This is a genomic window from Streptomyces sp. NPDC091972, from assembly GCF_044756385.1.
GTDB lineage: Bacteria > Actinomycetota > Actinomycetes > Streptomycetales > Streptomycetaceae > Streptomyces.
In genome coordinates, this window is the sequence record NZ_JBIVSV010000011.1 from 280,598 (window position 1) to 336,148 (window position 55,551).

Below are 55,551 nucleotides of genomic sequence, written 5' to 3' on the forward strand. Positions count from 1 at the left end.
TGCTTCTGGACCTTCTCGTCCTGCGCCTCGTAGCCCTTGACGATCTCCTTCTTCGCCTCGGGAACGACGACGTCGGAGATGGCCACGGTGACACCGGAACGGGTCGCCCAGTAGAAGCCCGCCGCCTTCAGGTTGTCGAGCGTCGCCGCCACGATGACCTTGGGGTAGCGCTCGGCCAGGTCGTTGACGATCTCGGAGAGCTGCTTCTTGCCCACCGAGTAGTCGACGAACGGGTAGTCCTCGGGCAGCAGCTCGTTGAAGAGCGCGCGGCCCAGGGTGGTGCGCAGGCGGAACGAGTCACCCTGCTGCCACTCCGGCTCGCCCTCCTCGCGCGCCGGCGGCGTCCAGCCACGCGGCGGGATGGTGCCCACCGGGAAGCGGATGTCGATCTGCGACTGCAGCGCCAGCTCGCCCGCGTCGAACGCCATGATCGCCTCGGCCGTGGAGCCGAACGCGCGGCCCTCGCCCTTGGTGTCACGCAGCTCACCGTCGGTGGTGAGGAAGAACAGACCGAGGACCATGTCCTGGGTCGGCATCGTCACCGGACGGCCGTCGGCGGGCTTGAGGATGTTGTTCGAGGACAGCATCAGGATGCGGGCCTCGGCCTGCGCCTCCGCGGACAGCGGCAGGTGCACGGCCATCTGGTCACCGTCGAAGTCCGCGTTGAACGCGGTGCAGACGAGCGGGTGGATCTGGATGGCCTTGCCCTCGACCAGCTGCGGCTCGAAGGCCTGGATGCCGAGTCGGTGCAGGGTGGGAGCACGGTTCAGGAGAACCGGGTGCTCGGCGATGACCTCTTCGAGGACGTCGTACACGACCGTGCGGCCGCGCTCCACCATGCGCTTGGCGCTCTTGATGTTCTGCGCGTGGTTCAGGTCGACCAGGCGCTTCATCACGAACGGCTTGAAGAGCTCCAGCGCCATCGCCTTCGGCAGACCGCACTGGTGCAGCTTCAGCTGCGGACCGACGACGATCACGGAACGCGCGGAGTAGTCCACACGCTTGCCGAGCAGGTTCTGACGGAAACGACCCTGCTTGCCCTTCAGCATGTCGCTGAGGGACTTCAGCGGGCGGTTGCCGGGGCCCGTCACCGGGCGGCCGCGACGACCGTTGTCGAAGAGGGCGTCAACGGCCTCCTGAAGCATGCGCTTCTCGTTGTTGACGATGATCTCGGGCGCGCCGAGGTCGAGGAGCCTCTTCAGACGGTTGTTGCGGTTGATCACACGGCGGTACAGGTCGTTCAGGTCGGAGGTCGCGAAGCGGCCACCGTCCAGCTGCACCATCGGACGCAGGTCCGGCGGGATGACCGGGACGCAGTCCAGCACCATGCCCTTGGGGCTGTTGCTGGTCTGGAGGAACGCGGAGACGACCTTCAGGCGCTTGAGCGCACGGGTCTTCTTCTGGCCCTTGCCGGTACGGATGATCTCGCGGAGCTTCTCGGCCTCCTCGTCGAGGTCGAAGGACTCCAGGCGCTTCTGCAGCGCCGCGGCACCCATCGAACCGTCGAAGTACGTGCCGAAGCGGTCCCGCAGCTCGCGGTAGAGCAGCTCGTCGCCCTCGAGGTCCTGGACCTTGAGGTTCTTGAAGCGGGTCCACACCTCGTCGAGGCGGTCGATCTCGCGCTGCGCACGGTCGCGCAGCTGCTTCATCTCACGCTCGGCACCCTCGCGCACCTTGCGGCGCACGTCGGCCTTGGCGCCCTCGGCCTCCAGCTCGGCCAGGTCGGACTCGAGCTTCTTGGCACGGGCCTCGAGGTCGGCGTCGCGACGGTTCTCGATCTGCTGGCGCTCCACGGAGACGTGCGCCTCCAGGGAGGGCAGGTCACGCGTACGGCGCTCCTCGTCGACGTACGTGATCATGTACGCCGCGAAGTAGATGACCTTCTCGAGGTCCTTGGGGGCCAGGTCGAGCAGGTAGCCCAGACGCGACGGGACGCCCTTGAAGTACCAGATGTGCGTGACGGGGGCGGCCAGCTCGATGTGGCCCATCCGCTCACGACGCACCTTGGCGCGAGTGACCTCGACGCCGCAGCGCTCGCAGATGATGCCCTTGAACCGGACACGCTTGTACTTGCCGCAGTAGCACTCCCAGTCCCGGGTCGGACCGAAGATCTTCTCGCAGAAGAGTCCGTCCTTCTCGGGCTTGAGGGTGCGGTAGTTGATGGTCTCGGGCTTCTTGACCTCGCCGTGGCTCCACTGACGGATGTCGTCAGCGGTGGCCAGACCGATCCGGAGCTCATCGAAGAAGTTGACGTCGAGCACTATGCGTCAATCCCTCTCAGGGTTGTAAGTCTTGGGGTCTGATACGGGGGTCCTGGGGCCGGCCGGAGGTTCCTCACCAGGTCCTCCGGCCGGACTCCCGTCAGACCTCTTCGACGCTGCTCGGCTCGCGCCGGGACAGGTCGATGCCGAGCTCCTCCGCCGCGCGGAAGACGTCCTCGTCGGTGTCACGCATTTCGATGGACATACCGTCGCTGGACAGCACCTCCACGTTCAGGCAGAGAGACTGCATCTCCTTGATGAGCACCTTGAAGGACTCGGGGATGCCGGGCTCGGGGATGTTCTCGCCCTTGACGATGGCCTCGTAGACCTTCACGCGGCCGGTGACGTCGTCGGACTTGATGGTCAGCAGCTCCTGGAGGGCGTAGGCGGCGCCGTATGCCTCCAGCGCCCACACCTCCATCTCACCGAAGCGCTGGCCACCGAACTGGGCCTTACCACCCAGCGGCTGCTGGGTGATCATCGAGTACGGACCGGTCGAGCGGGCGTGCAGCTTGTCGTCGACCAGGTGGTGCAGCTTGAGGATGTACATGTACCCGATCGAGATCGGGTCCGGGAACGGCTCACCGGAGCGGCCGTCGAACAGCCTCGCCTTACCGGTCGGCTGCACCATGCGCTCGCCGTCCCGGTTCGGGATGGTGTGCTGGAGCAGACCGGCCAGCTCGTCCTCGCGGGCACCGTCGAAGACCGGGGTCGCGACGTTGGTGCCGGGGGCGACGGAGTCGGCGCCGATCGCCTGGAGGCGCTGCGCCCAGTCCTCGGCGAGGCCGGAGACGTCCCAGCCGCGGCTGGCGAGCCAGCCGAGGTGGATCTCCAGGACCTGTCCCGGGTTCATTCGGGACGGCACACCCAGCGGGTTGAGGATGATGTCGACCGGGGTCCCGTCCTCGAGGAACGGCATGTCCTCGATGGGCAGGATCTTGGAGATGACACCCTTGTTGCCGTGTCGGCCGGCGAGCTTGTCACCGTCGGTGATCTTGCGCTTCTGCGCCACGTAGACGCGCACCAGCTGGTTCACACCGGGGGGAAGCTCGTCGCCCTCCTCGCGGTCGAAGACGCGGACGCCGATGACCTTGCCGGTCTCGCCGTGCGGCACCTTCAGCGAGGTGTCACGGACCTCACGGGCCTTCTCACCGAAGATCGCGCGCAGCAGACGCTCCTCGGGCGTCAGCTCGGTCTCACCCTTGGGCGTGACCTTGCCGACGAGGATGTCACCGGCGATGACCTCGGCACCGATACGGATGATGCCGCGCTCGTCGAGGTCGGCGAGGACCTCCTCGGAGACGTTCGGGATGTCCCGGGTGATCTCCTCGGGGCCGAGCTTGGTGTCACGGGCGTCGACCTCGTGCTCCTCGATGTGGATCGAGGAGAGGACGTCGTCCTGCACGAGGCGCTGCGACAGGATGATCGCGTCCTCGTAGTTGTGACCCTCCCACGGCATGAACGCGACGAGCAGGTTCTTGCCGAGCGCCATCTCGCCGTTCTGGGTGGCCGGACCGTCGGCCAGGACCTGGCCCTCGATGATCCGGTCGCCCTCGTTGACGATGACCTTCTGGTTGACCGAGGTGCCCTGGTTGGAGCGGGCGAACTTGGCCAGCCGGTAGGTGATGTAGGTGCCGTCGTCGTTGGCGGTGGTGATGTAGTCCGCGGAGACCTCCTGGACCACACCCGCCTTCTCGGCCTTGACCACGTCACCGGCGTCGACGGCGGAGCGGTACTCCATGCCGGTGCCGACGAGCGGGGCCTCGGACTTAATCAGCGGCACGGCCTGACGCATCATGTTCGCGCCCATGAGGGCACGGTTGGCGTCGTCGTGCTCGAGGAACGGGATCATGGCGGTCGCGACCGACACCATCTGGCGCGGCGAGACGTCCATGTAGTCGACGTCGTCACCGGGGACGTAGTCGACCTCGCCGCCACGACGGCGGACCAGGACCCGGGCCTCCTCGAACCGCATGTCGTCGTTGAGCGTGGCGTTGGCCTGCGCGATGACGAAGCGGTCCTCCTCGTCGGCCGTCAGGTAGTCCACCTCGTCGGTGACCTGACCGTCGACGACCTTGCGGTACGGCGTCTCCACGAAACCGAACGCGTTGACGCGGCCGTAGGAGGCGAGCGAACCGATCAGACCGATGTTCGGGCCTTCGGGCGTCTCGATCGGGCACATGCGGCCGTAGTGGGACGGGTGCACGTCACGGACCTCGAAGCCGGCCCGCTCACGGGAGAGACCACCCGGGCCAAGAGCCGACAGACGGCGCTTGTGGGTGAGACCCGACAGCGGGTTGTTCTGGTCCATGAACTGCGACAGCTGGCTGGTGCCGAAGAACTCCTTGATGGAGGCGACGACCGGCCGGATGTTGATCAGGGTCTGCGGCGTGATCGCCTCGACGTCCTGAGTCGTCATGCGCTCGCGGACGACGCGCTCCATACGAGCCAGACCCGTGCGGACCTGGTTCTGGATGAGCTCGCCGACGCTGCGCAGGCGACGGTTGCCGAAGTGGTCGATGTCGTCGGTCTCGACGACGATCGTGGTGCCGCTGTCACCGGTGGTCTCGGTCTCGCCCGCGTGCAGCTTCACCAGGTACTTGATCGTCGAGATGATGTCCTCGACGGTCAGGATGCCCGCGTCCAGCGGAGCGTCCGCACCCAGCTTCTTGTTGACCTTGTAGCGGCCGACCTTGGCGAGGTCGTAGCGCTTGGGGTTGAAGTAGAGGTTCTCCAGAAGGGTCTGGGCGGCCTCACGCGTGGGCGGCTCGCCCGGACGCAGCTTGCGGTAGATGTCGAGCAGCGCGTCGTCCTGGCCCTGGGTGTGGTCCTTCTCCAGGGTGGCGCGCATCGACTCGTACTCGCCGAACTCCTCGAGGATCTGCTCGGTCGTCCAACCGAGAGCCTTGAGCAGAACGGTCACGGACTGCTTGCGCTTGCGGTCGATGCGGACACCGACCATGTCGCGCTTGTCGATCTCCATCTCCAGCCAGGCACCCCGGGACGGGATGATCTTGGCGGAGAAGATGTCCTTGTCGGACGTCTTGTCGATGGAGGAGTCGAAGTAGACGCCCGGCGAGCGGACGAGCTGGGACACCACGACACGCTCGGTGCCGTTGATGACGAAGGTGCCCTTGTTGGTCATGAGCGGGAAGTCGCCCATGAAGACCGTCTGGGACTTGATCTCGCCGGTCTCGTTGTTGGTGAACTCCGCCGTCACGAAGAGCGGGGCGGCGTACGTGAAGTCGCGCTCCTTGCACTCGTCGATGCTGTTCTTCGGCGGTTCGAAGCGGTGGTCGCGGAACGTCAGCGACATCGACCCGGAGAAGTCCTCGATCGGGGAGATCTCCTCGAAGATCTCCTCCAGACCGGACTTGGTGGGGACGTCCTGACCGGACTCCAGAGCCTCCTCGACCCGACTCTGCCAGGCGGTGTTCCCGAGCAGCCAGTCAAAGCTCTCGGTCTGCAGCGCGAGCAGGTTGGGAACCTCGAGAGGCTCCTTGATCTTTGCAAAGGAGATGCGCAGCGGGGCGGTGCTGGCGCCGTTGTTCGTATTCGCGGTCGAGGCAGTGCGCGAGGCGGCCAAGAGGGGGTCCTTCCGAGGGCTCGGACTCACTACGCGCTCCCCGGGCCCTCCTCCGCGGCACAGAGGACAGGTCTCTCCGATTTGGCCAAAGGGCCAGCTCAGAGTAGGTCCGGTCATCGATGCTGAGGCGAGGGCAGACCCCTGGTGACGGGCAGGGGACAGCTAACAGGCAGCGCAAAGGGTCAGTGTAGCCACTTGGCGCACTGATGTCCAGTCCCGCTTTTCTGCCCGGTCTTCAAAAACTCTCGCTGCCCTCAACGCCCTCGGCATGGTGCCCTCAACGCACGTTGATACTGCCCTCTTCGTCGCCGATCCATGCCTCGGATTCGGACCGTTCTGACGACGCGTCCTGAGAATTGCGCGCTGCGTGCGGTTCGTCAAGGCCCCCCTTGCCGAACCAGAGGTTCCGGGAGACACGACGAAGATCACCATACCCCTCGCCCTCGAGGCCGCAAGGCAACCGTGACCGCGCCTCCAGGAACGCCGAAGAGCGACCACCCGGATGGATGATCGCTCTTCGGTGCTTGCGCGTTACAGGCCCAGCGGGACCTGTGGGGTGTTACTTGACCTCGACCGAGGCGCCGGCGCCCTTGAGGGACTCGGCGGCCTTCTCGGCGGCGTCCTTGGCGACCTTCTCGAGGACCGGCTTCGGGGCGCCGTCCACGAGGTCCTTGGCCTCCTTCAGACCCAGGGAGGTCAGCTCACGCACGACCTTGATGACCTGGATCTTCTTGTCGCCGGCACCGGTGAGGATGACGTCGAACTCGTCCTTCTCCTCCTCGGCCGGGGCGGCGGCGGCCGGACCGGCCGGGCCCGCGACGGCGACGGCCGCGGCGGCGGTGACGTCGAACTTCTCCTCGAAGGCCTTCACGAACTCGGAGAGCTCGATGAGGGTCATCTCCTCGAACTGCGCGAGCAGGTCTTCCTGGCTGAGCTTCGCCATGAGGGGCGATCCTTCCACTAATTTCGGCAGGTGCCGGATGTATCGATACGGCGGGCGTACTTACGGCCCGCTACGACCCGCGCCTCAGGCGGCGTGGATCAATGCGCGAGCCGAGTTACTCGGCACCGCCCTGCTCGTCCTGCTTGGCGCGCAGCGCGTCCACGGTGCGGACGAGCTTCGACGGGAGCGCCTGGAAGACCTGAGCAGCCTGAGTCTGCTTGCCCTTGAAGGCGCCCGCCAGCTTGGCGAGCAGAACCTCGCGGGACTCGAGGTCCGCGAGCTTCTTGATCTCATCGGCGGACAGCGCCTTGCCGTCAAGGACACCGCCCTTGATGACGAGGTTCGGGTTGTCCTTGGCGAAGTCACGAAGACCCTTCGCCGACGTCACCGGGTCACCGGTGATGAAGGCAACCGCCGTCGGACCGTTGAACAGGTCGTCGAGCGTCGAGATCCCGGCCTCGTTGGCCGCGATCTTGGTCAGCGTGTTCTTCACCACGGCGTACTGGGCGTCTTCACCGAGCGAACGGCGCAGCGTCTTGAGCTGCGCCACGGTGAGACCCCGGTACTCGGTCAGCACGGCGGCGTTCGAGCTGCGGAACTGCTCCGTCAGCTCGGCTACCGCGGCAGCCTTGTCGGGCCTTGCCATAGAGCGTCGGCCTCCTTCCGGGTGATGAGGACCGCTCAGAAGGGGCTGCACAAAACGAAACGCCCCGGCGCAGGCGCACGGGGCGTAGCTCGACCGCAATCACCTGCACGGGGCAAGCGTCTCCGGGAGCACATCCACAGTCACCTGCGCGGGTCGTCCGCAGTCTTCAGCGGATCCTTCGGCCACCGCTCCCTCTTTCGAGGACACGGCAACGACCAGCGGTCTTTGGCTTCTGTAGGAGCGTACGTGACCGGATCCCTGTCAAGCAAATCCGGTCCTGTGACGCTCAGCTGTTCTGGAGCTCCTTCATCATCTCGGCCAGGTCGGCGGTCTCGCCCGCGGGCGGCGCCGTGACGGTCACCGGCTTGTTGTAGTCGAGGAAGGTGAAGGTCATGTCGAACTTGCCCTTGTCCGCGTCGCCCTGCATGCGGAACTGCTTGGCGTGGTCCTCGTCGTCGACCCACATGTCCATCGTGAACTTGTCCAGGCCGAGCTTCTCGATCTGTTCCATGCTCTTCTCGCGCTGCTCACGGACCGACTTGTCGGCGTCCTTGAAGGAGGCCTTGAGCTCGGCCAGCGTGACGTCGCCCGAGTAGTGGGTGGTCTCGACCCCGTCCACGGTCTCGGTGCCGACCTTCTTCACGTCCTTGGCCCCGTTGAGGAAGGAGGACATGGAGGCCGGGTTCTGGTCGGCCTGGCCGGCGCCGGACGCGGCCGCGCCGAGGTCGCCGTCCTTGCCGAGCGAGGACAGGTCGAACTTCATCCACTTCTTGCCGTCCATCTCCTTGGCCATGTCGGCGTTGCCGCCGATGTACATGGCCTTGTCGACGAGGCGGATCTCCGCGGAGCCCTGGCCGGCCGCGGTCATCTTCATGCTCATCGCGATGTCGGGCTTGGTCCGCATGGCGGCCTCGGCGTTGACCTGCCCCTGGCCGGGCATCTCGCCCTTCATGCGGTAGTGGAAGGAGGTGATCTCCTCCGTGTTCTTCGCCGCCTTGGCGACCGCGGCGGCGGGCGTCATCTCGGGCGACTCGTCGCCGCCCTTGGAACAGCTCACCGCACCCGCGGCGAGGGCGACGGCGGCGAGACCGGCGCCGACGGTCCTGCGGCGTACAGCGGAACGTCGTACAGAAGTAGCCATAGATTCCCCCCAAGGAACACATGGTCGATTCACAGCAAGACCGCGAGCTTATCCGAGCGGGAGGTGTGCGGTCCGCGAATTCCCTGTGGCTCAGGTGGGGTTGGTGCTCGACTGTGACAGGAGGTTCTTGAAGTCCTCGGTGTCGGCGGCCGGCGGCTTCCGAACGGCGACCTTGACGCCGTAGTCGCTGTAGTGGGCGGTCTGGGTCACCTCGCCGTTGGCCGTGCTGGTCTTCTCGACCTTCTTGACCAGCAGGTTCTTCTCGTTGATCCAGATGTCGACGGTCTCGGCGGTGACGTCGGCGGCCTGGAGGCGCTGCCGGAGCTCGGCGTCGGTGACGTCCCGGACGTCCACGGTGCCGGTGTAGTGCGTGGTGCCCTGGCCGTCCACGGTCTCGGGGCCGAGCTCGCGCACGTCGTCGGAGTCCAGCAGCAGCCGCACCGACTGGTCGGGGGTGGTGGAGCGCATCTGGTCGGCGAGGTCGGCGCCCCCGCCGAGGGTCCTCAGGTCGTCGTAGGCGTATCTGAGCCAGTGCTTGCCGCCGGTCCTGGCGGCGAAGGAGTCGCCCATGCGCGCGTAGTAGGCGTCGGCGAGGTAGCGGGCCTGCATGGAGGTGACGCCGAGACCGCGCATCGTCTCGGCCGCGGTGCCGCCGGTGTAGTGGATGGTCAGGGACCCGGAGAGGCCGTCGCGCCAGGCGAGGACGCCGTCGGCGGTCAGGGAGAGCTGGCTGCCCATCACGGTCGTGGAGCGCACCCGGACGCTGCGGGCCCGCTCGGTGGCCTGTTCGGCGGCGCGCAGGGCGGTGAGGGAGGCGGGGGCCGAGGCCGGGGGCCGCTCCTTCCCCGGCCGGTCGGAGGGACCGGAGGAGGTACAGGCGGCGAGGCCCGTCAGTGCGGCGGCCGTCGTGAGCCAGGCCGTCGTCCTCTTCATGCGTCCCCCTGGTGCAAGTGCCCTGCTCGCACGCTAACTCAGAGCACAGTCCCCGCACATGGGAACGGGCCCCGCACCTCGAAAGGTGCGGGGCCCGTGAACCTGCCGGTGTCTCAGACCGCGGCCGGGTCCTCCTCGACGAGGAGGTTGCGGGTGCGGTTGGAGTCGACCGGGATGCCGGGGCCCATCGTGGTGCTGATGGCGGCCTTCTTGATGTAGCGGCCCTTGGCGGCGGACGGCTTCAGACGGAGGATCTCCTCCAGGGCCGCGCCGTAGTTCTCCACCAGCTTGGTGTCGTCGAACGACGTCTTGCCGATGATGAAGTGCAGGTTCGAGTGCTTGTCGACGCGGAACTCGATCTTGCCGCCCTTGATGTCGGTGACAGCCTTGGTGACATCGGGGGTGACGGTGCCGGTCTTGGGGTTCGGCATGAGACCACGGGGACCGAGCACGCGGCCGAGGCGGCCGACCTTGCCCATGAGGTCCGGGGTGGCGACGACGGCGTCGAAGTCCAGACGGCCCTTCGACACCTCGTCGATGAGCTCGTCGGCGCCGACGATGTCGGCGCCCGCGGCACGAGCGGCCTCGGCACGGTCACCGGTCGCGAAGACCAGGACCCGGGCGGTCTTACCGGTGCCGTGCGGGAGGTTCACGGTGCCACGGACCATCTGGTCGGCCTTGCGCGGGTCGACACCCAGACGGAAGGCGACCTCGACGGTGCCGTCGAACTTGGTCGTGGAGGTCTCCTTGGCGAGACGGACGGCCTCGAGCGGGGCGTACAGCTTCTCCCGGTCGATCTTCTCGTCCGCAGCGCGAAGGGCCTTGCTGCGCTTGCTCACTACTGCTCCTGTGTGTTCTGAAAGGAGTCGTGGTACGGGCCGAGCAGGCCCTGCCACTTCTGCTTGGTGTACTGGGGGGTTGGGGCTCAGCCCTCGACCGTGACGCCCATGGAACGCGCGGTACCGGCGATGATCTTCGCGGCGGCGTCCAGGTCGTTGGCGTTGAGGTCGGGCATCTTGGTGGTGGCGATCTCGCGGACCTGCGCCTCGGTGATCTTGGCGACCTTGGTCTTGTGCGGCTCGCCGGAGCCCTTCTCCACACCCGCGGCCTTGAGGATCATCTTCGCGGCCGGCGGGGTCTTGGTGATGAAGGTGAAGGAGCGGTCCTCGTAGACCGTGATCTCCACCGGGATGACCCAGCCACGCTGCGACTCGGTCGCCGCGTTGTACGCCTTGCAGAACTCCATGATGTTGACACCGTGCTGACCCAGCGCGGGGCCGACCGGCGGAGCCGGGTTGGCGGCACCGGCCTGGATCTGGAGCTTGATGAGCCCCGTGACCTTCTTCTTCTTGGGAGGCATAGCTCTCCGGGTCCTTTCGATTCGGGTCCTGCCTGCCTACGGGGACCACCCGAACGCAGGCATACCGCACAACGATAACGGGTATAGATGCGCGGCCAAAAACCGAGCAGGTCAGACGAGCTGTGACAGCCCGCCTGACCTGGTCGGAAGCTCTGTCCGGAAGAAGATCAGTTCTTCTGGATCTGGTCGAAGCTCAGCTCGACCGGGGTCTCGCGGCCGAAGATCTCGACGAGGCCCTTGACCTTCTTCGAGTCGGCGTTGATCTCGTTGATGGTCGCCTGGAGGGTGGCGAAGGGGCCGTCGGTGACGGTGACCGAGTCGCCGACCTCGAAGTCCAGGACCTGGACCTCGACCTTGCGGGCCGGAGCCGGCTTGCCCTCGGCCTCGGCGGCCTCGCGGGCGGCCTTCTCCTCGGCCTCGGGGGCGAGCATCTTGACGATCTCGTCCAGGGTCAGCGGGTACGGGTCGTAGGCGTTGCCCACGAAGCCGGTGACGCCGGGGGTGTTGCGGACGACGCCCCAGGACTCGTTCGTCAGGTCCATGCGGACGAGAACGTAGCCGGGGAGCTTGTTCTGGCGGATCGTCTTGCGGTCGCCGTTCTTGATCTGGACGACCTCTTCCTGCGGCACCTCGGCCTGGAAGATGTAGTCCTCGACGTTCAGCGAGACGGCACGCTGCTCGAGGTTGGTCTTCACGCGGTTCTCGTAACCGGCGTAGGTGTGGATGACGTACCACTCGCCGGGCAGGGTCCGCAGTTCCTCGCGCAGGGCGGCGACGGGGTCGACCGGCTCGGCCGGCTCCTCCTCGGCGTCCGCCTCCTCCTCGTCCTCGACGGCCTCGACGTCGCCGCCGGACTCGTCCTCGGCGTGGAGGGCGGCTTCCTCGGCGGGCTCGCCGGCCTCGGCGTCGGCAGCCTCGACCTCGTCCAGGTCCTCGTCCGCGCCCTCGACGATGTCGAGCTCGTCGTCGACAGACTCGTCGGGCTCGATGGCGTCGTTCAGGTTCTGGTCAGACACGGTGGCTGCTTCTTCCTGGATACATGGGGTGGAACATGCGAAAAGGGGCGCCGGTAACCTCGGCGCCCTTCGCTCTGTGCTCAGCCGAATACGTACTTGGCGGCGTGGTTCAGTCCATAGTCAATCACGGTCACCAGGCCGATCATGACGAGGACGAAGACGATCACCACGGTCGTGTACGTCGTCAGCTGGCTCCGCGACGGCCAGACGACCTTGCGGAGTTCTGCGACGATCTGCCGGTAGAAGATCGCAAGACGCTTCAGCGGGCCCTTCTTGGCACGCTTGCCGCCCTTACGGGCCTTCTTCTTGGACTCCGGCACTTCGTCCTGGGCGCCAGGCGTGTCGATGGAGCCCACGGCATCCGCCATTCGTCCTCACCTGTTCCCGGGTCGTGGCCGTGCCGCGCCCGGTTGGAGCCGCACGGCGGTGCATTGCTGTACGTACATGCGCACACATCCTGGCGAAGGTGTGTGTAGCAGGGCCGGAGGGACTTGAACCCCCAACCGCCGGTTTTGGAGACCGGTGCTCTACCAATTGAGCTACGACCCTTTGTGTGCCCCCCAACGTACCGCATCCGACCGGGTGCTCGGTGTGCACCTGGAGGCGCGGCTGCTGAAGGCCAACGAGGTGAGAGTGTACGTGGTCCGCGGCCCCCCGTCGAACAGAAAGCGCCCGTAGGGGCCTTGGGGACGGAAGATCGCCCAGCGTGCGAGGCGGATCCGGACGGTTGTTCAGCTGTTGTTCAGTCCGTGAAACCCGTGTGCCGGGGATGTTTCCGGTCTGGAACGATGGGCCCCATGAGCGCTGCAACCCCTCCCACCGAGCGCCGGGTCTCCGCCCGAGTCGGCGCGATCTCCGAGTCCGCCACCCTCGCCGTGGACGCCAAGGCCAAGGCCCTCAAGGCCGCCGGGCGTCCGGTGATCGGCTTCGGCGCCGGTGAGCCCGACTTCCCGACCCCGGACTACATCGTCCAGGCCGCGATCGAGGCCTGCTCGAACCCGAAGTACCACCGCTACACGCCGGCCGGCGGCCTGCCCGAGCTGAAGGCCGCGATCGCCGCGAAGACGCTGCGCGACTCCGGCTACGAGGTCGACCCGGCCCAGATCCTGGTGACCAACGGCGGCAAGCAGGCGATCTACGAGGCGTTCGCCGCGATCCTCGACCCGGGCGACGAGGTCATCGTCCCGGCCCCGTACTGGACGACCTACCCGGAGTCGATCCGGCTGGCCGGCGGTGTCCCGGTGGAGGTCGTCGCCGACGAGACGACCGGCTACCGGGTCTCCGTCGAGCAGCTGGAGGCGGCCCGCACCGAGAAGACGAAGGTCGTCCTCTTCGTCTCCCCCTCCAACCCGACCGGCGCCGTCTACAGCCGGGCCGACGCCGAGGCGATCGGCCGCTGGGCCGTCGAGCACGGCCTGTGGGTGCTGACCGACGAGATCTACGAGCACCTCGTCTACGGCGACGCGAAGTTCACCTCGCTGCCCGCGCTCCTGCCCGAGCTGCGCGACAAGTGCATCGTGGTCAACGGGGTCGCGAAGACGTACGCCATGACCGGCTGGCGGGTGGGCTGGATCATCGGCCCGAAGGACGTCGTCAAGGCCGCGACCAACCTCCAGTCGCACGCCACGTCCAACGTGTCGAACGTCGCCCAGGTCGCCGCCCTCGCCGCGGTCTCCGGCAACCTCGACGCGGTCGCGGAGATGCGCACGGCCTTCGACCGCCGCCGCAAGACGATCGTCCGGATGCTCAACGAGATCGACGGCGTGCTCTGCCCCGAGCCCGAGGGCGCCTTCTACGCCTACCCGTCGGTCAAGGAGCTGCTCGGCAAGGAGATCCGCGGCAAGCGCCCGCAGGACACCGTGGAGCTGGCCGCGCTGATCCTGGAGGAGGCCGAGGTCGCGGTGGTCCCGGGCGAGGCCTTCGGCACGCCGGGCTACCTGCGGCTGTCGTACGCGCTCGGTGACGAGGACCTCGTCGAGGGCGTCAGCCGGATCCAGAAGCTGCTCGCGGAGGCCCGCGACTGAGCTCGCGGCGAAAGGGACCGGGTACTCACGTGAGTACCCGGTCCTTTTTTTGTGCGAGCAAGACCACTAAAGGGGAAAGTGGTACCGGGACGCCTGTGGCGTACGGCAGGATTCCGGAATGGAGCGTGTACGTGATGTCTCTGAGCTGCCGAAAGCCCATCTGCATCTGCACTTCACCGGCTCGATGCGCCCGGGGACGGTTCTGGAACTGGCCGACAAGTACGGCGTACGACTGCCCGAGGCGCTGGTCGAGGCACTGACCAGCGGGGAACCGCCGAGGTTGCGGGCGACGGACGAGCGGGGCTGGTTCCGGTTCCAGCGGCTGTACGACGCGGCGCGCTCGTGCCTCAGGGAGCCCGACGACATCCGGCGGCTGGTGCGGGAGGCCGCCGAGGAGGACGTCCGCGACGGCTCCGGGTGGCTGGAGATCCAGGTCGACCCGACGTCGTACGCGCCCCGGCTGGGCGGGCTGATCCCGGCGCTGGAGATCATCCTGGACGCGGTGGAGACGACCTCGCGGGAGACCGGGCTCGGGATGCGGGTGCTGGTCGCCGCGAACCGGATGAAGCACCCCCTGGACGCGCGCACCCTGGCCCGGCTCGCGGTGCGGTACGCGGACCGGGGTGTGGTGGGGTTCGGGCTCTCCAACGACGAACGCCGGGGCATGGCACGGGACTTCGACCGGGCGTTCCACATCGCGCAGGAGGGCGGGCTGCTGTCGGCGCCGCACGGTGGTGAGCTGAGCGGTCCGGCCTCGGTGCGGGACTGCCTGGACGACCTGAACGCCACGCGGATCGGGCACGGGGTGCGCGCCGCGGAGGACCCCCGGCTGCTGAAGCGGCTGGCGGACCGGCAGGTGACCTGCGAGGTCTGCCCCGCCTCGAACGTGGCCCTCGGCGTGTACGAGAAGCCCGAGGACGTGCCGCTGCGCAAGCTGTTCGAGGCCGGTGTGCCCATGGCGCTGGGCGCCGACGACCCGCTGCTGTTCGGGTCCCGGCTGGCCGCGCAGTACGAGATCGCGCGGCGCTGGCACGGCTTCTCGGACGCGGAACTCGCCGAACTCGCCCGGCAGTCGGTACGGGCCTCGGCGGCGCCGGAGGACGTGAAGGCGAAGCTGCTGTCGGGAGTGGACGACTGGCTGAGCGAGCCGGTGGACTGAAGCGGGCGTCGGGCGTCCGCCCGGAGCGGGCCTGGGGCGGACCTGGGGCGGGCCTGGGGCGGGTCTGGGGCGGGCCTGGGGCGGGTCTGGGGCGGGCCTGGGCGGCTACAGGGTGACGCCCACCGTCACCGGCTCGTTGACCAGCGTGATGCCGAAGGTGTCGTGTACGCCCGCCACGACCTCCCGGGCCAGGGTGAGGAGGTCCTCCGTGGTGGCGTCGCCCCGGTTGGTGAGGGCCAGGGTGTGCTTCGTGGAGATGCGGGCCGGACCCGTGCCGTACCCCTTGGTGAAGCCCGCCTTGTCGATGAGCCAGGCCGCGGAGGTCTTGGTGCGGCCGTCGCCCGCGGGGAAGGCGGGGGGTTCGGCGTCCTCGCCGAGATGCTGCTTCACGCGCGCGTGGAACTCGGCGAACTGCGCCGCCGTGAGAATGGGGTTGGTGAAGAAGGAGCCCGCCGACCAGGTGTCGTGGTCGTCGGGGTCCAGGACCATGCCCTTGCCGGCACGCAGCTTCAGGACGGTGGCGCGGGCGTCGGTGAGGGGGACGCGGTCGCCGGGCTCCACGCCCAGGGCGCGGGCGGTCTCGGCGTACCTGATCGGCGCGGAGAGGCCGTCGGCGTCCTCCAGCTCGAAGTGGACGCGCAGGACGACGTAGCGGGCGGGGTCCTGCTTGAAGCGGCTGTGGCGGTAGGAGAAGGCGCACTCGTCGTTGGTGAGGGTGACCGTCTCGCCGTTGCGGCGGTCGTAGGCGATGACCTCGGTGATGGTGGAGGACACCTCCTGGCCGTAGGCGCCGACGTTCTGGATCGGGGTCGCGCCCGCGCTGCCGGGGATGCCGGCGAGGCACTCGATCCCGGCGAGCCCGGCGTCCACGGTGCGCGCGACGGCGTCGGTCCATACCTCGCCGGCGGCGAGCTCGAGGTGGGTGCCGGTGAGTCGGTAGCCCTTGGTCGCGATGACGAGTGCGGTGCCGTCGAAGCCCTTGTCGCCGATGACGAGGTTGGAGCCGCCGCCGATGACGAGGAGCGGGGTGCCGGTGGCGTCGGCCTCGCGGACGACCTCGATCACCTCGGCGTCGGTCGTCGCGGTGACGAGCCGGGTGGCGGGGCCGCCGAGGCGGAAGGTGGTCAGGGGGGCGAGGGGGGCGTCGTGTCGTTCCTGCACGCGGTACAGGGTACGGGGGTGGGGGCGGGCGTTTTTGCGCAGTTCCCCGCGCCCCTGATGCCTGCGGCGGCCCGTTGCGGTCCAGTGGGGGCGTGCGTAGCGCATACGGCCCGGTGGGTGGGTCGGTGCCGGGGTGGGGGGTATCCGTCCTCGGTCCGGCGGCTCGGCCCCTTGAGTAGTTCTCGGTAACGGACGCCGGCCGCTGCGGGCGGACACCCCCCACCCCGTCCCCTCACCGCCGTACGCGGCCAACGGTCCTTTGCGGCGCGCGGTGCGGCGAACGGTCCGTCGTGACGCCGGTGACTGCACCCACCCAGGGGCGCGGGGAACTGCGCGACCAGCCCCCACCGACCCGCAGCCGCCGACGAACCCGCGAACCACCCCCTACGCGTCCGCCAGCTCCAGTACCCGCTCCTCCTCACGGGTCCCCACCACCCGCTTCCGGGACGGAATCAGCAGGGCCGCGATTCCGGCGAGTGCCACCACGCCCGCCCCGGTGACCAGTGCCGGTCGCAGGCCGTCGACGAAGGACTGGCCGCTCTCGTAGCCGCCCTGCGAGGAGAAGATGGACGCCATGACGGCGATGCCCAGCGCCCCGCCCACCTCGCGCAGCGCGTTGTTCGCCCCGGACGCGATGCCCTGTTCCTTGGGCAGCACGCTCGACATCACCAGGTTGGACGCGGGGGCGAAGAACAGGGCCATGCCGATGCCGCTGAGGACGAGACCGGGAAGCTGCGCGCCGTAGGACGCGTCGACCGTGACGACGGACGCCATGTACGCGAGACCCGCCGCCTGGAAGAAGAGACCCGTCGCGACGACCGGGCGGCCCCCGACGCGGTCGGAGAGGATCCCGGCGATCGGCGCGACGAGCATCGGCATACCGGTCCACGGCAGCATCCGCAGGCCCGCCTCGGTGGGCGAGTACCCGAGCACGCCCTGCATGTACTGGCTGAGCAGGAAGATCGAGCCGAACATGCCGAGGAACATGAGGAGGCTGGCCGCGTTGATGCCGGAGAAGGCGCGGGAGCGGAACAGCCGCATCGGGAGCATGGGGTTCTTGGCCCGCGTGCTGTAGAGGACGAACGCGGCGAGCAGCGCGGCCCCCGCGAACAGGGCCAGCAGGACCACGGAGTCGGTCCAGCCGTCGGACGGGCCGCGGACCAGGCCGTAGACGACGCCGAAGAGACCGCCGCTGGCGAGCAGCGTGCCGGGGATGTCGAGCCGTGCACCGGTGCCGTGGGACTCGGCGAGGCGGAGCCGGGCGAGGGGCAGCAGGGCGATGCCGAGCGGGACGTTCAGCCAGAAGATCCACTGCCAGGAGATGTGTTCGGTGAGGCTGCCGCCGATCAGCGGCCCGGAGGCGACCGCGAGTCCGTTGACGGCGCCCCAGATCCCGTACGCCATCCCGCGCTTGGCCGCGGGCACGGCCGCCGTGAGGAGGGTGAGCGTGAGGGGCATCATGATCGCCGCTCCCACGCCCTGGACCGCGCGGGCGGCGATGAGGGAGTCGATGCCGGGGGCCAGGGCCGCGGCCGCCGACGCGCCGGTGAAGATCGTGAGGCCGGCCAGGAAGAGGCGGCGGCGGCCGAAGCGGTCGCCGAGTGCCGCGCCGGTCATCAGCAGGACGGCGAAAGTGAGCGTGTAGGCGCTGACGGTCCATTCGAGGTCGTGCAGCGCTCCGCCGAGATCCTCCCGGATGGAGGGCAGGGCGGTGGTGACGACGAGGTTGTCCAGGGCCGCCATGAATCCGGCGACGCTGGTGATGACGAGGGCCCAGACCGCTCCCCCGCGCCGTGCGGTCGGTGTGGCTTGTGCTGCCGGCTGTGACATCGCTCCCCCAGCGGGTGATGGTTGATTAGTTATTGATTACTAAGTTTCTCGATCATGAAAAGGCGCCGACGGCGCCTCGGTCGAGGATTCTCAGTGCTCCAGTCGGCCCTTGAGCCGTGCCGACGGGTACATGCCTTCCCAGACCCGGTGTCCGGGCGGGAAACCCATCGCCACCAGGCAGTTGATCAGCATTCCGTACGCCAGGAAGGTCGTCGTCTCGTTGTCGTCGGCGCCCAGCGGCAGATGGACGGTGTCCCACAGCCGCATCCAGCCGGCCCGCACCGCCTCGCCGAACTCGTGGTCGCCCTCCTGCTCGGCGGCCCCCACGGCGACGTACATCTGCATCTGCATCAGCAGCCACTCGGGCCGCTCCGCGATGACCCGGGTGTACGCGTTCGCCATGGAGTGCAGGGCCTCCTCGCCCTCCAGCCCCTTCGAGGCCTCCTCGAAAGTGCGGACGGTGTCCTCCATGCAGCGCTCGGCCACGGCCAGGAAGATCGCCTTCTTGCCCGGGAAGAGCCGGAAGAGATACGGCTGCGAGACCCCGACCCGTTTGGCGATCGCCTCGGTCGACGTGCCGTGGTAGCCGCCGCGGGCGAACTCGATCGTCGCCTCGCGGATGACGCTCTCGCGCCTCTCCTCTGCACTCATCCTGGCCATGCAAGTAAGTTAGTACTCAATCACTAACTTTGCAAGACGGGTCGCGCGAAGGATGTGTAAGGGGCGCCCCGCAATGGAGGGCGCCCCTTACCCGGACTGTCGGATCCGGCACTCAGGCCAGCCGCACGACCGCTCGTGACATGCCCAGCACCTTCTGCCCGGCGCTGGTCGCCGTGAGGTCGACCCGGACCGTGTTGTCGTCGAGCTTGGCGGCGACCTTGGCGCTGACCTCGATCGTGGCGCCCTGGTCGTCGTTGGGGACGACGACCGGCTTGGTGAAGCGGACGCCGTACTCGACGACCGCGCCCGGGTCGCCGACCCAGTCGGTGACCACGCGGATCGCCTCGGCCATGGTGAACATGCCGTGCGCGATGACGTCCGGCAGCCCGACCTCCTTGGCGAACTTCTCGTTCCAGTGGATGGGGTTGAAGTCCCCGGAGGCGCCCGCGTACTGGACGAGGGTGGCACGCGTCACGGGGAAGGACCGGCCGGGCAGTTCGGTGCCGACCTCGACGTCGCCGTATGCGATCTTCGCCGTCATGTTCTTTGTCACGCCTCCTCTGCCGCGCGCGCGACCAGCTTGGTCCAGGCGGTCACGACGTGCTCGCCGGCCTCGTCGTGGACCTCGCCTCGGATGTCCAGGATGTCGTTGCCCGCCAGGGACTTGATCGCCTCGATGGTGGAGGTGACGGTCAGCCGGTCACCGGCGCGCACGGGGCGGACGTAGGCGAACTTCTGGTCGCCGTGCACCACGCGGCTGTAGTCCAGGCCGAGCTGCGGGTCCTGCACGACCTGTCCGGCGGCCTTGAAGGTGATCGCGAAGACGAAGGTCGGCGGGGCGACGACATCGGGGTGACCGAGCGCCTTGGCGGCCTCCGGGTCCGTGTACGCGGGGTTGGTGTCGCCCACCGCCTCGGCGAACTCACGGATCTTCTCCCGGCCCACCTCATAGGGGTCGGTGGGCGGGTAGGTCCGCCCCACGAAGGACTGGTCGAGCGCCATGGGCTCGGCACCTCCTGGTTGCTCTACTGGCCGGTATCGGGTCCCTCAACGACGCGAGGCCGCCCCCGATCACTCGGGGACGGCCTCGTGTACGAGCCTGATTTATCGCGTTTCGCGGTGCGCGGTGTGCGCGTTGCAACGCGGGCAGTGCTTCTTCATCTCCAGTCGGTCCGGGTTGTTACGCCGGTTCTTCTTGGTGATGTAGTTCCGCTCCTTGCACTCCACGCAGGCCAGCGTGATCTTCGGGCGGACGTCGGTGGCAGCCACGTGAGTGCTCCTTGACGAACGGATAGGATGGTTTAACGCATAGAAGAGTAGCCGATCGAAGGACCGACCCCGCAATCGGCTACCGTCAGTAGCGGTGACCGGACTTGAACCGGTGACACAGCGATTATGAGCCGCTTGCTCTACCGACTGAGCTACACCGCTGTGATGCGATCCGTTCCCGCCTCGCGACGGGAACCTCACACACCAGAGCCCCAATACGGAATCGAACCGTAGACCTTCTCCTTACCATGGAGACGCTCTGCCGACTGAGCTATTGGGGCGAGCGATGAAGACATTACACGCTCCGCCGCCGTTCGCCCAAATCCGTTTCGCGGCGCCCTGGGTGCCTTGATCGGCCCGGTTCCCGGAGGCCACGACAGCCCCTCCCGTACGGCGGACCACACCGGTACGACTATTGCGCTCCTCCCCGTCGAGGCCGTGCCGCCGTCCTAGGCTCGACTCACTCTGCGTGATCTTGCGTCCCTTGCGCGGTTCCGGCGGCTCCGGGCCCCGCAGCCCCGAGCCCCTGGAGCGCGATGCCCGACAGCCAGCCGCAGCCGCACCACTCCTCGTCCTCGTCGGGTGCCGCGTCGTCGGGCCGGGCCGCGGGGGCCGGTCTCCTGCTGTGCGGGGCGCGGCTCACCGACGGCAGGACGGTGGACGTACGGCTGGGCGGCGGGCGCATCGAGGCGGTCGGTACGGCCGGGAGCCTGGCCGGGGGCGGCACGCACGCGTGCGGCGCACGTGTCGATCTCAGCGGCTATCTGCTCCTGCCGGCCCCGGCCGAGCCGCACGCCCACGGCGACACCGCGCTGTCGGCCGACGCCGCCGGGCCGGTCTCCCCCGATCCCCGTGACGTCCAGCGCCGGGCCACCGAGGCCGCTCTCCTCCAGCTCGGGCACGGGGCGACCGCGCTACGGGCACACGTGCGCGTGGGCGACGTGCAGGGGCTGGGCGCGCTGGCCGCCGTACTCCAGGCGCGGCGGTCGCTGCGCGGGCTCACCGAGCTGACGGCCGTGGCGATGCCCAGGGTGCTGACCGGGGTGGCCGGGGCCGAAGGGCTCGCGATGCTGCGGGACGCGTTGAAGATGGGCGCCTCGGTGGTCGGCGGCTGTCCCGACCTCGACCCCGATCCGACCGGCTACGCGGAGGCGGTCCTGGAGGTCGCCTCCGAGCACGGCTGCCCCGTCGACCTGCACACCGACGCCACCGACCCGGCCCGGCTCGCCCGCCTCGCCGCCATGGCCGGGGGGCTGCGCCCCGGCGTGACCCTCAGCCCCTGCGCGGGCCTCGACCGGCTCCCCCCGGAAGCCGCCTCCCGCACCGCGGACCAGCTCGCCGCGGCCGGAGTCGCCGTGGTGTGCCTCCCGCAGGGGGGCTGCGCCGGCGTGGACGGCCGGGGCACCGCCCCGGTACGGCTGCTGCGCGCGGCAGGGGTGCGGGTGGCGGCCGGCAGCGGCGCGCTGCGGGACGCCTGCAACCCCGTGGGCCGCGGCGACCCGCTGGAGGCCGCCTATCTGCTGGCCTCCCGGTACGGGCTGCGGCCGGAGGACGCCTACGACGCGGTGAGCACGTCGGCCCGGGCCGTCCTCGGCCTGCCCGAGGTGCGCGTGGAGGCGGGCTTCCCGGCCGAGTTGCTCGCGGTCCGCGGCGACAGCCTGGCCGGCGCGCTCTCCCTGGCCTACAGCCGGATCGTGGTGCACCGGGGGCGCGTGGTGGCACGCACGAGCGCGGTACGTGAGTACTGCAACTCCGCGGCGGCGGAGGAGTTGGGGCTGCCTCGGCAGGGGCGGGGGGCTTGAGGGAGGGGCGGAGGCGGGGGGCTTGAGGGAAGGGCGGGGGCGGGGAGGGCTTGAGGGAGGGGCAGGGCCTTGGGTGCCTCTCCTGAGTTGCCTCCGCCTAGGTGCCTCTCCCTGAGTGGGTTTCCCTCGGTGGGTTTCTGTGCGCCCCCCAGCCTCACCCGGCACTCTCCTGACACGGCGTTCGCGGGTGTTCCGGCGTACGGTCGAAGGCATGCGCATTGTCATCGCTGGTGGTCATGGTCAGATCGCGCTGCGGCTGGAACGGCTGCTCGCCGCGCGCGGGGACGAGGTCGCGGGGATCATCCGCCGCCCGGAGCAGGGCGACGACCTGCGGGACGCCGGTGCCGAACCGGTCCTGCTGGACCTGGAGTCGGCCTCGGTCGAGGAGGTCGCGGAGGCGCTGCGGGGCGCGGACGCGGCGGTCTTCGCGGCGGGCGCGGGCCCCGGCAGCGGCGCGGCCCGCAAGGACACCGTGGACAAGGCCGCGGCGGTGCTGTTCGCGGACGCGGCGGTCCGGGCGGGCGTACGACGCTTCGTGATCGTGTCCTCCATGGGCGCGGACCCGCGGCACGAGGGCGACGAGATCTTCGACGTGTACCTGCGCGCCAAGGGCGAGGCCGACGCCTATGTGAGCGGCCTGGACACCCTGGACTGGACGATTCTGCGTCCCGGCGCGCTCACGGACGACGCCGGCAAGGGCCTCGTCCGCCTGGAGGCGCACACCGGCCGTGGCCCGATCCCGCGCGACGACGTGGCCGCCGTGCTCGCGGAGTTGCTGGACACGCCCGCGACGGCCGGGCTGACGCTGGAGCTGGTGAGCGGTTCCGTCCCGGTGTCGGTGGCGGTGAAGTCGGTGGCGGGCAACTGAGGATGCCGCCGAGGGGGGTGCCGGCCGCGCAGGCGGCTCCTCTCCGGACGTGGACTGACCGCCGCGAACTGCCGTACGGGCTTACCGGGCACGGCAGTTCACGGCGGGCCGTCCCCTCGTACGGCTGGAGGGACCGCGGTCGGCCGGTGCGCCGGGACGGTGGTGACGACGGTACGGCTCGGCTTGCGCGACGCGCCGCGACGGGTGAACGGCGGGCCGGGGAGACGGTCGAGCACGTGTACGCGTTCGGGGAGGGACCGACTGGTCGCGCGGATGAACGTGCTGGCGGGGGCGTAGGCGCGCGTCAGAACAGGGGCAACTGACCGGGTACGACGGGGACCGCGTACCCGTCCAACGACGGCTGGACGGCTCCGAGTTCCGCCTGTCGGCGGGAGCCGGGGCACGAGACGAGCTGGCCTCTCTCTCGCGCGCCGGGCGGATCGTGCCGGGCGAAGCGGCCGGCGACGACGGCGATCTCGCGACGGCACTCGGGGCAGAGCCTGCGACGACTGGACATGCAGTCAGTGTGCCCCGGACACAGGGGGTTTGTGCGTCTGGAGGGGTGGGCGGGGCGAATGGGCTTCGGCTGGGCGGGGCGAATGGGCTCGGGCTGGGCGAGGGCCGTGGAGGGGCCGGCCGTCGGGTCTCGGCACGCCGCTTACGGGTCACGGGACACCGGCTCGCTACACCGCCCTCGTGGAAGCCCACCGCTTCGTAATGGTCAGCGCTCCCAGACTTTCTCGCCACCAGGACCGACCGTGATCGGGTCGATGCCGTGCCCAGTCAGATGCCAGGACTCGAACTGCGGGTCTGGGCCCACCCAGAGCCCTGCACCGCCTTCAAAATCGATGACCAACACACCGTGGTCCCGGACATCCACCGTAACCACTGACTGCCCGAACAGCCCTATAACGGGGGCGAGACTCACGCCAGCACCAGGGTCTAGCTCATGCCACTCGCCAGCAGCATCGCGGAACAGAAACGGCGTCTCCAATACCAGCTCGGCATCCAGGCGGTACCCCTCGTCCGGGTCTAGAGCGCAGAGACTAAGCCGGACCTGCTGATCAAACGCCGTGCGCTCCACCCGAGCACCGATCAACGCTGTAGGAACCTTCACCTTGCCTCCCTCACGCCCTTAGCAAGCCGCATGATCAAGGTCACAGCGGGTGCCACAAGCGTGGCAGAACGGGCGGGGAGCACCGGGGAACGGCGGGCACTGGCGTGAGCCCGGAACGAGAACGGCCCCTGACCAAACTGGCTGGTCAAGGGCCGATTCCCACTAACGTGGCGGCGCCAGGATTCGAACCTGGGAAGGCTGAGCCGGCAGATTTACAGTCTGCTCCCTTTGGCCGCTCGGGCACACCGCCAGGGTTGCTGCCCCTCGAACCGTCTTTCGGCGGTGCTCCGTGGCAACGACGTAAACAATACCCGATACCGAGGGGTGCTTCGCCACCCGATTGATCTGCGCCCGGAGGGCATGGGGTGACTAGGCTTGGGCGGATGCGGCCCGGGTTCACGCCGGGCTCGGCGCCCGCCCCCACGTACGCCGATACGCATCCGTACGCACGCCGATACGCACCCCGATACAAGGAGCCACAGGACATGGCCGACTCCAGTTTCGACATCGTCTCGAAGGTCGAGCGGCAGGAGGTCGACAACGCCCTCAACCAGGCCGCCAAGGAGATCTCCCAGCGCTACGACTTCAAGGGCGTGGGTGCCTCGATCTCGTGGTCCGGCGACAAGATCCTGATGGAGGCGAACTCCGAGGACCGTGTCAACGCCGTCCTCGACGTCTTCCAGTCCAAGCTGATCAAGCGCGGGATCTCGCTGAAGGCGCTGGACGCGGGCGAGCCACAGCTCTCCGGCAAGGAGTACAAGATCTTCGCGTCGATCGAGGAGGGCATCTCCCAGGAGAACGCCAAGAAGGTCGCGAAGATCATCCGTGACGAGGGCCCGAAGGGCGTGAAGGCCCAGGTCCAGGGCGACGAACTGCGGGTCAGCTCGAAGAGCCGTGACGACCTGCAGTCCGTCATCGCCCTGCTGAAGGGCAAGGACTTCGACTTCGCGATCCAGTTCGTGAACTACCGGTGAGCCGCTGACCCACCGATCGGCAGCGATCGGCACCGATCAGCACCGATGCACGAGGAAGGGTGGGCACCCGGCCGGTGCCCACCCTTCTCGCCTGCTGGCTGCGGTCCGGGGTCAGTCGCGCGAGTTGCCGAAGAGGAGACGGTAGGCGATCAGGAGCACCAGGGAGCCGCCGATCGCGGCCGCCCAGGTGGGTCCGTCGTAGAAGCTCTTGCTGACCGGGTGGTCCAGCCAGCGGGCCGATATCCAGCCGCCGATGAACGCGCCCGCGATGCCGATGAGGGTGGTCCCGACCAAGCCGCCCGGGTCTCGGCCCGGCAGCAGGAACTTGGCGATGGCTCCGGCCAACAGCCCGAGGATGATCCAGCCGATGATGCCCATGCTCTGAACCTGCCCTTCCGCGCTGTGTCCGCGCTGTCCGGGAACTGTGATCCGTGTCCCGTCAGACCGGACGAGCGCTCGTGCGCGTGGGCCGTACGTCGTTCACGTGCGGCCGCTGTGCGCTGTTCGTCGTGCGGGTGTTCGCGTCTTGTTGCCGAAGAGGACGTCAGGGCCGCACACCTCGGTTGCACGGGCTCAGTAGGGTGCGGCTCATGACGCATTCCGGTACCGCACTGCGGCGCACGCTGGGGGTGGGGGACGCGGTCGTCATCGGGCTCGGCTCGATGATCGGCGCGGGGATCTTCGCCGCCCTGGGGCCCGCTGCGCGCGCGGCCGGGTCCGGGCTCCTGCTCGGGCTCGCGGTCGCCGCCGTGGTCGCCTACTGCAACGCCACCTCCTCCGCACGGCTGGCCGCCCTCTACCCGGCCTCCGGCGGCACGTACGTGTACGGGCGGGAGCGGCTGGGGCCGTTCTGGGGTTATCTCGCGGGCTGGTCGTTCGTGGTCGGGAAGACGGCCTCCTGTGCGGCGATGGCGCTGACGGTGGGCGCGTACGTGTGGCCGGGCCAGGCGCATGCCGTGGCCGTCGCGGCCGTGGTGGCGCTGACCGCGGTGAACTACGGCGGGATCCAGAAGTCGGCCTGGCTGACCCGGGCGATCGTGGCGGTGGTCCTCGCTGTCCTCGCTTCCGTGGTGGTCGTGTGTCTCGGGTCCGGGGCCGCGGAGGCCGGACGGCTGGACCCGGGCGTCTCCGGCGGTGTCGGCGGGGTGCTGCAGGCCGCCGGTCTGCTGTTCTTCGCGTTCGCGGGGTACGCGCGAATCGCGACCCTCGGTGAGGAGGTACGGGATCCCGCGCGCACCATCCCCCGCGCGATCCCCCTGGCCCTGGGCATCACGCTGGTGGTGTACGCGGGGGTGGCGGTGGCTGTCCTTTCCGTGCTGGGCGCCGGTGCTCTGGGGCGTGCGGACGCGCCGCTGGCCGAGGCGGTGCGGGCGGCCGGGGTGCCGGGGCTCGTGCCGGTGGTGCGGGTGGGTGCCGCCGTGGCCGCGCTCGGCTCGCTGCTCGCCCTGATCCTGGGCGTCTCCCGGACGACACTGGCGATGGCCCGGGACCGGCATCTGCCGGGTGCGCTGTCCGCCGTGCATCCCCGTTTCCAGGTGCCGCACCGGGCCGAGCTGGCCGTGGGTGCGGTGGTCGCGGTCCTCGCCGCCACGGTGGACGTCCGGGGCGCGATCGGTTTCTCCTCCTTCGGTGTGCTCGCGTACTACGCGGTGGCCAACGCGTCGGCCTGGACGCTCGGTTCGGCTCCGGCGGCCCGGGTGGTGCCGGCGGTGGGGCTGATCGGCTGTGTGGTGCTGGCGTTCGCCCTGCCGGTGGTTTCCGTGGTCGTGGGCGCGGGGGTGCTGGCGGTCGGGGTGGTGGCGTACGCGGTACGGAAACGGTGGGCGGGGCGGTAGTTCAGTGGGGTGGTACGTCAGCGGGTTGCCGGGGCGGTGGGCCGGCCGATCGGTGTCCCGGTAGGGGGCGTCAGGTCGCGTGGGTCGGCGGTGCCGTGCGTATCCGGAACTCCGCCCAAGGGGCCATCTCCAGCTCCTCGTTCATCTCCTCGTACCAGCCCGTGCCGTCGACCCAGGCTCGCAGCCAGTCCGTGAGGGTGGGGGCGTCCACGAACCAGGCGTGATCACCGTCGCCGGCGTTCGGCTCGAAGAGGAGGACGGGGGCTTCCGGGCTGTGGCAGTCCACGCACGCGTACATCGCACAACCCCAGTGGGATATCGGCAGGACGCCCTCGGGCCAGGGCCGGTCGGGGTCCTTGCGGCCGCTCTTGCGGTTGGCCAGGTACTGCACGACGGCTGCGGGCTCGCCTGCCGGAGCGCTGTCGAGCAGGGGCAACAGGCCGTACTCCGGGCCGAATCCGCCGTCCCCTATCCGCAGGTAGAGCTCGGCGAGCAGCGGGGGCAGGCGGAAGCCCAACGCGGCCTCGGCACGGGCCAGGGTGGTCGGGTCCACCGGCTCGGGCAGGGAAGGCCAGCCCCACGGACGGGTGTTGCGGGCCTTGTCCGCCACCCGTGCCAGCAACTGCTCGCTCTCGGTCATGCATTCATGATGCAGCGCGGCACTGACAGCGGGGCAGGCCTGTGGACAACCTCCGGATTGTGGAAACTCCGTGCCGGCCTCGGCTCCGAAGGGGCTGATGCCGCGGCGCCTGCTCCTTCGACCCGCCGTCAGCGGGCCGCGAACGGCTCGTCCGTGGGGACGATCTCCCGGCCCAGGGGGAACAGGGACACGGGGATCAGCTTGAAGTTGGCGATGCCGAACGGGATGCCGATGATCGTGACGCACAGGACGAGGCCCGTGGCGATGTGGCCCAGGGCGAGCCACCAGCCGGCGAGGACCAGCCACAGGACGTTGCCGATGCAGGAGGGTGCGCCCGCGTCGCGGCGCTCGACCGTGGTGTACCCGAAGGGCCACAGGGCGTAGACGCCGATGCGGAAGGCCGCTATGCCGAACGGGATGCCGATGATCGTGATGCAGAGCAGCGCGCCCGCTGCCAGGTAGGCGAGGAACAGCCAGAAGCCGCTCAGGACGAGCCAAATGACGTTCAGGACGGTTTTCACTGGGGGCGACCTGCCATCTTCTCGAGCCGGGCGATGCGCTCCGCCATCGGCGGGTGCGTCGAGAACATCTTGGACAGTCCCTGGCCGGGGCGGAAAGGGTTGGCGATCATCATGTGACTCGCGGTCTCGATGCGCGGCTCGGGCGGCAGCGGCAGCTGCTTGGTGCCCATGTCGAGCTTGCGCAGGGCGCTGGCGAGCGCGAGGGGGTCACCGGTGAGCTGGGCACCGGAGGCGTCCGCCTCGTACTCCCTGGAGCGGCTGATGGCCATCTGGATGAGGGTGGCCGCCAGCGGCCCGAGGATCATGATCATCAGCATGCCGACGAGGCCCGGGCCGTCATCGTCGTCGGAGCGTCCGATCGGGATGAGCCAGGCGAAGTTGACCAGGAACATGATCACGGAAGCGAGGGCGCCGGCGACGGACGAGATCAGGATGTCGCGGTTGTAGACATGGCTGAGCTCGTGGCCGATGACACCGCGCAGTTCGCGCTCGTCCAGCATGCGCAGGATGCCGTCGGTGCAGCACACGGCGGCGTTGCGCGGATTGCGGCCGGTCGCGAAGGCGTTGGGTGCCTCGGTCGGCGAGATGTACAGGCGCGGCATGGGCTGCCGGGCCTGCGTGGAGAGTTCGCGGACCATGCGGTACAGGGCCGGCGCCTCGAACTCGCTCACCGGGCGGGCACGCATCGCGCGTAGAGCCAGCTTGTCGCTGTTCCAGTACGCGTACGCGTTGGTGCCCAGCGCGATCAGGACGGCCACCACCAGCCCCATGCGGCCGAAGAAGCTGCCGATGACGATGATGAGTGCGGACAGCCCCCCGAGGAGGACTGCGGTCCTGAGCCCGTTGTGCCGGCGGTGCACGGTACGCCCTCCAAGTGGTGCAGCAGGGGAACCCTTTGCTTGCTGGTCTCCGATGTCTTCCGGTGCCACCGGTCCGTGGTGTCACGTCCAGTGGACCTTCCCGTCTTGCTCAACGCGAGGCGAAGGCCACTAGTTCCCTTGTGCGCACGGAGGCCCAGGTGGGCCGTCCGGGTGACGGCCCCCGGGGGAGGCGGTTCAGGTTCGGCCGGGAGCGGTTCAGAAGAGTCCGGTGCCGGCGAAGCGCAGCACGAGTTGGGGCGCGCCCGAGAGGGCGACGCCGAGTACTCCGGTCAGCGCGAGGGCGATCGTGAGGGGGGCGGGGACGCGGTGCGCGGCGGGTTCGCCTTCCGGGGCCCGGAACAGCAGGGTCGTCCACTGGAGGTAGTAGAAGAGCGCGATCACGACGTTGACGGCCATCACCACGGCGAGCCAGCCGAGCCCCGCGTCGACGGCCGCCGAGAAGACGGTGACCTTGGCGAAGAGGCCGATGACGCCCGGCGGCAGTCCTGCCAGGCAGAGCAGGAAGAAGGCCAGCAGGAGCGCGGCGAACGAGTTGGTGGCGTACAGGCCGCGGTAGTCGGCGATGCGGTTCGCGGCCTTCGTGCGGCCCACCAGCGCGGCCACCGCGAACGCTCCGAGGTTCACGGCGGCGTACATGAGGGCGTAGGCGACGGTGGAGCCGACGGACCGCTCGGCGTCGTCGGAGTACGCGGCGGCGGCGATCGGGACGAGGAGATAGCCGGCCTGACCGACGGAGGACCAGGCGAGCAGCCGTACGGCGCTGTACGCGCGCGTGGCCTGCTGCCGGAGGGCGCCGACGTTGCCGACGGTCATGGTGAGGGCGGCCAGCGCGGCGAGGGCAGGGCCCCAGACGTCGGCGTACGACGGCAGCGCGACGACAGTGACGAGGATCAGGCCGGAGAAACCGACCGCCTTGCCGACGACCGACAAATAGGCGGCGATCGGGAGGGGCGCGCCCACGTAGGTGTCGGGGACCCAGAAGTGGAAGGGCACGGCGGCGGTCTTGAAGGCGAAGCCGACCAGGGTGAGGACGACGCCGGTCTGCGCGAGGGTGTGGAGCTGCCCGTCGACGTGCTGGATGCGGTCGGCGACCTGGGTGAGGTAGAGGGTGCCCGTGGAGGCGTACACGAAGCTGATGCCCATGAGGCTGACGGCGGTCGCGGTGACCGAGGACAGGAAGAACTTCAGGGCTGCTTCGGAGGACTTCCTGTCGCCGTGCCGGATGCCGACGAGGGCGAAGGCGGGCAGGGAGGCGACTTCGAGGGCGACGATCAGGGTGGCCAGGTCGCGGGAGGCGGGCAGGAGGGCGGCGCCGGCGGCTGAGGAGAGCAGCAGGAACCAGTACTCGCCTTCGGGCAGCTTCTTGTCGGCGTCCTTGAGGGTGGTGACCGACAGGAGTGCGGCCAGGAGGGCGCCGCCGAGGACGAGGAACTGGATGACGAGCGTGAAGCGGTCGGCCGTGTAGCTGCAGACGCCGTCGTCGCCGGTCAGGCAGAAGGTGCTGCGGTCGCCGTCCAGGAGAGGCAGCAGGAGGAGCGCGGAGGCGGCCAGGCCGGCGACCGAGACCCACCCGAGCAGGGCCTTCTTCTGGTCGCCGACGAACAGGTCGGCGACCAGGACGACGAGTCCGACGACCGCCGCGAGGGTCGGCGGGGCGATCGCGAGCCAGTCGACGGACTGGACGAGGTTCGCGGCTGTCGTCGTGGTCAGCGGCTCGGCCGACGAAGCCAATGGCGGGGCGATGGCGGCCGGGGTGCTCATCGGTTGCCTCCTGCGAGGAGCTGCTGGACGGCCGGGTCGGTGAGGCCGAGGAGAGCCTTCGGCCACAGGCCCGCCACGACGGTGAGGGCGACGAGCGGCGTCCATGCCGCGAATTCGTAGGTGTGGACGTCGGCGAGCCGAGGGGCGTCCTGGGGTACGGCGCCCATGCAGACGCGGCGGACCACGACGAGCATGTACGCGGCCGTGAGGAGGGTGCCGAACGCGCCGATCGCCATGAAGGTGAGGAAGGCGGGGCGGCTGAGGCCGTCGGCGGGTTCGAACGCTCCGAAGAGCGCCAGCATCTCGCCCCAGAACCCGGCCAGGCCGGGCAGACCCAGCGACGCGACCGCGCCGAAGGCCAGCAGGCCGCCGAGGCGGGGGGCCTTGCCGTACAGGGCGGCGCCGGTCTCCTCCGCCAGGGTGTCGAGGTCGGTGGTGCCGGTGCGGTCCTTCAGGGCGCCGACCAGGAAGAACAGCAGGCCGGTGATGAGGCCGTGGGCGATGTTGGCGAACAGGGCGCCGTTCACGCCGGTCGGGGTCATGGTGGCGATGCCGAGGAGGACGAAGCCCATGTGGCCGACGGAGGAGTAGGCGATGAGGCGTTTGAGGTCGCCCTTCGCGCCCCGCTTGGCGAGGGCGAGGCAGGCCAGCGATCCGTAGATGATCCCGACCACGGCGAACGCGGCGAGGTAGGGCGCGAAGTCGCGGAAGCCGTCGGGCGCGATCGGCAACAGGATGCGGACGAACCCGTACGTGCCCATCTTCAGCAGGACGCCGGCCAGCAGGACCGAGCCGACGGTCGGGGCGGCGGTGTGGGCGTCGGGCAGCCAACTGTGCAGGGGCCACATCGGGGTCTTGACCGCGAGTCCGATCCCGATCGCCAGAACGGCGATGACCTGCACGGACGCGGTCAGTGACCGGCCGTTGTCAGTGGCGAGTGCCACCATGTCGAATGTGCCCGCCTTGATCCCGATCAGGAGCAGGCCGAGCAGCATGACGACCGAGCCCAGCAGGGTGTAGAGGATGAAGCGCCAGGCGGCGGCCTGGCGGTCCGCGCCGCCCCAGCGGGCGATGAGGAAGTACATCGGGATGAGCACCGTCTCGAACGCGAGGAAGAACAGCAGCAGATCGAGGACGGCGAAGGTCGCGAGGGTGCCGGACTCGAGGACGAGCAGCAGCGCGACGAAGGCCTTCGGGGAGGGGCTTGCAGGCATCTTGAAGTAGGAGTAGAGCGCGCAGAGGAAGGTCAGCAGCGCGGTCAGGACCAGAAGGGGGAGGGAGATGCCGTCGATGCCGAGGTGGATGCGCACGTCGAGTGCGGGGATCCAGCTGATGTCGGTCGTGGCCTGCATCTTCGACGGATGGTCGTGGTCGAAGCCGAGCGCGAGGGCGATCGCGGCGATGAGGATCACACCGGTGACGGTCACCCCGTGCCGCAGTACGGCCTGCTCGGGCGACTTCCCCTTCAGCCCGGGCGGGGCGGGCAGCAGGGCCGTGACGGCGCCGAGGAGCGGGCCGGCCACGACGAACGCCAGAAGGAACTGCATCACGGACTCGTTGATATCGATCACGCCTGCTCACGCTCCCGTGGCGACGAGGACGACGGCGACCGCGAGGACGACGGTGCCGGCGAGCAGCGCGCTCACATAGGTCTGGAGATTGCCGGTCTGGGCGCGTCGTACGGCGCCGCCGAGCCGGCGGGGCAGTGCTCCCGCGCCGCGTACGTAGGTCTCGACGACCTCGCGGTCCAGGAACCGGACGAGATCGGCTCCGGCTCGGACCGGGCGGACGAAGAGGGCCGTGTACAGGGCGTCCAGGTGGAAGCCGGCGGCCGCGGGGCGGTGCAGCGGGCCGAGCAGCAGCCTTCCGGGGTCCGCGGGGTCGGGCGCGTAGGCCACGTCTCCGTAGGCGGGCTCGTGGCTGGCGATGGCCTCGGCCTCGACCAGGCCGGCGTCGCCCTCGGGGTGGGCGGCCACCGCGCCGAGCGGGACCCGGGCCGCGGCCGTGCCGGTGTGCCGCCAGGCCGCGTAGGTGACGATGCCGCCGATCAGGGCCGCGCCGGTGCCGACGACGGACGTGGTGAGGGTCGGGGTGAGGTCGCGGCCGTCGAACCAGTCGGGCAGCACGCGGTAGGCGAACGCACCGAGGGCGAGGGAGGGAGCCGCGAGGACCCACAGGACGACGTTCATCGTCAGTGGCTGGCGGCCGTGGTCGGGGGCCTCGGCGCCCTGCCCGTTGAAGGCCAGCAGCCACAGGCGGGTCGCGTACGCGGCGGTGAGCAGGGCCGTGACGAGACCGGCGACCAGGGTGATCCAGCCCGCGGCGCCGGGAGCGTGCTCGGTGTGGCCGGTGGCGACGTGCTCGGCGGCGCCGAGGACGGACTCCTTGGAGAAGAAGCCGCTGAACGGCGGGATCGCGGCGAGCGCGAGCAGCGCCACGGTCATCGTCCAGAAGGCGTCCGGGACGCGGGCGCGCAGGTCCTTCATGCGGGACATGGCGGCCAGGGAGTTGGTGCCGGCGGCGTGGATGATCACGCCGGCCGCGAGGAACAGCAACGCCTTGAAGGCGCCGTGGGACAGGAGGTGGAAGACCGCGGCACCGCGGTCACCGACGGCGAGGGCACCGGTCATGTAGCCGAGCTGGCCGATCGTCGAGTAGGCGAGGACGCGCTTGATGTCGTCCTGGGCGAGCGCGGCGAGACCGGAGCCGAGCATCGTGACGGCGGCCATGACGGCGAGGACCACCATCGCGGCCCGGGAGGCCTCGAAGACGGGAAGGAGACGGGCGATGAAGTAGACACCGGCGGCGACCATCGTCGCGGCGTGGATCAGCGCGGAGACGGGGGTGGGGCCCGCCATCGCGTCCGGGAGCCAGGTGTGCAGCGGGAACTGCGCCGACTTGCCGGCCACGCCCGCGAGGAGGAGCAGGGCGATCAGGGTCGGATGGTCGAGTCCGCCGTGCGCGACGGCGTCGAGGACCTTCGTGATCCGGAACGAGCCGGCGTCCGTGGCCAGTGCGAACAGACCGATCAGGAAGGGGACGTCACCGAGCTTGGTCACCAGGAAGGCCTTGAGGGAGGCCGCGCGAGCCTCCGGGGTCTCCCAGTAGTGGCCGACCAGGAAGTACGAGCAGATGCCCATGACCTCCCAGCCGACCAGCAGCACGATCAGGTCGCCGGAGTAGACGACGAGCAGCATCGCGGAGGTGAAGAGGGAGACGAGAGCGGCGTACGAGGGGTAGCGCGGGTCGTCGCGCAGATAGCCCGTCGAGTAGATCTGCACGCAGGTGGCGACGAGGCCGACCAGGACGGCGACGAGTGCCGCGAAGCCGTCGATGTGCAGAGCGAGCTCGATCGGGACCGAGCCGGTCGGGGTGAGTTCGGTGGCGGCGTTCACCGTCTGGTCGCCGCCCTGGCGCACGGCGACCACCGCGGCGAGCGCGAGCGCGGCCAGGGGAGGCAGGACGGCGAGCGGGCGGACGAAGCCGGGGGCCGTGCGGCCCAGGAGCAGGCCGGCCGCCGCGCCCAGGAAAGGGAGGAGGGGGACGAGGACGGCGAGGGTGGTCGTGGTCACGCGGTGGCCTCAGCCTTCCCGGTCCGCCCGGATCGTGCGGCCTGCTCGGCCGGGCGGGCTTCGCTGTCGGAGTCGTCAGGGTCGTCGAGGTCGTGGCCCTCGGCCGTGTCGCGCAGTCTGTCGATGTCGGCGGTGCCGCGGTTGCGGTGGACGGCGAGGACGATCGCCAGGCCGATGCCGATCTCTGCGGCGGCGATGGCGATGGTGAACAGGGTGAGGGCCTGTCCGGAGTGCAGGGTCTCCTCGGCGGTCCTGCTGAGCCAGACGTCGAAGGCGACCAGGTTCAGGTTGACGGCGTTGAGCATCAGCTCGACCGACATCAGGACGAGGATCGCGTTGCGACGGGCGAGGACGCCGTAGAGGCCGGTGCAGAAGAGGAGGGCGGAGAGTACGGCGGGATAGGCGAGGTGCATCAGCGGGCGCCTTCCTGCTCGGCCGAGTCGGTTCCTTCGGCGGAGGCCGTGCCCCTGGGGGGAGCCGTTGCCCTGGGCGGAGCTTCCGCCTCGGACGGGGCCGTTCGCTCGGACGCGGCCGTTTCGCCGGGCGTCTCGGTTCCTCTGGAGGTCCCGGTTCCCTCGGGCGTCCCGGTTCCCTCGGGCGTCTCTGTCTCCTTGGACGTCTTCGTTCCCGCGACCGGCACCTTTCGCCCGATCGGGTGATTACGGGAATCCGGGACGTATGGGGAACCACCGGTCCTGGCCCGGGAGTTCACAGGGGGAGAGCTCGACTCCGCCTTCGCCTTGCGGGACAGGACGATCGCGCCGACCAGTGCCGCGAGGAGCAGGACGGAGAGGGCCTCGAAGGGGAGGACCCAGTTCTGGAAGAGGCTCGCGCCGGTGACCTCGGTGGAGCCGGCGGCGGGCCCGTCGAGGTCGATCCAGGTGGTGCGGAAGGCGTCGGCGACCACCCAGACCAGAGCCGCCGCTGCCGCGAGGGCCACGACGACGGCGGCCCAGCGGTTGCCCGAGTCCGCGTCCGGGGAGCGGCCGATGGGGGCCCTGGTGAGCATCAGACCGAACAGAAGGAGGACGACGACGGAACCGACGTAGATGAGGACCTGCACCCAGGCGATGAACTCGGCGGTGAGCAGGAGGTACTCGACGGCCAGGCCACCGAGGGCCACCACCAGCCACAGGGCGGCGTGCACCAGCTGCTTGGTAGTGACGGTGACGATCGCGGCGCCCAAGGTGACCAGGCCGACGAGCAGGAAGGCGATCTCGACGCCGGTCGGGGAGAGGAAGCCGTGGATCTCCTGAGCGAGGGTCACGACTCGTCCCCCTGGGGATCGGCCGGCGGGTTCGGCTCGGCCTGGGCGGCCTCGGCTGCCTGGGCGGCCGCCAGCTTCTCGGCGTTCTTGCGGGCGGTGGCGATCTCCTTCGCCTCCTCGGCACCGGGGTCGAGGGCCGGCGGGGCCGGGACGGTCCACATCCACTCCCGGAGCTTGTCCCGCTCGTGGGTGAGCTCGCGGATGTCGGTCTCGGCGTACTCGAACTCCGGGGACCAGAACAGCGCGTCGAAAGGACACACCTCGATGCAGATGCCGCAGTACATGCAGAGGGAGAAGTCGATGGCGAAGCGGTCGAGGACGTTACGGCTGCGCTCGCGGCCGCCGGGGGTCGCCGCCGGGACCGTCTCCTTGTGGGAGTCGATGTAGATGCACCAGTCGGGGCACTCACGGGCGCAGAGCATGCAGACCGTGCAGTTCTCCTCGAACAGGCCGATCACACCGCGGGTGCGGGGCGGGAGGTCGGGCTGGGCGTCGGGGTACTGCTCGGTGACGGTCTTCTTCGTCATCGTGCGCAGGGTGACGGCCAGGCCCTTGGCCAGGCCCGAGCCAGGAATGGGGGCCATGGTTACTGGATCACCACCTTGACGATGCCGGTGAGGGCGATCTGGGCGAGGGAGAGGGGGACGAGGAGGGTCCAGGAGAGTTTCTGGAGCTGGTCCTCGCGCAGGCGGGGGTAGGTCACGCGGAGCCAGATGACGACGAAGGCGAGCACGGCCGTCTTGAGGAGGGTCCAGACCCAGCCGAGCCCGTCGGCGCCCCAGGGGCCGTGCCAGCCGCCCAGGAAGAGGACGGTGGTCAGGCCGCACAGGACGACGATCCCGGCGTACTCGGCGAGGAGGAACAGGGCGAAACGCAGGCCGGTGTACTCGGTGTAGGCGCCGAAGATGATCTCCGAGTCGGCGACCGGCATGTCGAAGGGAGGGCGCTGGAGTTCGGCGAGTCCGGCCACGAAGAAGACGATCGCGCCGACGATCTGCCAGGGCAGCCACCACCACTCGAAGGCGTCGAGGATGCCGGGGAGGGAGACGGTTCCGGCCGCCATCGCCACCGAGGCGGCGGTGAGGAGCATCGGGAGTTCGTAGGCGAGGAGCTGTGCGGCGGTGCGCAGGCCCCCGAGGAGGGAGAACTTGTTGGCGGAGGCCCAGCCGGCCATCAGGGAGCCGAGGACGCCCACGCCCATCACGGCGAGCACGAAGAACACACCGGCGTCGACCACCTCGCCGACGGCGCCCTCGCCGGGGCCGATCGGGATCGCGAGGAGGACGACCAGGTAGGGCAGGAGGGCGACGGCGGGGGCGAGTTGGAAGACACGGCGGTCCGCGCCCGCCGGGACGACGTCTTCCTTCTGGGCGAACTTCACGCCGTCCGCGACGAGTTGGGCCCAGCCGTGGAAGCCGCCGGCGTACATCGGGCCCAGGCGGCCCTGCATGTGGGCCATCACCTTGTGCTCGGTCTGACCAACGATCAGGGGGAAGGTGAGGAAGACGACGAAGACGATCAGGAGTCGCAGGGCGACGTCGAGAGCGTCGTTCACTGCGGGCCTCCTGCGGGGTTGCCGGGGTTGTCCGGGGTGGGGGGTTCGGGGCTGGCGGGCTTGTCCGGGGTGGGGTGCCCGGGCGTCGGGGTGTCCGAGGCCGGGTTTTCGGTGGCCTTGGGCTCCTTAAGCTCCTTGGGCTCCTCGGTGTGCTCGGAACTCGAAGGCTCCGCTGAGGACGGCTCCTCGGGGCCCGTCGGCTCCTCCCGGACCGGGGAGGTCTCGGCGGCCGCGGACTCCTGGGCCCCGGTACGGCCTTCGGCAGCCGTGGGTTCTTCGGCAGCCGGAGCATTCGCCGGAGCCGGTTTCACCGACGCCGATGGTTCCCCGGAGTTCTTGTGCGCGCCGGGCTGCTCGGGACGCTCGGAGGGAGTTCCGCTGTCCTTGGCCGTGGCGGGGCGTTCGGAGACGCCGGTGTCGTCGGGAGTGGCGGTTCGCTTCGGTTCCGGGTCGTCGAAGGCCGGGCGGGCGTGGTGCCACGGCGCGTCCGGGCTGCGGGGGGCCGTGGCGGGCTTCGGTGCCGCGGGGTTCGTGGTCGTGTCGTCGGTCGACGCAGCGGAGCCGGTCGTGGTGGCCCTCTGACTCGCGGAGCCGCCCGAGGCTGTCCGTGCCCGGCGGGGACCGCGGGGAGCACCGCCTGTGGCCGCTTCCGGGGCCTGCGGTGCGGGCGCACCAGACGCCGGGGCTCCCGAGGCCGGGGCGGACGCGTCAGGCGCAGGGCTCTGCGACGCGCGTGCCGGTGATCCCTCAGCCGGGTCACCCGACGCGGGCGCGACCAAGTCCGTCGCCGGTGACTCCGACCGGGGCGTGGTGCCAGCCGGGGCTGCCGAACCGGCGCCGGTGCCGTCGGCTCCTGCTGCCGTCTGGCTCACCGAACCCTGCGAGGCGGTACGTGCGCGCCGGGGACCACCTGTCGGCGAGGCCGGGCCGGCGCCCTGCCCCGTGCCGGGCGCGGCCTGACCCGCCGAGCCCTCGTCCGCCGTACCCGCAGGGCGCTGACCAGCGCCGGACGCGCCCGAGTTCCCGACCGCCGTCGGACTCACCGAGCCCTCTGCGCTCGTGCTCCCTGACGCGCCCGTCTGGCTCGCCGACCCTTCCGCGGCCGAACGCGCCCGACGCGGACCGCCGCTCACCGCCCGTGCCGGCCCCGACGCACCCGACGCCGCCGTCTGACTCACGGACCCTTCGGCGGCCGAACGCGCCCGACGCGGACCAGCCGCCGCACCCGAAACACCCGAAGCGCCGGCGGCACTCGCACCCGCACCCCGCGCCCCAGCCCCCTCCGTCTGGCTCACCGACCCTTCCGCAGCCGAACGCGCCCGACGCGGACCAGCCGCCGCACCCGAAACGCCGGAAGCACCCGGAGCACCCGATACGCCGGCGGCACCCGCACCCGCAGCGCCCGCAGCGTCGGCACCCGCACCCGGCGCCCCAGCCCCCTCCCCCTGGCTCGCCGAGCCCGCTGCTGCTGAGCGGGTCCGGCGGGTGGGGCGGTCTGCTGATGGTGTGCGGGTGGGGCGGGCGGGGGCCGGGGGGAGTTGGCCCTTCAGGGGGCCCCATTCGTTGGGGTCGGGGACTCCTGGGGGGAGCATCTGGCGGCGTTTGGGGCCGCCGTGCTCGGACTCGCCCGGTTCCTTGGCGCCGGGCCAGGCCTTGGCGACGCGGGCCGCCAGGACGAAGTCCTTGCGGAGGGGGTGGCCCTCGAAGGTCTCCGGCAGCAGGAGGTGGTCCAGGGAGGGGTGGCCCTCGAAGGTGACGCCGAACATCTCGTGGGTCTCGCGCTCGTGCCAGGCGGCGCCGGCGTAGATGTCGACGGCGGTGGACAGCACCGGGGTCTCGTGGGGGATCGTGGTGCGCAGGAGCAGGCGTCGTACCGGCGAGAGGGCCGCCACGTGGGCGGCCACGCGGAACCCGGTGCCGGGTTCGTCGACGGCGCTGAGCCAGTCGAAGTAGGTGCAGCCCAGTTCGTCGCGGGCGACACGCAGTGCGGTGAGCCAGGCGGTGGGCGGGACGTCGACCGTCAGGACCTCGTAGGACTCCTCGGCGGTGGCCTCGGGGCCGAAGAGTTCCTCGGCGGGGGCGGGGAGCCAGCCGACGGCGGTCACTGTGCGTCCCCCTCACGCTCACGCGAGGCGGGCGCCGGCGGGCTGACCAAGCCGCTCTGGAGCGCTGCCGTCGACGGGCGGGCCGTGGGCGTCCCGTACCGCTCCCCCAGCGACTCCCTGGCGATCTTCTCCTGGAGCTTCAGGATTCCCTGGAGCAGGGCCTCGGGGCGGGGCGGGCAGCCGGGGACGTAGACGTCGACGGGGATGATCTGGTCGACGCCCTTGGTGACGGAGTAGGAGTCCCAGTACGGGCCGCCGCAGTTGCTGCACGCGCCGAAGGAGATGACGTACTTCGGCTCCGGCATCTGCTCGTACAGGCGCTTGACCGCGGGTGCCATCTTGTCGGTGACCGTGCCGGAGACGACCATCAGGTCGGCCTGGCGCGGGCCCGGGGCGAACGGGATGACGCCGAGACGGATGAAGTCGTGGCGGGCCATGGACGCGGCGATGAACTCGATGGCGCAGCAGGCGAGACCGAAGTTGAAGACCCAGAGGGAGTACCGGCGGCCCCAGTTGAGGATCACCTTCATCGGCTCGGGGGCGAGCCGGGCGAGGGCGCCCAGTCGTTTCGGCTCCGGGAGCAGGACAGGTTCCGAGGGGGTCACGTCCATGCCAGGACACCCTTCTTGTACGCGTACAGCAGTCCCACGGCGAGGAAGCCGAGGAAGACGAACATCTCGACGAGGGTGGTCGCGCCGTAGCCGGGTGCCGCGAAGACCGTGGCCCACGGGAACAGGAAGATCGAGTCGACGGCGAAGATGACGTAGAGGAAGGCGTAGACGTAGTAGCGGACCTGGGTGTGGGCCCAGCCCTCGCCGACGGGGTCGACTCCGCACTCGTACGTCAGGAGCTTCTCGGGGGTGGGGACCACGGGTCGCAGCAGCCGTCCGGCGCCGAAGGCGACCGCGACGAACAGCACACCGACGACGGCGAGCAGTCCGACGACCGAGTACGACTGGAAGTAGTCCGCCGCCACGACGGTCGGATCGACGACGGTTGCATCGACGACGGTCGGTTCCGGCACGTCCGCCCCTCGCTCCCTGTGAAGACACTGATCACGTCGGCCACGTTGATCATGCGAAGACACTGTTCGACGATCTGTACGCACGGGAGTCTAGGCCCTGATAAAGGGACGGTAAGCAGCCCGTCACCCGAGGAAGGCCATTCGAAAGGCCGAGGTGGGGTTTTCCCCCGCACACCGCGGCGGTCCGCCTCATGGCGCGCGGCGGTCCCGCGCGGCACGCTAGCCCATATGACCGAACGCCACTCGACTCCGAGCCGTGCCGTGATCACCGGCAGAGACGGCGGAACCGACGACGGCCGGCCGCCTCCGGCCCGCTTCGCCTACGACGTGCACACCTGGAAGGAGATCGCCCATCTCCTGGCGAACCTCCCGGTGTCGATCCTCGGCTTCACCTACGTCGTGACGGTGCTGTTCACCGGCTTCTGGCTGACCGTCACGGTGATCGGGTTCCCGCTGCTCGCGGCGGGCCTGCTGGGCGCCCGGCAGCTCGGCAAGCTGGAGCGGGCGCGGGCCCGGGCGCTGCTCGGGGTGCGGGTGGACGAACCGAGCCCGCTGCCGTGGCGCACCAGGAACGGCGGCGACGGCTTCTTCGCCCAGCTGTGGCTGGGGGTGAAGGACCCGGTGGGCTGGCGGACGGTGCTGTACGACTTCATCCGGCTGCCCTGGGGTGTGCTCACCTTCACGATCACGCTGCCCTCGTTGTTCGTGCTGTGGCCGGTGCTGCCGTTCATCGCGCGGGGCCTCGCCAACGTGGACCGGGCGATGGTGCGCGGGCTGCTGTCGCCCTCCGACGAGCTGGAACGCCGTATCGCCGAACTGGAGTCGGACCGGGGGGTCGTGGTCGACACGGCCGCCGCCGATCTCCGGCGCATCGAGCGCGATCTGCACGACGGGGCGCAGGCCCGGCTCGTCAATCTCGCCATGGGGCTCGGCCTCGCGAAGGAGAAGCTCCTGGAGGACCCGGAGTACGCGCAGGCGATGGTCGAGGAGGCGCACGGCGAGGTGAAACTGGCCCTCCAGGAGCTGCGGGATCTGGCGCGGGGCATCCACCCGGCCGTGCTGACCGACCGCGGGCTCGACGCCGCCCTCTCGTCGGTGGCCTCGCGCTGCACGGTGCCGGTGAAGGTGACCGCCGATCTCGACGCGCGGCCGGTCGCGGCGATCGAGGGCATCGCGTACTTCACGGTCTCCGAGCTGCTCCAGAACATCAGCAAGCACAGCGGGGCCCGGTCGGCGTCGGTGGACGTGTGGCGGGCCGAGGACCGGCTGCTCATCCAGGTGTGGGACGACGGCCGCGGCGGTGCCCGGCTGGACGGCGGCACCGGTATGCGCGGGCTCGCGGAGCGCCTCGACGCGGTCGACGGGCTGTTCGTCATCGACTCCCCGCCGGGCGGCCCGACGGTCGTCACGGCGGAGCTGCCGTGGCGGGACCGGGTCGCGGAACGGTCGTAGGCACGGGGGAAGGGGGTGGGGAAAACCCCCCTTCCAAGACGCCGACGGCCTCCATGGTCCGTTGAGCTGCGGTCCAGCAGGGTGGAGGTACGACACCACAGGCGCGGGACGAGAGAAGAAGGACGACGTCGATGGCCACGGACTACGGGTACGACAGTGGGCTCGGGTTCCCCGGGACGGCACGGCGGCAGCGGGTGCCGGCCGGGCTGCGGGCGCCGTTCGAGGGACGGAGCTGGCGGGAGTTCGGCTATGTGCTGCTGAGCCTGCCGATCAGCGTCCTGATGTTCGCCTACGCCGTCACGATGATCTCGCTGGGCGCCGGACTCCTGGTGACCTTCCTCGGGATCCCGGTCTTCGCGGCCGGGCTCGCCGGCTGCCGTGGGCTCGGGGCGCTGGAGCGGGCACGGGCGCGCGGGCTGCTGGGTCTGGAGGTCGGCGACCCGGAACCGCTCAGGATGCGGAAGTCCGGGTTCATGGGATGGATCGGGGCCGTCCTCAAGAGCGGGACGTCGTGGCGGACGCTGCTGTACTCCGTGGTGCACCTGCCGTGGGCGCTGTTCTCCTTCGTCGTCGCGGTGAACTTCTGGGTGTACGGCTGGGCGCTGCTGACGTACCCGCTGTGGTTCTGGGTCTTCCCGGCGTACGTCGGTCAGGACGGGCTTCAGCTCTACGGCGACGAGACCCACCACATCTACCTGGACAACCCGTTCGAGATCGGTGTGACCGCGCTGGTGGGACTGTTGTTCACGCTGGCCACGCCGTGGATCGTGCGGGCGCTGACCACGGTGGACCGGGTCATGGTGCACGGGCTGCTGGGGCCGACCAAGCTGTCGGCGCGGGTGGTGGAGCTGGAGTCGGACCGCGGGGTCGTGGTGGACACGGCGGCCGCGGACCTGCGGCGCATCGAGCGTGACCTGCACGACGGGGCGCAGGCCCGGCTGGTGGCGCTGGCCATGGACCTGGGGCTGGCGAAGGAGAAGCTCACGGAGGATCCCGCGGCGGCCGCCCGGATGGTGGACGAGGCGCACGGCGAGGTGAAGACGGCCCTCCAGGAGCTGCGCGATCTGGCGCGGGGGATTCACCCGGCGGTGCTGACGGACCGGGGGCTGGACGCGGCCCTCTCGTCGGTCGCCTCGCGCTGCACGGTGCCGGTCCAGGTGGAGGTGGATCTGCCCTCGCGGCCGGCGCCGGCGATCGAGGGGATCGCGTACTTCACGGTCTCCGAGCTGCTCCAGAACATCAGCAAGCACTCCCGGGCGACGTTCGCCGCGGTGGACGTGTGGCGGGTGGAGAACCGGCTCATGCTCCAGGTCGTGGACAACGGGGTGGGCGGCGCCGATGTGTCCGCCGGGTCGGGGCTCGCGGGTCTTGCGGAGCGGCTGGACGCGGTCGACGGGATCCTGGTGGTCGATTCGCCTGTCGGAGGGCCGACCCGGGTGACCGCGGAGCTGCCGTGGCGGGGCGAGCGGGTGTGACGGGTTCTGCGTGAACGGGCGGTGGGGGTTATCACCTCCGCCGCCCTTGCCCGACCCCTGCCCGTCCCCTCCCCCAGGGGCTCCCCCAGGGGCGCTGCCCCTTCGACCCCGGCCTGGACAGTGGCCGGAATCCGTCCCCGACCCCCTGCTCTCGGGCCTTTGTTCGTATCTGGGTCCCTCTAATCCCGTTGCCCGCCCCCCTCCGCATCCGAATGCTGGAATGCTGAACCTGTCCGGTGGACGGGCAGGCAGTGGGCTGGGGGGCCGAGAGTCGTGGAGGACAAGGTGCGGGTGGTCATCGCCGAGGATTCAGTGCTGCTGCGGGAGGGCCTGACCCGGTTGCTGACCGACCGCGGGCACGACGTCGTGGCCGGAGTGGGCGACGGGGAGGCCCTGATCAAGACCATCGGTGAGCTGGACGCCCAGGGCGAGCTGCCCGACGTCGTGGTCGCCGATGTGCGGATGCCTCCGACGCACACGGACGAGGGCGTGCGAGCCGCCGTACAACTGCGCAAGGCACATCCCGGACTCGGGGTACTCGTACTGTCGCAGTACGTGGAGGAGCGGTACGCCACCGAGCTGCTGGCCGGGTCCAGCCGCGGGGTGGGGTACCTGCTCAAGGACCGGGTCGCGGAGGTGCGTGAGTTCGTGGACGCGGTGGTGCGGGTGGCCGAGGGCGGCACCGCCCTCGACCCCGAGGTGGTCGCCCAGCTCCTGGGACGCAGCCGGAAGCAGGACGTGCTCGCCCATCTCACGCCCCGGGAGCGGGAGGTCCTGGGACTGATGGCCGAGGGGCGCACCAATTCGGCGATCGCGCGGCAGCTCGTCGTGAGCGACGGGGCCGTGGAGAAGCACGTCAGCAACATCTTCCTGAAGCTCGGGCTGTCACCGAGCGACGGGGACCACCGGCGGGTGCTGGCGGTGCTGACCTATCTGAACTCCTGACCGTCCGACACCGTGTCGGACGCCAGGGCGGCGGCGGCCGGCCGACAGGGCAGCGGGCCGCCCGGGACCGAGAACCGGAGAACGACGAGGGAGCGTCTTCGAGGAAAGCGCCGGGGGGCGAGAAAAGCATGACAAGTCAGGTCTTTGTAACGTCTCGGAACCACGTCCATCATGCGAATGGCCGAGGGAAGGCGACCCCTGCGGTCGTAGGGTTGATCCTGGGAAGGCCTGCGGGAAGGCCGCTCCCGAACAGCCGCCTCGAGGGAGGTCCAGTTCAGTGACCAGTCAGGTCAGCAGCCCAGCGGAGCAGGCCGACGAAGCCGTCGTGGGAGAGCAGCGCAAAGGGGCCGGCGTGAAGGACGTCCGCCGCCTCGACCGGGTGATCATTCGTTTCGCGGGCGACTCCGGCGACGGGATGCAGCTCACAGGTGACCGTTTCACCTCGGAGACGGCGTCCTTCGGCAACGACCTGTCCACCCTTCCCAACTTCCCCGCCGAGATCCGGGCCCCTGCCGGAACCCTGCCCGGTGTCTCCTCCTTCCAGCTCCACTTCGCCGACCACGACATCCTCACGCCGGGTGACGCGCCGAACGTCCTCGTGGCCATGAACCCGGCCGCCCTGAAGGCGAACATCGCCGATCTGCCGCGCGGCGCGGAGATCATCGTCAACACGGACGAGTTCACCAAACGGGCGATGCAGAAAGTGGGGTACGCGGCCTCGCCGCTGGAGGACGGCTCGCTCGACGGGTACAGCCTTCATCCGGTCCCCCTGACCACGCTGACCGTCGAGGCCCTCAAGGATTTCGACCTCAGCCGCAAGGAGGCCGAGCGCAGCAAGAACATGTTCGCGCTCGGCCTCTTGTCGTGGATGTACCACCGGCCCACCGAGGGCACGGAGAGGTTCCTGCGGACGAAGTTCGCGAAGAAGCCGGAGATCGCCGAGGCGAACCTGGCGGCGTACCGGGCGGGCTGGAACTTCGGCGAGACGACCGAGGACTTCGCGGTCTCCTACGAGATCGCCCCGGCCACGAAGGCCTTCCCGGTCGGCACCTACCGCAACATCTCCGGGAACCTCGCGCTGTCCTACGGGCTGGTCGCCGCGTCCCGGCAGGCGGACCTGCCGCTGTTCCTGGGCTCGTACCCGATCACCCCGGCCTCGGACATCCTGCACGAGCTCAGCAAGCACAAGAACTTCGGCGTACGGACCTTCCAGGCCGAGGACGAGATCGCCGGGATCGGCGCGGCGCTGGGCGCGGCCTTCGGCGGGTCGCTGGCCGTGACGACCACGTCCGGTCCCGGCGTGGCGCTGAAGTCGGAGACCATCGGCCTCGCGGTCTCCCTGGAGCTGCCGCTCCTCGTGATCGACATCCAGCGAGGCGGCCCCTCGACCGGCCTGCCGACCAAGACCGAGCAGGCGGATCTCCTCCAGGCGATGTTCGGGCGCAACGGCGAGGCGCCGGTGCCGATCGTGGCCCCCTGCACCCCGGCCGACTGCTTCGACGCGGCGCTGGAGGCGGCCCGGATCGCGCTGACGTACCGCACACCGGTGATGCTGCTCTCGGACGGCTACCTGGCCAACGGCTCGGAGCCGTGGCGCATCCCGGAGCTGGACGAGCTCCCCGACCTGACCGTGCAGTTCGCGCAGGGCCCGAACCACACCCTCGACGACGGCACCGAGGTCTTCTGGCCCTACAAGCGCGACCCGCAGACCCTCGCCCGCCCCTGGGCCGTGCCCGGCACACCCGGTCTCGAACACCGCATCGGCGGCATCGAGAAGGAGGACGGGTCCGGGAACATCTCCTACGCCCCGGCCAACCACGACTTCATGGTCCGTACCCGCCAGGCCAAGATCGACGGGATCGACGTACCGGATCTGGAGGTCGACGACCCGCACGAGGCGCGCACGCTGGTGCTGGGCTGGGGATCGACGTACGGCCCCATCACGGCCGCGGTACGGCGGCTGCGGACGGCCGGCGAGTCGATCGCGCAGGCCCACCTGCGCCACCTCAACCCCTTCCCGCGCAACCTGGGCGCGGTGCTCAGGGCGTACGACAAGGTCGTCATCCCGGAGATGAACCTGGGGCAGCTCGCGACCCTGGTGAGGGCGAAGTACCTGGTCGACGCGCACAGCTACAACCAGGTCAACGGCATGCCGTTCAAGGCCGAACAGCTCGCCACGGCTCTGAAGGAGGCCATCGATGGCTGAGACGTCCACGGAAGGCACGGGCACGATCGAGGCGCTCTCGCTCGTCCCCAAGGCCGAGGCGCGCCAGAGCATGAAGGACTTCAAGAGCGACCAGGAAGTCCGCTGGTGCCCCGGCTGCGGTGACTACGCGATCCTCGCGGCGGTCCAGGGCTTCATGCCGGAGCTGGGCCTGGCCAAGGAGAACATCGTCTTCGTCTCCGGCATCGGCTGTTCCTCCCGCTTCCCGTACTACATGAACACGTACGGCATGCACTCCATCCACGGGCGGGCGCCGGCGATCGCGACAGGGCTGGCGGCATCGCGGCGGGACCTGTCGGTGTGGGTGGTCACCGGTGACGGGGACGCCCTCTCGATCGGCGGCAACCACCTGATCCATGCCCTGCGCCGGAACGTGAACCTGAAGATCCTGCTGTTCAACAACCGGATCTACGGGCTGACGAAGGGGCAGTACTCCCCGACCTCCGAGGTCGGCAAGATCACGAAGTCGACGCCGATGGGCTCCCTGGACGCGCCCTTCAACCCGGTGTCCCTCGCCCTCGGTGCGGAGGCGTCCTTCGTGGCGCGGACGGTGGACTCGGACCGCAAGCACCTCACGTCGGTGCTGCGGGAGGCTGCCGCCCACCCCGGCACGGCCCTGATCGAGATCTACCAGAACTGCAACATCTTCAACGACGGTGCCTTCGAGGCGCTGAAGGACAAGCAGCAGGCGGAGGAGGCGGTGATCCGGCTGGAGCACGGGCAGCCGATCCGCTTCGGCGCGGACCTGTCGAAGGGCGTGGTCCGGGATCCGGCCACGGGTGACCTGAAGGTGGTCCCGGTGACGCCGTCGAACGAGTCGCAGATCCTGGTCCACGACGCGCACGCGTCGTCTCCGACGACCGCCTTCGCCCTGTCCCGCCTGGCCGACCCGGACACGCTGCACCACACCCCGATCGGCGTCTTCCGCTCGGTGGACCGCCCGGTGTACGACACCCAGATGTCGGACCAACTGGACGCGGCGATCGAACAGAACGGCAAGGGGGATCTGGGGGCGTTGCTGGCGGGCGGGGACACCTGGACTGTGGTGGGCTGACCGACCGCACGGCACGCGGAGGGCCCGGACGCTACTCGGCTTCCGGGCCCTTTGCCGTCACGCGTCGGGGATGTCCCGCTTGGCGCGGAGGAGGGTCTCCCGGGTAATCACAACGATGCGTTCGTAGTCGGCCCGGGACGCATCGGAGGGAAGCTGTCCGTCGAGTTCGTCGGTGCGATCGGTGCCGATGATCGCGAAGCTGCCGTCACTCAGCTCCAGGATGTCGGGGCAGTTCTCACCGGACATACTTCCTCGTTGGCGGGGCGAATCCCCGAGTCGACGGACGAAACTGACTACGGGGAATTCGCTGTGCACGCGGGGCCCTCTATGTTCACAGGCGGGAGCGGGGAAGTCTGCTCTCGTGTGGAGACACGACGCAGGGCGCTAGTTAAGCATCAACCGGCACTCAGGGCAGCTCACTTCACTCGTTTGACCTACCTCACTCGCCTGAGCTGCCGACCACCCACCACTCACGGCCACTGGCGATCTCTTCCATCATCTCGTCCACGGCCCGCCCCACCCGCGCCTCCAGCGACTCGCGCGCGAGAGCTCTGCGAGCATCCCCCGTCATGTCCCAGTAGTCCTGGAACACAGCGTTTGAACACCACACTCGGAGATATCCGATCAGCTCCTCCCAATCAAAGGCGCCCAAGCGGTGGTGCAGCAAGATCGCGCTGTACTGGGCATTCACAAACAGCACCTGTCGCCGCCTGCTCTCCGACAGGCCGGGCAGCGTACTCATGGCTTCCGCAAGAGCGGGATCACCCAGCGCACGCCCCGTCTGGTCGGCCATGATGCGATGCAACTGAATCAGATTGGCTTTGCGGATCTCGTCGTTGAGCGCCGCGAGTTGCCGAAGTATGTTCTCCAGGAGTTCCTCCTGGGTTCCAGCCTCTGCTGGAGAACCGATCCTGCGCGCATCCGGATTCTCAGTGGCCACAGCGAACCCCCGACTCAGGCGTCCAGACGCCGGTCGATCACCTAGCGAGCGGTACCGAGGCCGGCGTGCGGGTGGACAAGCATCCCGTCTCCAGCATGCCGGGCAGCACAATGCGGCGCGGGAGGCGGACAGGGGGCGCATGGAGGGACGCAGTGCTCGGTCGACCAACGCCCTACCGTGAATGTTCCCGTCAAGCTTCGGCGTCATACGTTGCGCGAGCATCGCATGCGGGCACATCACTGCCGCTCAGAACCCCTCTTCCGCGCGTCGTACACCTCCCGCGCCTCCTGCACCGCGCCCATCCGCCGCGTCGTCCACTCCGCGAGGCCGCGTACCTGCTCGGCGGCTTCTCGGCCCAGGTCCGTCAACGAATAGTCCACCCGGGGTGGGATCACCGGCTTGGCGTTGCGGTGGACCAGGCCGTCGCGTTCCAGGGTCTGGAGGGTCTGGGTCAGCATCTTCTCGCTCACCCGGCCGATCGCGCGGCGGAGTTCGCTGAAGCGGTGGGGGCGGTCCAGGAGGTGGAGCAGGACCAGGACACCCCAGCGGCTCGTCACGTGTTCCAGGACCAGGCGGTGGGGGCACATCTCCTCGCCCGACGCCCTCGCCGCCTCCGCCAGCATCTTCTCCACACTTACCGTCATGCCAGTACCTTACTTCAAAGTGGGTACTTTCGTTCAGTTAGCGCCTCCCCTAGGGTTAGTGGCAACGCACCCCACAAGGAGATCGGACACCATGAGCATCGTCGTCACCGGAGCCACCGGACACCTCGGCCGTCACGTCGTCGAGCAGCTGCTCGAGAAGGTTCCCGCCGAGCAGGTCACCGCCGTCGTCCGCACCCCGGAGAAGGCCGCCGACCTCGCCGAGAAGGGTGTCAAGATCGCCGTCGCGGACTACAACAGCCCCGAGACCTTCGACCACCTCTTCGCGGCCGGTGACAAGGTGCTGCTGATCTCCGGCAACGAGTTCGACAAGGGCCGCCCCGCCCAGCACCAGGTCGTCATCGACGCCGCCAAGGCCGCGGGCGTGGCGCTCCTCGCGTACACCAGCGCCCCCGGCACCCTGACCGCCGCGCTCGCCGACGACCACCGGGCCACCGAGGAGGCGCTGCTCGCCTCCGGTCTGCCCTACTCGCTGCTGCGCAACAGCTGGTACAACGAGAACTACACCGAGAACCTCGCCCCCGTCCTGGAGCACGGTGTCGTCGTCCAGGCCGCCGGTGACGGTCGTGTCTCCACCGCCTCGCGCGCCGACTACGCGGCCGCCGCGGTCGCCGTGCTGACCGGCGAGGGCCACGAGAACTCGACGTACGAGCTCGGCGGCGACGAGCCCTGGGGCTTCGCCGAGTACGCGGCCGAGCTGAGCAGGCAGACCGGGCGGGAGATCGGCTACAACGCCGTCTCCGTCGACGCCTTCACCGGCATCCTGACCGGCGCCGGGGTGCCCGCCCCCTTCGCCGAGATCCTCGCCGGGGTCGACGCCTCCATCGAGAAGGGCGAGCTGGTCATCACCTCCGGCGACCTGGCCCGGCTGACCGGCCGCCCCGCCACTCCGATCGCCGCGTCGATCGAGGCCGCGCTCAAGAACTGACACTCCCCCGGCGGGCCCTTGAACGACCACCCCCGGCTGTCATGACCGTATGGCGATACGGGCATGACAGCCGGGGGTGCTCGGCGTTACCTTCTTGCAGGCGAGCACAGTGCGAGGAGGAAAGCCCGTGAAGTCGAGAGGCGAGCGGCACATAGGTCTGCTGAACGGCTTCGCCGCGTACGGGATGTGGGGACTCGTGCCCCTGTTCTGGCCGCTGCTCAAGCCGGCCGGGGCGGCCGAGATCCTCGCCCACCGGATGGTGTGGTCGCTCGTCTTCGTGGCCGTCGCGCTCGTCGTCGTACGGCGCTGGGCCTGGGCCGGTGAGCTGCTGCGGCAGCCCCGCAGGCTGGCGCTCGTCACCGTGGCCGCCGCCGTCATCACCGTGAACTGGGGCGTCTACATCTGGGCCGTCAACAGCGGCCACGTCGTCGAGGCCTCGCTCGGGTACTTCATCAACCCGCTGGTCACCATCGCCATGGGCGTGCTGCTGCTGAAGGAGCGGCTGCGGCGCGTGCAGTGGGCGGCGGTCGGGATCGGCGCCGCCGCCGTGCTCGTCCTCACCGTGGGCTACGGCAGGCCGCCGTGGATCTCCCTCACCCTCGCCTTCTCCTTCGCCACCTACGGCCTGGTCAAGAAGAAGGTCAACCTGGGCGGGGTCGAGTCGCTGGCCGCCGAGACCGCGATCCAGTTCCTGCCCGCGCTCGGCTACCTCCTCTGGCTCAGCGGCCGGGGCGACCTCAGCTTCGCCGCCGAGGGCCCGGGGCACGCGGCGCTGCTCGCCTCGACCGGCATCGTCACCGCGCTCCCGCTGGTCTGCTTCGGCGCCGCGGCGATCCGGGTGCCGCTGTCCACGCTCGGGCTGTTGCAGTACCTGGCCCCGGTCTTCCAGTTCCTGCTCGGCATCTTCTACTTCCACGAGGCCATGCCGCCCGAGCGCTGGGCCGGGTTCGCGCTGGTCTGGCTCGCGCTGACGCTGCTCACCTGGGACGCCCTGCGCACCGCGCGGACGTTCAGGAGGGGGATCGGCGGGGCCGGTGCCTCCATGGCCACGGGCACGGCCGGCGCCGCCGTACGGAAGGCGGAGGGTGTGACCGCGCGCGGCGCGGAGCCGTTGGACTCGCCCGCCGCCCGGCCGTAGGACGCGATCAGCTCGCCGGGCGACGAGCAACCGCTCCGGCCGTCGTTCCGACGGCATCTAGGACAGCGCGCGACCTCGTTCGCGGCTATAAGTGGCTTCATGACGCAGACCGCACCCGCACCCCTGCACTGGAAACTGGTCGTCGACGCCGGCGACCCGCACGCCCAGGCCGACTTCTGGGCCGCCGCGCTGCACTACGAGACCGAGGACAACGACGCCCTGATCCAGCGGCTGCTGGAGCTCGGTGCCCTGCCGCGCGAGGCCACCGTCGAGTACCACGCCCGGCTGGCCTTCCGGGACCTCGTCGCCGTACGGCATCCGGACGACCCGTACGACAAGGACAGCGGTACGGGCCTCGGGCGGCGGCTGCTGTTCCAGCGTGTACCGGAGCCGAAGACCGTCAAGAACCGGCTCCATCTCGACCTGCACCCCGGGGAGGGCCGACGGGCGGCGGAGGTGGAGCGCCTGACGGGGCTCGGGGCGAGTGTGCTGCGCGAGGTGAACGAACCGTCGGGGGCGTGGGTCGTGATGGCGGACCCCGAGGGCAACGAATTCTGCGTCCACTGACCCCGGCCGATCTCCGCCGGCCCCCCTGCTGAGCTCCTCCGACCCCCGGCCGCTCCCCCGCGGTCCGGTATGCGAACTCCCCTGACCGGATTCCGCCCTTGACGGTGAGTCAACCTCAGCTTCACGATCCAGGCACCCATTCGCTGTGGAATCCCTGTGACGTCAGGGGTTCCCACGGAATTCGGAGCCCCCCACATGAAGCTCTCGGTTCCCGGACGCGTCACGGCCACCGCCGTCGTCGCCACCGTCTCCCTCCTGGCCGGCGGATCCATAGCCGGCGCGGCCCCCGCGGGACAGCCCGCGGTGGCCGCGGCCCCGGACATCCCGGTGGCCAACGTGAAGGCGCACCTGACCCAGCTCCAGTCCATCGCCACCGCCAACGGCGGCAACCGCGCGCACGGCCGCGCCGGTTACAAGGCCTCGCTCGACTACGTGAAGGCCAAGCTCGACGCCGCCGGATTCACCACCACCGTCCACCAGTTCACGTCCTCCGGCCGCACCGGCTACAACCTGATCGCCGACTGGCCGGGCGGCGACACCAGCCAGGTGGTCATGTCCGGCTCGCACCTCGACAGCGTGACCGCGGGCGCGGGCATCAACGACAACGGCTCCGGTTCGGCGGCCGTCCTGGAGACCGCGCTCGCGGTGTCCCGGGCCGGCTACCACCCCACCAAGCACCTGAGATTCGCGTGGTGGGGCGCGGAGGAACTGGGCCTGGTCGGCTCCCGCTACTACGTCAACCGCCTGTCCACCACGGACCGTTCGCGGATCAGCGGCTACCTGAACTTCGACATGATCGGCTCGCCGAACCCCGGCTACTTCGTCTACGACGACGACCCGGCCATCGAGAAGACCTTCAAGACGTACTACGCCGGTCTCGGCGTCCCCACCGAGATCGAGACCGAGGGCGACGGCCGCTCCGACCACGCGCCGTTCAAGAACGCGGGCGTGCCGGTGGGCGGGCTGTTCAGCGGCGCCGACTACGTCAAGACGGCGGCGCAGGCGGCCAAGTGGGGCGGGACCGCGGGGCTGGCCTTCGACCGCTGCTACCACTCGTCCTGCGACACCACGGCCAACATCAACGACACGGCCCTGGACCGCAACAGTGACGCGGTGGCGTACGCGGTGTGGGAGCTCTCGCAGTAACGGTCGCGGCGACGGCCCTTCCCCGGGCTACCGGTCCGCGTTCCGGGCGCGCTCCGCGAGGCGCGGCATCCGGGCGCGGGCCGACTCCAGTTGGGCGGGGTCCTCGGCCGCCGGGCCCTCCCCGGCGGCCAGGTCCGTCCACAGGGTGATGAGTTCGCGCCCGAGGGCCAGACCGCGCAGGGGATCCCGTACGGCCTTCCAGGCGGTGGCCGCGCTCTGCACGTTGCCGTAGGCCGCCTCGGCGTCCCCGGCGCGGTGGTGGATCTCGGCCAGGTCGAGGGAGATCTCCGCGGCCCGGTCGGGATCACCGCCCAAGTAGGCGATGTAGGCGGCGAGTTCGCGCACCCGCAGCACGTCGGGGTGTTCGGCGCCCAGGGTCCGGGACGCCTCGCCGACCACCTGCTCCGCCAGCTCGGCGGCGGCGTCGGTCCGCCCCTCCCGGACGGCCTCGCTGATCCGCCCGACCGGCTCCGCGAGCACCGCGCTCTCGTCCACCACCAGGCCCTCCCCCAGGACGGCCTCGGCCACGGCGTCGAACCCCCGCACGGGCGTCACCTTGGGGCCGGGATCGTCCAGGAGCGGCACCGGTTCGACGAGGGGGGCGGCCGGCCGCGGGGCGGGCGCGGCCGACGGGAGCGGCTGGGGCACGACGGCGGCGAAACCGGCCGTCGGCATGGGGGTGGACCCGGGACGCGACGCGCCCGGTGCCGGGGCGACGCCGGCCGTCGGCCAGGGGCCGGACGCATGGGCGGGACCGGCCGGTGGCAGCGGGGGCCGGACGGCTTCCGGGGTCGCGTCCATGACAGGGGGCGGCCCGAACTCGCCTGTCGGCGGTACGACCGTCCCGGGGGCCGGGGCCGGAGCCGGGGCCTGGGCCGGACCGGGCGTCTGCAGGGCCGGTAGCTGCCGCAGGACCTGGGTCGGGGCCGGTTCGGCGTCCTGCGGGGAGTCGTCGAGCGGGGAGTCGTCGAGCGGCCGCAGGAGATGCGGGGGCCGTTCGCGCGGGGCGGGGGCCGCGGGTGGCCAGGAGTTCCCGGCCGGCTCCGCGTCGGCGCCGGCCGGTGTGGGCCGGGCGCCGGTTGTCTCGGGCGCGGGCGCACCCCGTTCGGCGGCCCGGTCCCGGTCCTGGTCCGCCGGCTCCGGTGGAGTCATCCGTACCGGCTCCGCGGTGAAGCGGCTGGCGCCGTCCGTCGCGACCTCCAGGGGGACGACGTAGCCGATGCGGGCGTCGTGGATCGTGGCGTGAACGGCGTGGCCGCTGCTCAGTGCGAGGTGGTGGAGGTGGGTCAGGACGGTCTGGTGGAGTTCCTCGCCGGGCGGCGCGGTGACCGGTGTGCCGGCCACCGTCGCGGACTCACCCGTCAGGGGGACGCGGACGTCGATCGGGGTCGCCCCCCGCTGGTGGTCCCGCTTCTTGTCGCGGCTGAGTCGAGACATCCTCATCCCTCACGGTCGTGCACGTACTGTCGAGTCTCTCCGTTCGCCCCCGGTTCTCACGTCACCGTGCTGTCACAGGCCTGTTCCAGGAGGCGGGGGGCGGGTGGGATGGCGGGAGCGGGGCGCGGACGGGCGGACCGACGGGCGGCGAGAGGCGGAGAGCGTGCAGCAGGGGCCGGAGATCTGGATCCGCGGGCCGGTGGCCCCGGCCGGGAGGCGGTTCGCGTGGGTCGGCACGCACGGCGGCGCCGGCGTCTCCACCCTGGCCGCCGTCTACGGCGGGCACGACTGCGGACGCGACTGGCCCGGCCCCGGTGCCCCCGCCTCCGTCCTGCTCGTCGCCCGTACGCACGCGGCGGGGCTGCACGCCGCCCGCCGGGCCCTGGAGCTGTTCCGGCGCGGGGAGCACCCGCCGGGGCTGGACCTCGACGCCGTCGTGCTCGTCGCGGACGCTCCCGGCCGCCTTCCGCGTCCGCTGGCCCAGCAGGTCAAGGAGATCGAGTCCGCGGTCGACGTGTACCGCGTGCCCTGGGTCGGCGCGTGGCGCCTCGGCGACCTGGACGGGACGCCGCCGCGCGGCACCGAGGCACTGGCCCGGCTCACCCGGGCCGGCGCCCCGTGACGGCCACCGCCGCCGCCACGGATCTGGCGGCTGCGGTGCGTTCGCGCTCGCTGCGGGCCGTCGACGTCGTCGCCCGCGCCCTGGAACGGATCCGGCGCGTGGACCGGGAGCTGTGCGCGTTCGCCGAGGTGTGGGAGGAGGAGGCACTGCGGCGGGCGCGCGAGATCGACGTCCGCGTCGGCGCCGGTGAGCGGCTGCCCCTCGCAGGGGTGCCGATCGGGGTGAAGGGGCGGCATGGGCTGCGCGGTGCGGCACCGCTCCTCGCAGCCGGGTGCGTACCCGTGGGCGCGACCTCGGTGCCCGGTCCCGGAACCGCCTGGCAGACCTGGGGGCTCGGCGCCCACGGCCGCACCGTCAACCCCTGGCGCGCCGACCGCACCCCCGGCGGTTCCTCGGCGGGCTCCGCGGCCGCGGTGGCCGCAGGACTCGTCCCGATGGCGACGGGGAGCGACGGGGCGGGGTCGGTGCGGATCCCGGCGGCCTGGTGCGGGGTGATGGGCCTCAAGGTCACCAACTTCGGGCACGGGGACGCCGGCCGTGCCCGCACCGGTGCCGACCGTGCCCGGGCCGATGCCGATGGTGCCGACACCGGTGCCGGTGGTGCGAGCGCCCGTGCCGCCTCGGCCGGCCCCGGCCGGACCGCGCCCCGGCGCCCCGGCCTCACCGCCCCCGGCGTCCTCGTCCGCCATGCCTGTGACGCGGTCGCGTACTGGCACGCGGTCTCGGGCGGCGACAGGGACGGGGACGGGGTCAGCCGCCGTGACGGACGCGACCCGGAAAGGTCCCCCACCCTCGCCGCCACCGCTCTCTGGTCCCCCGACCTCGGCTTCGCCGGCCCCGACCCCGAGATCGTCCGGATCGCCCACGCGGCGGCCCGACGGCTGCTGGACGCCGGTGTCGTACGGCCCGCCCGCCCCCGCACCCGGTTCCGCCTGCACGACCCCGCTCCCGCCTGGCTCGCGCTGCGCACCCCGGGCTCCGAGCTGCGGGACGCCGACCGGATCCGGGCGGCCAACGACCGTCTGCTGGCGGAGGTCTTCGCCGGCACCG

General features: G+C 70.2%; 53 protein-coding genes and 4 tRNA genes (2 of these 57 only partly in view). 17 read left to right on the plus strand and 40 right to left on the minus strand.

Annotation, left to right across the window (positions count from 1 at the left end):
- From ACIQJT_RS30115 to ACIQJT_RS30165, 11 genes are all read right to left on the minus strand, one after another.
- Window positions 1-2,261 carry the 5' portion of a DNA-directed RNA polymerase subunit beta' gene (locus ACIQJT_RS30115; RefSeq protein WP_365456147.1) on the minus strand. Its footprint begins 1,639 nt before the window's first position, so the window shows 2,261 of its 3,900 coding nt (coding positions 1-2,261); the start codon lies at window positions 2,259-2,261; its stop codon lies off the left edge, out of view.
- A gap of 100 nt (window positions 2,262-2,361) precedes the next feature.
- The gene (gene rpoB, locus ACIQJT_RS30120) at window positions 2,362-5,847 is read right to left on the minus strand and encodes a DNA-directed RNA polymerase subunit beta (protein ID WP_365456150.1); all 3,486 of its coding nucleotides are present in this window, start codon (window positions 5,845-5,847) and stop codon (window positions 2,362-2,364) included.
- A 559-nt stretch (window positions 5,848-6,406) separates the two neighbouring features.
- Complete coding sequence (gene rplL, locus ACIQJT_RS30125) at window positions 6,407-6,790, minus strand: 50S ribosomal protein L7/L12 (protein ID WP_053846801.1); 384 nt, start codon at window positions 6,788-6,790, stop codon at window positions 6,407-6,409.
- Window positions 6,791-6,905: 115 nt separating this feature from the next.
- The gene (gene rplJ, locus ACIQJT_RS30130; RefSeq protein WP_007384048.1) at window positions 6,906-7,436 is read right to left on the minus strand and encodes a 50S ribosomal protein L10; all 531 of its coding nucleotides are present in this window, start codon (window positions 7,434-7,436) and stop codon (window positions 6,906-6,908) included.
- Between the two features lie 286 nt (window positions 7,437-7,722).
- Entirely contained in the window at window positions 7,723-8,577 is an 855-nt protein-coding gene (locus ACIQJT_RS30135; protein ID WP_365456154.1) for an LppX_LprAFG lipoprotein, read from the minus strand.
- A gap of 90 nt (window positions 8,578-8,667) precedes the next feature.
- Window positions 8,668-9,510, minus strand: a complete 843-nt coding sequence (locus ACIQJT_RS30140; RefSeq protein WP_402648780.1) for a hypothetical protein — start codon at window positions 9,508-9,510, stop codon at window positions 8,668-8,670.
- A 113-nt stretch (window positions 9,511-9,623) separates the two neighbouring features.
- On the minus strand, window positions 9,624-10,349 hold the full coding sequence (gene rplA, locus ACIQJT_RS30145) for a 50S ribosomal protein L1 (RefSeq protein WP_053846804.1): 726 nt from the start codon (window positions 10,347-10,349) through the stop codon (window positions 9,624-9,626).
- 86 nt (window positions 10,350-10,435) lie between these two features.
- Window positions 10,436-10,870, minus strand: a complete 435-nt coding sequence (rplK, locus tag ACIQJT_RS30150) for a 50S ribosomal protein L11 (protein WP_053846805.1) — start codon at window positions 10,868-10,870, stop codon at window positions 10,436-10,438.
- Window positions 10,871-11,037: 167 nt separating this feature from the next.
- Complete coding sequence (gene nusG / locus ACIQJT_RS30155; RefSeq protein WP_365456160.1) at window positions 11,038-11,886, minus strand: transcription termination/antitermination protein NusG; 849 nt, start codon at window positions 11,884-11,886, stop codon at window positions 11,038-11,040.
- An 80-nt stretch (window positions 11,887-11,966) separates the two neighbouring features.
- The gene (gene secE, locus ACIQJT_RS30160; protein ID WP_053846807.1) at window positions 11,967-12,254 is read right to left on the minus strand and encodes a preprotein translocase subunit SecE; all 288 of its coding nucleotides are present in this window, start codon (window positions 12,252-12,254) and stop codon (window positions 11,967-11,969) included.
- A gap of 108 nt (window positions 12,255-12,362) precedes the next feature.
- Window positions 12,363-12,435 (minus strand) — tRNA-Trp (locus ACIQJT_RS30165).
- Window positions 12,436-12,683: 248 nt separating this feature from the next.
- Here ACIQJT_RS30165 and ACIQJT_RS30170 point away from each other — a divergent pair.
- A complete protein-coding gene (locus tag ACIQJT_RS30170) occupies window positions 12,684-13,910 on the plus strand; it encodes a pyridoxal phosphate-dependent aminotransferase (protein WP_402648785.1) in 1,227 nt (408 codons plus the stop codon).
- 118 nt (window positions 13,911-14,028) lie between these two features.
- Window positions 14,029-15,069 (plus strand): adenosine deaminase, encoded by a 1,041-nt coding sequence (locus ACIQJT_RS30175; RefSeq protein WP_402648787.1) that lies wholly within the window; start codon window positions 14,029-14,031, stop codon window positions 15,067-15,069.
- Between the two features lie 105 nt (window positions 15,070-15,174).
- On the opposite strand, the gene ACIQJT_RS30180 is transcribed toward ACIQJT_RS30175, so the two are convergent.
- From ACIQJT_RS30180 to ACIQJT_RS30215, 8 genes are all read right to left on the minus strand, one after another.
- Window positions 15,175-16,230 (minus strand): UDP-N-acetylmuramate dehydrogenase, encoded by a 1,056-nt coding sequence (locus ACIQJT_RS30180; protein ID WP_402648790.1) that lies wholly within the window; start codon window positions 16,228-16,230, stop codon window positions 15,175-15,177.
- Window positions 16,231-16,614: 384 nt separating this feature from the next.
- Entirely contained in the window at window positions 16,615-18,060 is a 1,446-nt protein-coding gene (locus ACIQJT_RS30185) for an MFS transporter (protein ID WP_365462168.1), read from the minus strand.
- Window positions 18,061-18,150: 90 nt separating this feature from the next.
- A complete protein-coding gene (locus tag ACIQJT_RS30190) occupies window positions 18,151-18,720 on the minus strand; it encodes a TetR/AcrR family transcriptional regulator (protein WP_365462166.1) in 570 nt (189 codons plus the stop codon).
- Window positions 18,721-18,832: 112 nt separating this feature from the next.
- Window positions 18,833-19,261, minus strand: a complete 429-nt coding sequence (locus ACIQJT_RS30195; protein WP_053851234.1) for a MaoC family dehydratase — start codon at window positions 19,259-19,261, stop codon at window positions 18,833-18,835.
- An 8-nt stretch (window positions 19,262-19,269) separates the two neighbouring features.
- Window positions 19,270-19,722 carry a MaoC family dehydratase N-terminal domain-containing protein gene (locus ACIQJT_RS30200; RefSeq protein WP_053851235.1) on the minus strand — a complete coding sequence of 151 codons (453 nt, stop codon included), beginning with the start codon at window positions 19,720-19,722 and terminating at the stop codon, window positions 19,270-19,272.
- A 102-nt stretch (window positions 19,723-19,824) separates the two neighbouring features.
- Complete coding sequence (rpmG, locus tag ACIQJT_RS30205) at window positions 19,825-19,989, minus strand: 50S ribosomal protein L33 (RefSeq protein WP_003948671.1); 165 nt, start codon at window positions 19,987-19,989, stop codon at window positions 19,825-19,827.
- A gap of 89 nt (window positions 19,990-20,078) precedes the next feature.
- A tRNA-Met gene (locus ACIQJT_RS30210) sits at window positions 20,079-20,151 on the minus strand.
- Window positions 20,152-20,197: 46 nt separating this feature from the next.
- Window positions 20,198-20,270 (minus strand) — tRNA-Thr (locus ACIQJT_RS30215).
- 255 nt (window positions 20,271-20,525) lie between these two features.
- Between ACIQJT_RS30215 and ACIQJT_RS30220 the strand changes: the two genes are divergently transcribed.
- Together ACIQJT_RS30220 and ACIQJT_RS30225 are read left to right on the plus strand one after the other, a co-directional pair.
- Window positions 20,526-21,791 carry an amidohydrolase family protein gene (locus ACIQJT_RS30220; RefSeq protein ID WP_402648793.1) on the plus strand — a complete coding sequence of 422 codons (1,266 nt, stop codon included), beginning with the start codon at window positions 20,526-20,528 and terminating at the stop codon, window positions 21,789-21,791.
- Between the two features lie 211 nt (window positions 21,792-22,002).
- Window positions 22,003-22,659, plus strand: coding sequence for an NAD(P)H-binding protein (locus tag ACIQJT_RS30225; RefSeq protein WP_365462162.1), 657 nt, complete (start codon window positions 22,003-22,005; stop codon window positions 22,657-22,659).
- Window positions 22,660-22,963: 304 nt separating this feature from the next.
- Here the strand turns inward: ACIQJT_RS30225 and ACIQJT_RS30230 are convergent, their stop codons facing one another.
- The 3 genes from ACIQJT_RS30230 to ACIQJT_RS30240 all read right to left on the minus strand — a co-directional run bounded on the left by ACIQJT_RS30230 (window position 22,964) and on the right by ACIQJT_RS30240 (window position 24,026).
- The gene (locus ACIQJT_RS30230; protein WP_365462160.1) at window positions 22,964-23,176 is read right to left on the minus strand and encodes a hypothetical protein; all 213 of its coding nucleotides are present in this window, start codon (window positions 23,174-23,176) and stop codon (window positions 22,964-22,966) included.
- A gap of 204 nt (window positions 23,177-23,380) precedes the next feature.
- On the minus strand, window positions 23,381-23,776 hold the full coding sequence (locus ACIQJT_RS30235) for a DUF6188 family protein (RefSeq protein WP_365462158.1): 396 nt from the start codon (window positions 23,774-23,776) through the stop codon (window positions 23,381-23,383).
- A 168-nt stretch (window positions 23,777-23,944) separates the two neighbouring features.
- Window positions 23,945-24,026, minus strand: a tRNA-Tyr gene (locus ACIQJT_RS30240).
- A 235-nt stretch (window positions 24,027-24,261) separates the two neighbouring features.
- Between ACIQJT_RS30240 and ACIQJT_RS30245 the strand changes: the two genes are divergently transcribed.
- On the plus strand, window positions 24,262-24,750 hold the full coding sequence (locus tag ACIQJT_RS30245) for a YajQ family cyclic di-GMP-binding protein (protein WP_053848399.1): 489 nt from the start codon (window positions 24,262-24,264) through the stop codon (window positions 24,748-24,750).
- 111 nt (window positions 24,751-24,861) lie between these two features.
- Here the strand turns inward: ACIQJT_RS30245 and ACIQJT_RS30250 are convergent, their stop codons facing one another.
- Window positions 24,862-25,128 (minus strand): GlsB/YeaQ/YmgE family stress response membrane protein, encoded by a 267-nt coding sequence (locus ACIQJT_RS30250; RefSeq protein WP_365462156.1) that lies wholly within the window; start codon window positions 25,126-25,128, stop codon window positions 24,862-24,864.
- Window positions 25,129-25,340: 212 nt separating this feature from the next.
- Here ACIQJT_RS30250 and ACIQJT_RS30255 point away from each other — a divergent pair, with 212 nt between their 5' ends.
- Window positions 25,341-26,585: an APC family permease gene (locus tag ACIQJT_RS30255; protein WP_365462154.1), complete on the plus strand. Its 1,245-nt coding sequence runs from the start codon at window positions 25,341-25,343 to the stop codon at window positions 26,583-26,585.
- 70 nt (window positions 26,586-26,655) lie between these two features.
- Here the strand turns inward: ACIQJT_RS30255 and ACIQJT_RS30260 are convergent, their stop codons facing one another.
- The 13 genes from ACIQJT_RS30260 to ACIQJT_RS30320 all read right to left on the minus strand — a co-directional run bounded on the left by ACIQJT_RS30260 (window position 26,656) and on the right by ACIQJT_RS30320 (window position 39,911).
- Window positions 26,656-27,225, minus strand: a complete 570-nt coding sequence (locus ACIQJT_RS30260; RefSeq protein WP_402648798.1) for an SMI1/KNR4 family protein — start codon at window positions 27,223-27,225, stop codon at window positions 26,656-26,658.
- Window positions 27,226-27,353: 128 nt separating this feature from the next.
- Window positions 27,354-27,746, minus strand: coding sequence for a YccF domain-containing protein (locus ACIQJT_RS30265; protein WP_402648801.1), 393 nt, complete (start codon window positions 27,744-27,746; stop codon window positions 27,354-27,356).
- The gene (htpX, locus tag ACIQJT_RS30270; RefSeq protein WP_402648803.1) at window positions 27,743-28,606 is read right to left on the minus strand and encodes a zinc metalloprotease HtpX; all 864 of its coding nucleotides are present in this window, start codon (window positions 28,604-28,606) and stop codon (window positions 27,743-27,745) included. The genes ACIQJT_RS30265 and htpX overlap by 4 nt, the downstream gene beginning before the upstream one ends.
- Before the next feature lie 216 nt (window positions 28,607-28,822).
- Window positions 28,823-30,388: an NADH-quinone oxidoreductase subunit N gene (locus ACIQJT_RS30275; protein WP_402648805.1), complete on the minus strand. Its 1,566-nt coding sequence runs from the start codon at window positions 30,386-30,388 to the stop codon at window positions 28,823-28,825.
- Complete coding sequence (locus tag ACIQJT_RS30280) at window positions 30,385-31,959, minus strand: NADH-quinone oxidoreductase subunit M (protein WP_402648808.1); 1,575 nt, start codon at window positions 31,957-31,959, stop codon at window positions 30,385-30,387. The genes ACIQJT_RS30275 and ACIQJT_RS30280 overlap by 4 nt, the downstream gene beginning before the upstream one ends.
- A 6-nt stretch (window positions 31,960-31,965) precedes the next feature.
- Window positions 31,966-33,960 carry an NADH-quinone oxidoreductase subunit L gene (locus ACIQJT_RS30285; protein WP_402648810.1) on the minus strand — a complete coding sequence of 665 codons (1,995 nt, stop codon included), beginning with the start codon at window positions 33,958-33,960 and terminating at the stop codon, window positions 31,966-31,968.
- Entirely contained in the window at window positions 33,957-34,373 is a 417-nt protein-coding gene (gene nuoK, locus ACIQJT_RS30290; protein WP_365462143.1) for an NADH-quinone oxidoreductase subunit NuoK, read from the minus strand. Before nuoK ends, ACIQJT_RS30285 begins: the two co-directional genes overlap by 4 nt.
- On the minus strand, window positions 34,373-35,227 hold the full coding sequence (locus ACIQJT_RS30295) for an NADH-quinone oxidoreductase subunit J (protein WP_402648813.1): 855 nt from the start codon (window positions 35,225-35,227) through the stop codon (window positions 34,373-34,375). Before ACIQJT_RS30295 ends, nuoK begins: the two co-directional genes overlap by 1 nt.
- Window positions 35,224-35,811 carry a NuoI/complex I 23 kDa subunit family protein gene (locus ACIQJT_RS30300; protein ID WP_402648816.1) on the minus strand — a complete coding sequence of 196 codons (588 nt, stop codon included), beginning with the start codon at window positions 35,809-35,811 and terminating at the stop codon, window positions 35,224-35,226. Before ACIQJT_RS30300 ends, ACIQJT_RS30295 begins: the two co-directional genes overlap by 4 nt.
- Before the next feature lie 2 nt (window positions 35,812-35,813).
- Window positions 35,814-36,782 (minus strand): NADH-quinone oxidoreductase subunit H, encoded by a 969-nt coding sequence (locus ACIQJT_RS30305; RefSeq protein ID WP_402648818.1) that lies wholly within the window; start codon window positions 36,780-36,782, stop codon window positions 35,814-35,816.
- Complete coding sequence (locus ACIQJT_RS30310; protein ID WP_402648821.1) at window positions 36,779-38,887, minus strand: NADH-quinone oxidoreductase subunit C; 2,109 nt, start codon at window positions 38,885-38,887, stop codon at window positions 36,779-36,781. The genes ACIQJT_RS30305 and ACIQJT_RS30310 overlap by 4 nt, the downstream gene beginning before the upstream one ends.
- Entirely contained in the window at window positions 38,884-39,498 is a 615-nt protein-coding gene (locus ACIQJT_RS30315) for an NADH-quinone oxidoreductase subunit B (RefSeq protein ID WP_402648824.1), read from the minus strand. The genes ACIQJT_RS30310 and ACIQJT_RS30315 overlap by 4 nt, the downstream gene beginning before the upstream one ends.
- Window positions 39,489-39,911, minus strand: a complete 423-nt coding sequence (locus ACIQJT_RS30320) for an NADH-quinone oxidoreductase subunit A (protein WP_352390636.1) — start codon at window positions 39,909-39,911, stop codon at window positions 39,489-39,491. The genes ACIQJT_RS30315 and ACIQJT_RS30320 overlap by 10 nt, the downstream gene beginning before the upstream one ends.
- A gap of 228 nt (window positions 39,912-40,139) precedes the next feature.
- Between ACIQJT_RS30320 and ACIQJT_RS30325 the strand changes: the two genes are divergently transcribed.
- From ACIQJT_RS30325 to ACIQJT_RS30345, 5 genes are all read left to right on the plus strand, one after another.
- Window positions 40,140-41,363, plus strand: a complete 1,224-nt coding sequence (locus tag ACIQJT_RS30325) for a sensor histidine kinase (RefSeq protein WP_402648827.1) — start codon at window positions 40,140-40,142, stop codon at window positions 41,361-41,363.
- Between the two features lie 131 nt (window positions 41,364-41,494).
- On the plus strand, window positions 41,495-42,838 hold the full coding sequence (locus ACIQJT_RS30330) for a sensor histidine kinase (RefSeq protein WP_402648830.1): 1,344 nt from the start codon (window positions 41,495-41,497) through the stop codon (window positions 42,836-42,838).
- Window positions 42,839-43,123: 285 nt separating this feature from the next.
- The gene (locus ACIQJT_RS30335; RefSeq protein ID WP_028808164.1) at window positions 43,124-43,783 is read left to right on the plus strand and encodes a response regulator transcription factor; all 660 of its coding nucleotides are present in this window, start codon (window positions 43,124-43,126) and stop codon (window positions 43,781-43,783) included.
- Between the two features lie 277 nt (window positions 43,784-44,060).
- Window positions 44,061-45,989: a 2-oxoacid:acceptor oxidoreductase subunit alpha gene (locus ACIQJT_RS30340; protein WP_365462125.1), complete on the plus strand. Its 1,929-nt coding sequence runs from the start codon at window positions 44,061-44,063 to the stop codon at window positions 45,987-45,989.
- On the plus strand, window positions 45,982-47,061 hold the full coding sequence (locus ACIQJT_RS30345; protein ID WP_402648833.1) for a 2-oxoacid:ferredoxin oxidoreductase subunit beta: 1,080 nt from the start codon (window positions 45,982-45,984) through the stop codon (window positions 47,059-47,061). Before ACIQJT_RS30340 ends, ACIQJT_RS30345 begins: the two co-directional genes overlap by 8 nt.
- A 57-nt stretch (window positions 47,062-47,118) precedes the next feature.
- Here ACIQJT_RS30345 and ACIQJT_RS30350 read toward each other — a convergent pair whose 3' ends face one another.
- The 3 genes from ACIQJT_RS30350 to ACIQJT_RS30360 all read right to left on the minus strand — a co-directional run bounded on the left by ACIQJT_RS30350 (window position 47,119) and on the right by ACIQJT_RS30360 (window position 48,645).
- Window positions 47,119-47,307, minus strand: a complete 189-nt coding sequence (locus ACIQJT_RS30350; RefSeq protein WP_350768938.1) for a hypothetical protein — start codon at window positions 47,305-47,307, stop codon at window positions 47,119-47,121.
- Window positions 47,308-47,500: 193 nt separating this feature from the next.
- Window positions 47,501-48,001, minus strand: coding sequence for a DUF6082 family protein (locus ACIQJT_RS30355; RefSeq protein ID WP_365462121.1), 501 nt, complete (start codon window positions 47,999-48,001; stop codon window positions 47,501-47,503).
- Between the two features lie 236 nt (window positions 48,002-48,237).
- On the minus strand, window positions 48,238-48,645 hold the full coding sequence (locus ACIQJT_RS30360; protein ID WP_402648836.1) for a winged helix-turn-helix transcriptional regulator: 408 nt from the start codon (window positions 48,643-48,645) through the stop codon (window positions 48,238-48,240).
- Window positions 48,646-48,736: 91 nt separating this feature from the next.
- Here ACIQJT_RS30360 and ACIQJT_RS30365 point away from each other — a divergent pair, with 91 nt between their 5' ends.
- From ACIQJT_RS30365 to ACIQJT_RS30380, 4 genes are all read left to right on the plus strand, one after another.
- Window positions 48,737-49,591, plus strand: coding sequence for an SDR family oxidoreductase (locus tag ACIQJT_RS30365; RefSeq protein WP_402648838.1), 855 nt, complete (start codon window positions 48,737-48,739; stop codon window positions 49,589-49,591).
- 127 nt (window positions 49,592-49,718) lie between these two features.
- Entirely contained in the window at window positions 49,719-50,729 is a 1,011-nt protein-coding gene (gene rarD / locus ACIQJT_RS30370; RefSeq protein WP_402648840.1) for an EamA family transporter RarD, read from the plus strand.
- Between the two features lie 99 nt (window positions 50,730-50,828).
- Window positions 50,829-51,296: a VOC family protein gene (locus tag ACIQJT_RS30375; RefSeq protein WP_365462113.1), complete on the plus strand. Its 468-nt coding sequence runs from the start codon at window positions 50,829-50,831 to the stop codon at window positions 51,294-51,296.
- Between the two features lie 195 nt (window positions 51,297-51,491).
- Entirely contained in the window at window positions 51,492-52,442 is a 951-nt protein-coding gene (locus ACIQJT_RS30380; protein WP_402648843.1) for a M28 family metallopeptidase, read from the plus strand.
- A 27-nt stretch (window positions 52,443-52,469) separates the two neighbouring features.
- On the opposite strand, the gene ACIQJT_RS30385 is transcribed toward ACIQJT_RS30380, so the two are convergent.
- A complete protein-coding gene (locus ACIQJT_RS30385) occupies window positions 52,470-53,879 on the minus strand; it encodes a hypothetical protein (protein ID WP_402648845.1) in 1,410 nt (469 codons plus the stop codon).
- 163 nt (window positions 53,880-54,042) lie between these two features.
- Between ACIQJT_RS30385 and ACIQJT_RS30390 the strand changes: the two genes are divergently transcribed.
- Together ACIQJT_RS30390 and ACIQJT_RS30395 are read left to right on the plus strand one after the other, a co-directional pair.
- Window positions 54,043-54,501 (plus strand): DUF6668 family protein, encoded by a 459-nt coding sequence (locus ACIQJT_RS30390; RefSeq protein WP_402648893.1) that lies wholly within the window; start codon window positions 54,043-54,045, stop codon window positions 54,499-54,501.
- Window positions 54,498-55,551, plus strand: partial view of an amidase family protein gene (locus ACIQJT_RS30395; protein WP_402648848.1) — the 5' portion only. It continues 242 nt past the right edge of the window; the window shows 1,054 of its 1,296 coding nt (coding positions 1-1,054); its start codon is at window positions 54,498-54,500; its stop codon lies off the right edge, out of view. Before ACIQJT_RS30390 ends, ACIQJT_RS30395 begins: the two co-directional genes overlap by 4 nt.

Coding starts and splice junctions, on each gene's coding strand:
- rplL (WP_053846801.1), bottom strand. CDS start 6,790: ATGGCGAAGCTCAGCCAGGAAGACCTGCTCGCGCAGTTCGAGGAGATG.
- rplJ (WP_007384048.1), bottom strand. CDS start 7,436: ATGGCAAGGCCCGACAAGGCTGCCGCGGTAGCCGAGCTGACGGAGCAG.
- ACIQJT_RS30135 (WP_365456154.1), bottom strand. CDS start 8,577: ATGGCTACTTCTGTACGACGTTCCGCTGTACGCCGCAGGACCGTCGGC.
- ACIQJT_RS30140 (WP_402648780.1), bottom strand. CDS start 9,510: ATGAAGAGGACGACGGCCTGGCTCACGACGGCCGCCGCACTGACGGGC.
- rplK (WP_053846805.1), bottom strand. CDS start 10,870: ATGCCTCCCAAGAAGAAGAAGGTCACGGGGCTCATCAAGCTCCAGATC.
- secE (WP_053846807.1), bottom strand. CDS start 12,254: ATGGCGGATGCCGTGGGCTCCATCGACACGCCTGGCGCCCAGGACGAA.
- ACIQJT_RS30170 (WP_402648785.1), top strand. CDS start 12,684: ATGAGCGCTGCAACCCCTCCCACCGAGCGCCGGGTCTCCGCCCGAGTC.
- ACIQJT_RS30175 (WP_402648787.1), top strand. CDS start 14,029: ATGGAGCGTGTACGTGATGTCTCTGAGCTGCCGAAAGCCCATCTGCAT.
- ACIQJT_RS30185 (WP_365462168.1), bottom strand. CDS start 18,060: ATGTCACAGCCGGCAGCACAAGCCACACCGACCGCACGGCGCGGGGGA.
- ACIQJT_RS30190 (WP_365462166.1), bottom strand. CDS start 18,720: ATGGCCAGGATGAGTGCAGAGGAGAGGCGCGAGAGCGTCATCCGCGAG.
- ACIQJT_RS30195 (WP_053851234.1), bottom strand. CDS start 19,261: ATGACGGCGAAGATCGCATACGGCGACGTCGAGGTCGGCACCGAACTG.
- ACIQJT_RS30200 (WP_053851235.1), bottom strand. CDS start 19,722: ATGGCGCTCGACCAGTCCTTCGTGGGGCGGACCTACCCGCCCACCGAC.
- ACIQJT_RS30220 (WP_402648793.1), top strand. CDS start 20,526: ATGCCCGACAGCCAGCCGCAGCCGCACCACTCCTCGTCCTCGTCGGGT.
- ACIQJT_RS30225 (WP_365462162.1), top strand. CDS start 22,003: ATGCGCATTGTCATCGCTGGTGGTCATGGTCAGATCGCGCTGCGGCTG.
- ACIQJT_RS30230 (WP_365462160.1), bottom strand. CDS start 23,176: ATGTCCAGTCGTCGCAGGCTCTGCCCCGAGTGCCGTCGCGAGATCGCC.
- ACIQJT_RS30245 (WP_053848399.1), top strand. CDS start 24,262: ATGGCCGACTCCAGTTTCGACATCGTCTCGAAGGTCGAGCGGCAGGAG.
- ACIQJT_RS30250 (WP_365462156.1), bottom strand. CDS start 25,128: ATGGGCATCATCGGCTGGATCATCCTCGGGCTGTTGGCCGGAGCCATC.
- ACIQJT_RS30255 (WP_365462154.1), top strand. CDS start 25,341: ATGACGCATTCCGGTACCGCACTGCGGCGCACGCTGGGGGTGGGGGAC.
- ACIQJT_RS30260 (WP_402648798.1), bottom strand. CDS start 27,225: ATGACCGAGAGCGAGCAGTTGCTGGCACGGGTGGCGGACAAGGCCCGC.
- ACIQJT_RS30275 (WP_402648805.1), bottom strand. CDS start 30,388: ATGAGCACCCCGGCCGCCATCGCCCCGCCATTGGCTTCGTCGGCCGAG.
- nuoK (WP_365462143.1), bottom strand. CDS start 34,373: ATGCACCTCGCCTATCCCGCCGTACTCTCCGCCCTCCTCTTCTGCACC.
- ACIQJT_RS30300 (WP_402648816.1), bottom strand. CDS start 35,811: ATGGCCCCCATTCCTGGCTCGGGCCTGGCCAAGGGCCTGGCCGTCACC.
- ACIQJT_RS30315 (WP_402648824.1), bottom strand. CDS start 39,498: ATGGACGTGACCCCCTCGGAACCTGTCCTGCTCCCGGAGCCGAAACGA.
- ACIQJT_RS30325 (WP_402648827.1), top strand. CDS start 40,140: ATGACCGAACGCCACTCGACTCCGAGCCGTGCCGTGATCACCGGCAGA.
- ACIQJT_RS30330 (WP_402648830.1), top strand. CDS start 41,495: ATGGCCACGGACTACGGGTACGACAGTGGGCTCGGGTTCCCCGGGACG.
- ACIQJT_RS30345 (WP_402648833.1), top strand. CDS start 45,982: ATGGCTGAGACGTCCACGGAAGGCACGGGCACGATCGAGGCGCTCTCG.
- ACIQJT_RS30350 (WP_350768938.1), bottom strand. CDS start 47,307: ATGTCCGGTGAGAACTGCCCCGACATCCTGGAGCTGAGTGACGGCAGC.
- ACIQJT_RS30360 (WP_402648836.1), bottom strand. CDS start 48,645: ATGACGGTAAGTGTGGAGAAGATGCTGGCGGAGGCGGCGAGGGCGTCG.
- ACIQJT_RS30365 (WP_402648838.1), top strand. CDS start 48,737: ATGAGCATCGTCGTCACCGGAGCCACCGGACACCTCGGCCGTCACGTC.
- ACIQJT_RS30375 (WP_365462113.1), top strand. CDS start 50,829: ATGACGCAGACCGCACCCGCACCCCTGCACTGGAAACTGGTCGTCGAC.
- ACIQJT_RS30380 (WP_402648843.1), top strand. CDS start 51,492: ATGAAGCTCTCGGTTCCCGGACGCGTCACGGCCACCGCCGTCGTCGCC.
- ACIQJT_RS30385 (WP_402648845.1), bottom strand. CDS start 53,879: ATGTCTCGACTCAGCCGCGACAAGAAGCGGGACCACCAGCGGGGGGCG.